Consider the following 57671-nt stretch of genomic DNA (forward strand, 5'->3'; position numbering starts at 1 on the left):
TCCCAGGCCACCACGGCGTCCTTGTTGCCCAGGGTGTAGCCGTACTCGAAGCCCATGCCCGCGTACTCGGTCAGGGCGGAGTTGAACACCTGGAAGCGGCCGCCGTTGTCGGCCTCTTGCGCGTTGTGGTCCAGCGGGTTGTACGGTTCGGCGTTATCCGGGTTGTACAGCACCGCGTGGCGCTGGGTGAAGGTGCCGCGCTGGGAGTCCTCGCCGGCGAGGCGGACAAACTTGCCCTGCTCCGCCAGGGAACCGAAGGCGAGCAGCTCGCCCCAGCCCCAGTCGATGTCGCCGTCGGTGAACGAGCCGCCGCGCTTCTTCAGCACGGACTTCAGGCGCTTGTTCGGCGCGAAGTCCTCCGGCAGGTTCGCGAACGCGTCGGCGAGGCGCTTGAACTGGTCCTCGGAGATGTTCGTGTCCAGGCCGCGGGTGAGCTCCTGCGACTCGGTGATGCCGGTCTGCTCGCTCGGCTGGCCCTTCTCAGCCTTGACATCGGAGAAGACGGAATCCAACTGGTCGTGGAAGTCCTGTGCCGCCTTCTCGGCGTCTTCCTCGGTGATGTCGCCGCGGCCGATGAGGTCCTGGGTGTAGCGGGTGCGCACCGACGGGTGGGACTGGATGCGGTCGTACATGACCGGCTGGGTCACCGTCGGGTCATCGGCCTCGTTGTGGCCGCGCAGGCGGTAGCAGATCAGGTCGATGAAGACGTCCTTGCCAAACTCGCGGCGGTACTCGGTGGCCAGCTGGGCAACCCAGGCGGCGGCCTCCGGATCGTCGCCGTTGACGTGGAACACCGGGCAGTCGAAGCCCTTGGCCAGGTCGGTGGCGTAGTAGGAGGAACGGCCGGAGTCCGGGGTGGTGGTGAAGCCGATCTGGTTGTTCACCACGATGTGGATGGTGCCGCCGACGGTGTAGCCCGGCAGGCGGGACAGGTTCAGCGTCTCCTGGACGATGCCCAGGCCGGTGAAGGAAGCGTCGCCGTGCAGCATCAGCGGCACGACCGGGTGGTCCTCGCGGCCCTTGGCAAACTTGATCTGGTCTTCCTTGGCGCGCGCCATGCCCACCAGGACCGGATCCACGGCCTCGAGGTGGGACGGGTTGGCGGCCAGGGAGACCTTGATCTCGCCGTCGCCGAACATCTGGATGTGCTCGCCCTCGAAGCCGAGGTGGTACTTCACGTCGCCGGAGCCGCCCTGCTGGGCTGCACGCACGTTGCCCTCAAACTCGTTGAAGATGGTGGCGACCGGCTTGCCCACGATGTTGAACAGCACATTCAGGCGGCCACGGTGCGGCATGCCAATGACGACCTCTTCCAGGCCCTGGCCAGACGCGGTGTCGATGATGGCGTCCATCAGCGGGATCAGGGTCTCGGCGCCCTCGAGGGAGAAGCGCTTCTGGCCGAGGTACTTGGTCTGCAGGAAGTTCTCGAACGCCTCGGCGGCGTTGAGCTTCTGCAGGATGTACTTCTGCTCCGGGCCGGTCGGCTTCGGCATGCCGGCCTCGACGCGGTCGCGCAGCCACTCGCGCTCGTCGCGGTCCATGATGTGCGAGTACTCGGTGCCCACCTTCAGGGTGTAGGCGGCGCGCAGGCGGGTCATGACCTCGCGCAGGGTCATCTGCTCCTTGCCGCCGAAGCCGCCGACGTGGAAGACGCGGTCCAAGTCCCACAGGGTCAGGCCGTGGGTTTCCATCAGCAGGTCGCGGGAGTCCGGCTTGGGCAGGCCCGGCTGGTGCCAGTGCAGCGGGTTGGTGTCGGCGATGAGGTGGCCGCGGGAGCGGTACGCCTCGATCAGCTGCATGACGCGGGTGTCCTTGTTGATGCCGGTGTTCGGCTCGTCCTGTGCCCAGCGCAGTGGCGCGAACGGGATGCGCAGGGAGCGGAAGATCTCGTCCCAGAACTTGTCGTCGATGAGCAGCTGGGAGATGTCGCGCAGGAACTCGCCGGACTCCGCGCCCTGGATGACGCGGTGGTCGTAGGTGGAGGTCAGGGTGACCAGCTTGCCCACGCCGAGCTCGGCGAGGCGGTCCTCGGAAGCGCCGGCGAACTCCGCCGGGTAGTCCATTGCGCCGACGCCGACGATGGTGCCCTGGCCCTTGGTCAGGCGCGGGATGGAGTGGCGGGTGCCGATGCCGCCCGGGTTGGTCAGCTGGATGGTCACGCCGGAGAAGTCGTCCATGGTGAGCTTGCCGTCGCGGGCGCGGGCGACGATGTCCTCGTACGCGTCGACGAACTCGTCGAAGGACTTGGTCTCGCACTCCTTGATGGCGGCGACGACCAGGGAGCGGGAGCCGTTCTTGCCCGGCAGGTCGATGGCCAGGCCGAGGTTGATGTGCTCCGGCTGCACCGCGAAGGACTTGTTGCCGTCCTCCTTGTAGTTCTTGTTCATGTCCGGGTGCAGCTTGGCGGCCAGGACGATGGCGTAGCCCAGGATGTGGGTGAAGGAGACCTTGCCGCCGCGGGTGCGCTTGAGGTGGTCGTTGATCAGCGCGCGGTTTTCAAACATGAGCTTGACCGGCATGTCGCGCACGGTGGTCGCGGTCGGCACCTCGAGCGACTCGTTCATGTTCTTGGCAATGGCCTTGAAAGCGCCCTTGAGCTGGAACTCGCCGGGCTCGGCTTCGATCTGGTTGACCTTGTCCAGCGGGGAAGCCTTCCCTGCGGCGGCGGGGCGCTTCGGCTTCGCCTCGACCTTGGCGGCTGCCTCGTCCACCTTGGTCTCGCGGCCGTCCTGGCTCGGGGCACCGGTGGAGCGTGAGACCTTCGGGTCGGTCCTCGGAGTGCTTGCGCTCTCATCGGAAGGGGTGACGCTGGGGGTGCCCTTCGCGGTCTTCGGAGCGCCCTTGTTCTCGAAGAGTTCGCGCCATTCGGCGTCCACCGAGTTGGGGTCGTCCTTGTACTGCTGGAACATCTCGTCAACCAGCCAGCTGTTCTGGCCGAACGTGTTTTCGCTGCTCACGGCAGGTTCTCGCCTTCCTTCTGGGTTGTGTTCGCGGAACGTTTCTTTGACTGTAATCGTCGGCGCTGGTAGAGCGCTAACTTGGATTGTTCCTCTCCACGGGGGCCTTGTGTTTCACCCCCGTTATCGGTTAACAGCCCACATATGGGCATATCTTCCGCCTGCGGAGATGAGGTCCTCGTGGCAGCCGTCTTCAATGATACGTCCTTCATCAATCACGAGTATTCGGTCGGCGCGCGCGGCGGTGGCGAGCCGGTGCGCGACGACGACGGAGGTGCGGCCTTCCATCGCGTGGTCGGAGGCGTCGAGGACGGCGCGTTCGGTGGCAGGGTCGAGGGTGGCGGTGGCTTCGTCCAAAAGCAGCACAGCGGGTTGGAGCATCTCGGCGCGGGCGAGCGCGATGATTTGGCGCTGCCCGGAACTTAGGCCCCGGCCGCGTTCGCCGACTCGCGCGTTGAAGCCGTCGGGGATGGTGCCGATCACGCCGAGCGCGCCGATGCGTTCCACCGCCGCCTGCACTTGCGCGTCCGTGGCGTCGGCGGCGCCGTAGGCGATGTTGTCGGCGACGGTGCCGGGGAAGAGGTAGGACTCCTGTGGCACCTGCGCCAGCGCGCGCCGCCAATCCGCGAGCGGAAACTCGGCGACGTTCGTCCCCGAGGCGCGCACGACACCGTCCACTGGGTCGTAGAAGCGGGCAAGCAGCTTGACGACGGTCGACTTGCCCGCGCCCGTCGGCCCCACCAACGCCACCGTGGAGCCGGGAGAAAGGGCAAGATCCATGCCGTCGATGACTGGCTCTGAGTCCGGCGAGTAGCCGAAGGTGACGTCGTCAAGCACAAGCTCCCCGGACGCCGCGGTGTGCGCACCTGGGCGGGTGCCGGTGTTGGGGACGGTGGTGCGCTCGGCCAGCAGCTCGCGGATGCGGTCGAAGCTGACGGTGGCTTGCTGCCAGGAGTCGAAGATTTGTCCGAGCTGCTGGATGGGGCCGTAGAGCTGGCTTAGGTACATGGTGAAGGCGACGAGCACGCCGACCGACAGCGTGCCGTCAGCGATGCGGGTCGCGCCGACGCCGATGATCACCGCGGTCATGACTTGGGAGACGAACTGCATGCCGGGGAAGTACAGGCCCACCAGGCGCACCGAGCGCATGCGGATGCGGCGGTACGTGTCGCTCATCTGTGCAAAACGCGACTCGAAGTGGTCTTGGGCGAGGTGGGTCTGCGTGACTCGGATGCCGCCGATGAGCTCGGCGAACTCGCCGTTGACCGCGGAGATCTGCGCGCGCGAGGCGGCGTAGAAGCGTTTGGAGAAGTGCCTGAAACCCCAGGTGGCCAGCGCGATGACGGGCACTGCGGCAAACGCGACGAGCGCGAGCTGGCCGTCGGTGGCCACCAGCATCACCGTCACGCCGGCAAGCGAGCCGATGGCGACAATCGCCTGCGCCAGACCGGTTTGCAGGAAGCTGGACAACGTGTCGATGTCGGTGGTCATGCGCGTCATGATCTTGCCGGACAGGCGCGACTCGAAAAAGCTTAAGCCCAGCTGCTGCAGGTGCGCATACGAGCGCAGGCGCAGGCCGTAGAGGAGGCGCTCGCCGGAGCGCGAGGACAGCACTGTCATCACGGTCATGGACGCCCACGCCACCGCCACCACGGCCAGCGCGATCAGTCCGGTGCGGATCAGGCTGGCCTGGTCGGCGCCTGCGATGCCGCGGTCCACAGCCGCGCGCACGAGGGTGGGAAACGCCAGGTCCGCCAGCACGCCGACGACCAGCAGGGCCACGGTGCCGGCGATGAGCCAGCGCACCGCGCGGAACAGCTCGCGCACGTGGAAGTCGCTGGACGGGGTGCGCAGCTGCTCCAGGCGCTCTTCACTCAGGTCCGGCTGCTCGGTGGCCTCCGGGAGTTTCTCCACCCGTGCGAGCAGCTCCGGGGTGGCGTTGACCGTGGACGCGCGCCCGGTGGTGGGCACGATCACGCGCTCCTGCTCGGGCTCGGTGACCTCGGGCCACAGCTCGGCGCGCGTCGGGGCGGCAGGCAGCTGCGCCGGCGTGTCGGCGGACATGGTGGCCAGGTACTCCGGGCTCTGCACAACCTCGTCGCGGGGGCCATGCTTGACGACGATTCCGTGGTCGACCACCGCCACAATATCCGCATGATCCACCGTGGACTGCCGGTGCGCGACGGTGAGCACCGCGACATCCTTGAGCTCCTCGCGCAGGTTGGCCAAGATCTGCGCCTCGGTGACCGCGTCGATGGCGCTGGTGGCGTCGTCGAGCACGAGCACCTCAGGCGCGGCCATGAGCGCACGCGCCAGGGCGATGCGTTGGCGCTGCCCGCCGGATAAGGTCAGGCCGCGCTCGCCGACTTCGGTGTCGTAGCCGTCGGGCAGGCGCTCGATGAACTCGTCGGCGCAGGCCAGGCGCGCGGCCTCGCGCACAGCGGTGTCAAGCTCTTCCGGCGGGAGATGAGAGCCCATGGCGATGTTCTCGCGCACGGAGGAAGAGAACAAAAACGCCTCGTCGAACACGCACAGGACTTTGTGGCGTAAGGCGGCGGGGGTGGCGGAGCCGTCGAGAAGCTCGACGCTTCCGGAATCCGGCTGGTAGAAGCCGCCGGCGAGCTGGACGGCCATGGTTTTGCCCGCGCCGGGCGGGCCAACGAGCGCGACCGTCTCACCCGGGCGCACGGTGAGCGAAAAGTCGTTGAGCACCGGGTTGCCGCCGGTGGTAAAGCGCACGTTGTCGAAGTGCAGGCCCGTGCCCACCACGGGGCCGCCAGTGTCTTCGCGGGCCGGGGCGAGCTTGAGCACGTCGTCGAGGCGGTCGAACGAGCTCATGCCCATCTGCAGCCGCACGTACTGGTTGGTCAGCATGGACAGCATCGACGTCATGGAGGTCAGATACGCCGTGAACGCCACGAACTGGCCGATGGTGATCTGCCCGCGGATAGCCAGCATGCCGCCGGCGATGATGGTGACCACCAGCGCGACCTTGGGCAGCTGGGACAGGATCGGTTGGAACCGCGCCGTGAGCTTCGCCGCACGCATCTTCACCGCGTACAGGTGGCGGCCCAGCTGGTCCAGCCGGTCGATCTCGCGCTGCTCCTGGCCGAACGCTTTGACCACGCGCACGCCGGAGACGGTCTGCTCCACGTGCTCCGCGAGTTCTGCGGTGGCGTGCTGGTTGACCCACGTGGCGGCGTAGAGCGTTTTGCGCGAGCGGTTGGCCTCCCACAGGATCAGCGGCAGCAGCGCAAGCGACATCAGGGTCAGCGGGATGTCCATCCACAGCATCACCGCGAGAGTGAGTGCGAGCTGCACCACGCGCGTGAGCAGCATGGGCAGGTTCGCCAACACCATGTGGTACTGGTTCAAATCCGAGATGGAGCGCGAGACGATCTGCCCGGTGACAATGTCGTCCTGGCCCGGCCCGTCCAGGCGGTGCAGCGTGCGCAGGATTTCGGTGCGCAACCAGTGCTGGGAGCTGGTCGCCAGCCGGCCCGCCGTGACGCGGCGGGTGAAACTTAAGGCGTAGGTGGCCGCGGCGACGGCGACCATTGCCCACGCGGTGCGCGTCACTGATCCCTCCGCGTTGCCGGTGGCGATGTCCACCGCGTGGCCGGTCAGCGCCGGCACCGCCGTTTGGAACACCGCTGCGAGCGTGGCCGCGGCAAAGGCGGCGACGGCCGCGGGCCGGTTGGCGCTAAGGGATCTGGTGAGCAGGGGGTTAATTGTTGTCGCCGTCCTTGTTGTTGTCCTTGTCGGTCACGTCTTTGACGATCTTCACGTCCGCTTTGTCCTCGTCCTTGAACTGGCGCAGGATCCAGGCGGCGAACTCCTTCGGGTTCAGGCTCAGGCCCTTGCCGTCCTCGTCGTCGCCGTCGTTGTCCTTCTCCGGCAGCGGGGTGGCAAAACCGGCCGGCACGGCGCCGAGGCCGGATTGCACGTTGCCGATCACGCCGTCCGCAAGCTTGCGGTTGGCGGTGGTGCCGGCGATCGCGCCGATACCCAGCGGCATGAGCTTGCCTAGCCACGCACGCCGCAGCGTCTTGCGCATTGAGCGCATGGCGATGCGTTCCAGCACGTTGTTGGTGTTCGCCAGCGTCGGGCCGGAGAACTTGGCCAGGGTGGACTTGCCGGGGATTTTACCGGCGTCGTCGCCAAGCATGGCGTCCACAATCGCGAGCCCCTTCGCGCCCATCAGCAGCGACAGCACGAGCGCGCGGCGGCGCTCCGGGTCGGAGATGTCTTCGCCGCGCAGGTAGGCGGATGCCACGGCGTAGAACGCGGCGAGGTCCAAAAACAGCACCGATTCGCCCGCCACCGCGGCCGCGCCGGTAAACAGGCCGATGCCCGGCACGGCGGCCGCGGCACCCACACCCGCGCCGGTGCCGGTGACGGTGTTTTTCAGGTGCTTGTCCATCAGCTTCTGAATCTCCGCCGGTGAGGCCTCCGGGTTCTGGCGGCGCAGCCAGTTCACGTACGTGCGGATGGTGGAGGTCTGCATCTGCACCGCCTTATCCACCGCACCGATAAACGCGCGCCCCAGCGGGCCGGCGTCCTTTTCCAGCTGCGCCGGGTCCTCGCGCAGTGCCTCCTCGATCTCCTGGCGCACGGCTAGGTCCTTGGACTTCTTCTTGGAGCCAAACATCGTGTGTTCTTTCGTTAATGGTCTGATTTACGTCGGTCAAGCATAGTTGGACTTCGCGCGCATCCGTCTACGCTGGAAACCATGACTGCCGCCGAGCACCCTGTCGCAGACACCACCGCGGGCAAGGTCCGCGGAGTGGTGGACGAGCGCTCCGGCATGCGCACTTGGCGCGGCGTGCCGTTCGGCGCATCCACCGCGAGCACCGGCCGCTTCCGCGCGCCCCAACCCGCCAAGAAGTGGCAGGGGCTTTACGACGCCTCCCGGTTCGCCCCGCCGGCCATGCAAGGCACGTTCGGCTGGCGCGACGTGGTCATCGGCACCGAAGACTGCCTCACACTCGACATCGTGCGCCCGGACACGGACGAAGAACTGCCGGTGGTGGTCTACTTCCACGGCGGCACCTTCGTCACCGGCGCAAGCCACGAAAAGGTGCTGCAGGGGCACTTGCTCGCAGACGCCACCAACGTGGTGTACGTCTCCGTGAATTTCCGCCTCGGCGTGCTTGGCTACCTGGACTTCCGCTCGCTCGGCCACGACTGCGTGGCCACACCCGCGCTGCTGGATCAAATCCTGGCGCTGGAGTGGGTGCGCGCCAACATCGCCAACTTCGGCGGGGATGCGAACCGGGTGACCATCATGGGCGAATCCGCCGGCGGGGCGGCCGTGGTGCACCTCATGTGCGCCCCCGCCGCCCGCGGGCTGTTCCACGGCGCGGTGGCCCAATCCCCGCCGCCGGCAAGCGTGCACTCGCGCCTCCAGGCCGCCATGTGGGTGCGCGAACTGGTCACCCGGATGGGCCTGCCGCGCACCACCACACTGGCGGATGTGCGCGCTACCAGCGCAGAAGAACTCGTGCGCGCCGGGCAGTCGATGCTGCTGAACTCCAAGGAGCTGGTGCAGCTCAACACCAGCTTCATGCCCACCGTGGACGGCGACACGCTCACCGCCCACCCCATCGACACCTTCGAAGCCGGCGAGCAGGCCGCCGTGCCGCTGATCATGGGCACGAACTCGGATGAAGCCAGCTTTGCCAAGGCCATCTACCAGACCACGAAGGCCCGCCAGCGCGCCGCGCGCCGGGCGCTGGAGGCGTTCGACCCCGACAACGCCCAGGCGGTGCTGCGCGCCTACGGCTACGCGGGTGGACGGGGCGACTACGCAGACCTCATCGCGGATGCGGTGTTCTGGGCGCCGACGGTGATCCTGGCGACGGCGCACCGTCGAAAGGCAAGCACCTGGATGTACCGCTTCGAATACGCCTCCGTGGCCATGCGCATGCTGGGGTTGGGCGCGATGCACACCTCGGACTTGGGTGCGGTGTTCGGCGAGCCGAACGCCACGAAGGCTTCGCGGTGGGACGTCTTTGGCGGATCCGAGGGGTTCGAGGAGGTCAGCCGCGTCATGCAGTACCACTGGGGCCAGTTTTTCCACACTGGCGCGCCGGGGGAGGAGTGGCCCGTGTACGGCTTCCGCTCCGACGATAAGCCGGGCCGCGCCACCGCCGTGTTCGACGCTGGCATGCGCGTGGAGTGGGACCCGAAGGCGGTGCAGCGCAGGGCTTGGGAGAGCTTTGACATGCGCGAGTGGGGCACCCACCGCCAGGACCTGATGGATTCCGCCGCATCCCTGTTGGGCGCTGCGCATCCGGCGTGGGGCGACGACTAGCGGCGCGGCGGCGAAGTCCCACGCATGCGCGAGCATTCGTAGCTAGGCTTGTCCGCGTTGCGGCAAGCCAGCCCGACGGCGCGACGTGGAAGGAACCACAGACATGAGCTTTTTCGAGGACATCGCAGCGGCGCTCGACCGCGAAGGCATCGAGTCCCGCGTGGGCGGCGACACCATGTTCGTGCCCATGACCGCAGCACTGGAGATCCAGTTCGTGGAAATTGACCCGCACTTGCCGGCCGCCAACGTCTACATCGCGGCCGCGGACGTGGACGAGGACGACGAGGATTTCGAGGCTGTGCTGGTGGCCGTGGTGTTCTCCGTGGAGGACGCCGTGGCCGCGGTTGCGGAGCACATGGCGACCGACCAGGTGATCACCGTGCTGCGCGACCTGCTCGAGGGCACCGACGAGCGCATCGGCGACCTGGAGTTTTTCCAGGACCACTTGAACCCGCAGCAGGTGCGCGCCGAGGTGGGCGACAACGCGGAGCTGCTGGTCACCATCGACACCGTCGACGGCACCCCGCACGCCAAGGTCACCTTCATCGCGCTTCCGGACGACTACGACGACGTGCTCGACGACGCCGAAGGCGAGCTCTGGGAGTCCGACGGCGACGCGGAGCTGACGGAGGAGGACCGCGCCCGCCTCTTCGACGCCATCCACGACGAAGCGCTCATCGACGCAGAGCGGCTCGAGCTGGGCAGCTTCACGGACTTCGACCGGCTTTTCGACGTGCTTTCGCTCGCCGCCGACCAGGCCGAGGACTGGGAGTCGCAGCTTTTGCCCGTGGACGACGAGTACGACGAGCCCGAGGTCTACGACCTGTTCGGCCAGGACGACGAAGACGACACGGACGACGAAGACGATGCCGACGAGGACGCTGACGAGGACGCCAGCGCTAGCCGTTAGGCCGCGCGAAGCCCCTCGAACATCGACGACGGTGACGCGATCGGCGTGAATGTCCCGTCGACGAGCCAGACGTAGTTCGCCGTGCGCGTCCCAGCCAGCTCGTGCACTGAGTGGGCGCTGTCGTCGGGGAGCAGCGCGCGCACCCACGCTTCGGTGAGCACGGTGTCAACCACGCTGCCGGTCGTGTCCGCAATGCGGACCTCAATCAGGTACGCCGGCACCTGGCCGCCTCCGTAGCCCTGTATCCGGGCCCGCGCCCGTGGGCCGACCCTGCGCCGGGTCACGGCCAATGTCAGCTGTGGCCCGTTGGCCACCCGCGGCAGTGTGAGCACCGGTGGGCGCCACGCGGCGGTGGGCCGGGATAGCGACCGCGGGTGGTGCATGACGGCCTGAGCGGACTCGATGATTTCCGGGTGACGCTCGCGGATGACCTCGGCGAGGGATTCCGGGGTGCAGACGGGGGAGTGGGACATGTCGTTTCGGCTGACGCTACGCAGCGGATTCTTCGTGGTGAACTTCATGGCGCACACACTATGAAGCACATCGACATCACCAGCCAGACAGTCGAACACATGTACGAATTACGGACCGCTGCCAGGCGTGATATGCCATTGCGGAAAATAATTTCCACATTGCCAAATCAGACCACCCCACCTGGCGATGTACCCTAGCCAGCAATGAACGCCGACAATCCAACTCAACAGCAGACGCACCGCACCCAACCGAAGATCCCGCGCACGATCTGGGTGCTTGTCGGCGCCGCGTTCATCATCGCCCTCGGTTACGGGCTCATCGCCCCGGTGCTCCCGCAGTTCGCCGTCAGCTTCGGCGTGTCCATGGCTGCGGCCGGCGCAGTGATCTCGATCTTCGCGTTCGCGCGGCTCATTGGTGCGCCGGGGGCCGGCCGGCTCGTCGATAGGCTTGGCTCCCGCCCGATCTACCTCACCGGCCTGCTTATCGTCGCCGCCTCCACGTTCTTCGTGGCCTTCGCGCAGGCCTATTGGCAGATCCTTGGCTTGCGGTTTATCGCCGGGTTCGGCTCCACCATGTTCACGCTGTCGGCGCAGGCGCTGATCGTGCGCGTGACGCACCCGTCCATCCGCGGGCGCGCCAACGCGCTGTACGCCTCGGCGTTTCTGGTCGGCAACGTCGTCGGCCCGATCATCGGCGCCGCGTTGTCCTTCCTGGGGTTCCGCGCGCCATTTGTCATTTACGGCATCGCGGTCGCGGGCGCGGCGGTCGCCGTCGGCGCGTTGACCCAGCCAAAGCCGGGCTCCGAGCCGCTGCCCGCAGCGAAGCCGAAGATGCGCGTGCGCCAGGCGTGGCAGAGCTCCACCTACAAGGCACTGCTGGCCGCCGGGTTTACCAACGGCTTCGTCAACATGGGCTCGCGCGTGGCCATCTTGCCGTTGTTCGCCGCGGCCGTGTTTGAGCGTGGGGGAGCGGCCGCCGGGTTCGCGCTGACCGCCTTCGCGTTCGGCATGGCGGTGACCCTGCAGTTCTCCGGCCGCCTCGCCGACAGTCTCGGCCGCCGCCCGCTGGTCGCCGCAGGTCTTGCCACCTCGGGTGTGTTCACAGCACTCCTTGGCGGCGCCACCAGTTTCTGGCCGCTCGTGCTGCTCTCCGCCGCCGCCGGCATCGGCGCGGGCCTGATGAGCCCCGCGACGCAAGCCACGCTCGCGGACATCATCGGCAACGAGCGCTCCGGCGGTACAGTGCTGTCCACGTATCAAATGACGCAGGATGCCGGCACCATCCTCGCGCCGGTGCTGCTCGGCGCCGTCGCGGAGGCGGCGGGCTTCCAGGCCGCGTTCGGCGTGTGCGGGGCGGTGTGCGCCACCACGTTCATCATCTGGCTTGTGGCCGGAAAGGAAACACAACCGTGAGAGTCATCCTGGATTGCGACCCCGGTATCGACGACACCTACGCAATCATCTTCCTCACCGCCGCGGCCCACGCGGGGCTCATCGAGCTCGATTGCCTAACGACGACCTCCGGCAACGCCCCCGCCGACCAATGCGCCCAAAACGGCGCCTGGATCCTGGGGCTGTGCGGCCTGCCCATCATCTCGCTGGCCGCCGGCCTGCCCGAACCGCTCGAGGTGGAGCTGACCACCACGCCGGAAACCCACGGCGAGACCGGCCTGGGCTACGCCTCCGCGCCCGAGCGCCACGTGGAGCACGACTGGGACGCGCTGTGGATCGACTCCATCGAGCGCGGCACCGACGATTTACACCTCATCGTTACCGGACCGTTGACCAACCTGGCCGCCTTCGCCCACGCCCACCCGGAGCACTTTCAAAAACTCAAGCACATCACCGTGATGGGTGGGGCAGTGCACTACCCGGGCAACACCACCCCGAGCGCGGAATGGAACTTCTGGGTGGACCCGCACGCCGCCGCCGACGTGTTCGCCATGACACCGGTGCCGATCACACTGTGCTCGCTCAGCGTGACGGAGAAGATGGTGCTTACTCCGGGGGCGTTGGAAGGTGCCGTCGATAAGCTCGGTGCCTCTCCGCTCACCGAGCACCTGGAGGCAATTACCCGGTTCTACTTCGAGTTCCACGAGGACGTCGGCGAGGGCTATCAGGCCCAGATCCACGACCTGCTCACCGTGCTCATCGCCCTTGACCTGGTGGATTACCAGGCGACTGAGACCACCGTCGACGTGGAGGCCGACTCCGAACTCATGCGCGGCACTTCGGTGGCAGATCTGCGCGGAATCTGGGAGCGCGACCCGAACGCACGATTGGTCACCGACGTCACCGACGCGGCCATCGCCGCCGCTTGGGAGCGCTTCGACTGGGCTTGCGAGGTGCACGCCAAGGTCGCTGCCGGCGACGCTGAGATTGTGGAGCTGCGCCACCTGCGCGCCGACGACTAGGTGATGCTGCTTAAGCCGGCAACAGCACAAAAAGAAAACTCCCTAGCCGCAATGGTTAGGGAGCTTATGCTGATCCGTTAGAACGGGAGGTTAGCGAGTAGCTGGGGATTTCCGGCCACAGCAGCGCCGACGCCACCGATCAAGGCGAGAAGTCCGAGCACTAACGCGACAATGGATCCAGCCGAGCTGCCGGATTGTCCATCATTAGACGCTTTCACAACGGTTGTCGGGACCGTCTTTGTAACCTCGACAGTCGCCGGGGCAGCGGTTGCAGTTACTGTCTCTGTTGCGGTTACGGGAGCCTGCTGAACAGTGGTCGTGACAGTCTCTGCTTCGGCGGTTTTGGTGACAGTAGCGGTCTTGACCGGTGCCGGAGCCGAAAGCGTCTCAGTCACGGTGGCGGTTGCTGCTTCCACAGCCTCGGTCACGGTGGCGGTGACTGGTGCAGCCTTCTTGGTGACTGTGGTCGTGGTAGTTGCTGCTTCCGCAGTCTCCGTCACGGTCGTCGGCGCGTTGATCTTCTGGGTGACGGTAGTCGTTACCGGTGCGGAAGCCTTTGCTGTCACTGTCGTGGTCTTAAGCACGGTCTTCGTAGCAACCGGGCTGGTTGATTGCTTCGTAGTAGCAGACGGCTTCGGATTGCCCGAGACCAAAGCAGGCAGCGGGTGAACTGGGAAGCTCCCCTCAACCTCTTCGGAAGAACCATCGTTGTAGTGCACCAGCAGCTTGACGGCGATTTCGAACTCTTCAGGGTAGATCATCTTCTGCTCAAGCCGCAGATAGATTTTGTCGTTGAAGTTCACGATTGGGTTTCGAATGCGCTCGTACGTGACCGGGTACGGCGATTCAAACTCAAGGATGTCCAGGTCTGCAAACTCTGGCCCCTCATTAACGATCAAGGTCACGAGATTGTCCGACGGACCGGCGGACAGCGAACCGATCGAGTAGACCCTCGGTTCGTAGAGGTCCGCGTGGCTCAACTCTTGGCCATCTGAAGCAGGCGCGGTTACGGCGGTGAAAGATACGGCGATGGCCGTAAGAAGCGCTGAGGTCTTCTTCATAGTGTCTCCAATCCTCTAACAGGAACCGTTTAAGTTAACCACAGCTCGAAATGAAGTCTCTTTAATATTCATGATTGGTGACGGGGTGAAACTCCCGCAGTAGTTGCTGGGATCAAACAGCTGGTTGTCCCACGGTCAAGATCCCTAGGTAGATAGGGTGTGAGCAGGCGTGTTATCGCCATTATCTGCTGGGTGAAAACGAGTAAGAACATGACCGCCTGCTACACTCCCGAACCGATAGCCCCGCCGAGGTGACATAGGCGAAACAGGGCTGCACTTTCCCGTTTTCCGCACACCACTCGGAGCACCCATGTCACACACCGTTTCCACGCAGGCCGCGCAGAAGGCCGAATGGACCCCCGCCCGCCGCGCGCTCGCCATCGCAGGCGCCCTGTTTATCGCCGCCACCTGGCTGTACTTCGTCCTCGTCCACCCGGCGGATTGGGACCAGGTCACCGGCTCCGGCCAGGGTATTGCGCTGCTGGCCGGCTACGGCATCGGCACCATCCTGCTGCTCGCCGCGGTGATCCCCGTGCTGCCGGCGCGCACGTTGGGGCTGATCCCAATTGCGATCATCATCAACTCCGTCGTCGGCGAGATCGTCGGCTCCATCGGCCTGCCGCTGTACCTGGACTCCGTGGGCACCGTGCTCGTCGCGGCCCTGGCCGGCCCGGTCGCGGGCATGGCCACCGGCGCGCTGAACAACGTCGTGTGGGGACTGCTCAACCCGGCGGCGCTGCCGTTCGCCGCGGGCGCGGCGCTCGTCGGTTGGCTGGCCGGCGTGTTCATCCACCGCTTCAACGCGCTGCGCAACATTGCCACCGTGATCGGTTTCGGCCTGGTGCTCGGCATCGTCGGCGGCATGGTCGCAGCACCGGTGGCCGCCTACGTCTACGGCGGCACCGCCGGTGTGGGCACCGGCGCCCTGGTCAGCCTGTTCCGCGAGATGGGCGGCTCGCTCATCGCCTCCGTGACCACCCAGGCGTTCATCTCCGACCCAGTGGACAAGGTCATTGTCATGCTGGTGGCATACTTCACGGTCAAGGCGCTGCCGAAGCGCACCGTCGCCGCGTTCGCCCCACAGAGCAAGTAGTTCGCGTGCCCCAAACCCAGTGCCGCCTGAACCCGCTGACCGCCCTGGTCATCGGTGCGTCGGGCTGGATTCTGGCGCTGGGGATCAACACTCCAATAGCCTCGCTGGCCATCGTCGCCACAGCCCTTACGGCCGGCACCTGGCGCACCCGCAACCCGTCCGTCGTGGCGGCCACTGCACTCCTCGCAGCCCCCGTCGCTGCGTCGATGGTGCTCATCCACGCGCCCTACGGCGAGCACCGCATCGCCCCACTGCTCACCTCCGACGGGCTTGCCGACGCCGCCCACCTCACCGCCCGCTTCACCGCGCTGGTCGCGTGCCTGCTCGCCGCTGTGGCGTGGACGCGCACCCCGGATCTGGCCAAGGCCTTGCAGAGCACAAAAGGCGGCAACCGCATCGGCTACATCGCCGGCACCACGCTGCAGCTCGGCCCCCAGGGTGCGCACCGGGCCCGCATAACCCGCGACGCCAACCGCCTCAAGCAGCGGCCGATCAAAGCCAAAACCGTCGTCCCGCACCTGATCATGCCCGTGTTCACGGAGCTGCTCACCCAGGCCGGCGCCCGCGGCCAGGCACTGGAAACCGCAGGCTACGACCTCACCGGCCCCCGCACCGTCCTGCGCCCGGTCCACGACAGCCCCGCCCAGCGCGCCGCGCGCATCCTCATCCCGCTGATCTGCGTGGTGGTGGTCCTATGGATCTAACCCCGCTGACCCAAGCACTCGACCAGCACCGCACCGTCGAGGTCATCGGCAACTCCGGCGCGGGCCTGACCACCCTCGCCGCCCAGGCCCACAACGAGTGGCCGGGCGCGGCCGTGGTCCAGCAGGACGCCACCGCGCACGTGTCCTACCTGCGCGACACGGTCATCGAAGAAGTCGCGCTCGGTCTCGAGCAGCGCGGCACACCCATCCCGGAGATGCAGCGCCGCTGCGAGCGCATCCTCAGCGCGGCGGGCCTCACCGAACTCACCGAGCGCCACCCCGCACAACTCTCCGGCGGCCAAACACGCCGCCTCGCCATCGCGGCCGTCGCGGTCCTCGAGCCGGACATCCTGCTTCTCGACGACCCCTTCGCCGGCCTCGACCCCACCTCCGCCACTCACATCATCCGCCTACTCGAAGCCCTGCCGTCGCGCATCGTTGTCCTCGGCAACCGCCCCCGCCTCGATGCAGTAAAGCTTTCGCTTATCGACGGCATCCTGTCCCCCTCACCCCCTCCCACCCACGAGCCCAGCCTGCTCCCACGCGTGGTGCCCACCGGCGAACCGATCGACCTCGGCGAGATCACCGCCACCCGCGGTGGAAAACCCCGCAAGTGGTGGCAGTTCCGCGCAAACGAGGATCCGGAGTTCACCGCCGGCCCTATCCACTTGACCGTGCGCCCCGGCCAGGCCGTGTGGCTGCGCGGCGACAACGGCGCCGGCAAAACCACCCTGCTGCGCGCGATGGCCGGCCTCGACGGCAACCCGGGGCTGTCTCTCGGCGTCTCACTCGCGCTGCAGCGCGCCGCAGACCAGCTCGCCGAATCCACGGTGGGGGAGTTCGTCGGCGACCCGGTCGCCGTCGCTGCACTCGGCCTCGACCCGGAGACCCACCCCCTCGACCTGCCTGCCGCGCACCTGCGCCTGGCTCAGCTCGCCCAGGTCTTCGCTCAGAACCGGCCGCTCGTGCTTCTCGACGAACCGGACGTCGGCCTCGACGCCCCCTCTCGCGACCGCGCCCACGACCTCATCGCCGAGGGACTCCGATCTGGCCAGGCCGTGATCTTCACTTGCCACGACACCACCTTCGCCACGGAGGTGGAGGAATATGCGCAAGTTATTGAATCTAAGCTCGCCTAACCCCGCGCTCTAACTCGGCAATTGAGGCCTACCGTTTTTATCCTGCTTAACCATGTGCCCAGGTGCACGGTGGAGCTCCGCCTTCTGGTCGTCCGCAGTAGGATCCTGGATGCTCGAACGTTTGTTGGTGGTGAGCGCCTTGTACAGCGGGGCGGGGACAGGTTCGTCCAGTGCCAGGTTCATGACCACCACGTCGAGCAACTCATCTTTGTTACCCGGCATGTGGCGCTCTTCAGCATTCGTGACGGCAGCCTGCCCGAGGTAGTAAAACTCCAAGCCGTCTGCGTCTTCTCGCTTCACAAAGAGATGGAGGTCCGCGGATCCATCCATAATTGGCTGGAGTTCGTTGCTCTTGAGTGTGCGGTTGTTCTTGGAGAACCACTGCATCGTGGATTGGTCGATGAATGTGTCTTCGTACCGGTGGCTCGCCAAGACATCGGCGTCCTTGTGGTACGTGACAAAGATTGGGCAAGTATTGGTGTTTGAGTCCACCGCATACCCGTAAATTGTGGATTCCCTGTTGCGCGGCCAGTTAAGGAGCCGAGCTGCGTCCTTTCGGGTGTACGTCTTTCCCCGGACGAACATGTCGCTTTGGCGGTACTGTCGCCGGTTTACAAGTAGGCCAGTCTCGATGAGGTCATCGACGTGCGAGCGGAAGCTCACCTCTGGGTTTGGGTGCTGGTCATCGTAGGAGAAATATAACTCCGAAAAACGCTCACCGAGTCGGAACTCATCGCCTTGTCGGACAGCGATGGGGTTGCCTCCGTAGCGTTTGGCGGCAGCATCCGTGAACCATTCCAAGTTCAAAACAAGCTCTACCGATCGCATGAGGTCGGAAGAGGAATCAAGTTCCGGAGCGTATTTCTGAATCGTGATCCTGAACTCGGTATCAGTCAGCGTCCCCTGGGGACCCCGGTGCACGAGCTCGGAAAGAAGGAGGAGTTCCTGCGGGCGTTTTCCGTTGAGAAGTTCCGCTGCGATGAGGGAGATGAATCCGTCTTCCTCTTGGGACGGGGCCGAATTAACTTCCTTCAGTTTGTGCAAGAGTGACCAGTAATTTCGCGTGTGTTGGTCGGTTGCGCACAGCACGGACGGATCCATGGATTCGTGATAGATAAAGTCCACAAGCTTGGGAATGCGGCCGAGCCGATACTTCAGTTCCGCGATTGCCTCACGCTTCGCCTTCACTCCCGTGATGCGCGCTTTTTGCAGAGATTCGATAACTCGTGCCGCGGAAACCCTGTCGAAGCTCACTGTGGAGGCACCGGCTTTAGGACGGGGGTCGTTGACGTCATCGAGGATCTTAGGTTTATGGCCGGTTTTGTTGCCGGTCAGCGCAACCGCAATGAGGTAGTTGTTCGCGTAGTTTCCGATGAAATCAATGACGCGCAGCGAGTGTTTTTCGGCGGCTTTTCGCAGCCCGCGACCAAGCTGTTGCGTGAAGATAATCGACGACTCAGTGCTGCGGAGCAAGACAATGACATTGACCGAGGGAATGTCGATGCCTTCATTAAAAATGTCCACCGTGAAGATGTAATCGAGTTCGCCATCTTCCAGTTGAGCGACAACGGACTCTCGTTCTTCAATCGTGTCGGCTCCCGAAAGACTCCGCGTTCTCAGCGGACGGCCGTGGACGATCCGAGAGGAGAGAGCTTCCGCAAGAAATCGAGATTCTTCGTTACTACTGCAGAACACAAGGCCCTTTGTGCCTTCTGCGAATGAGTATTTCTGTAGTGCATCGACGATGTGCTCGACGCGATCGTTCGCAACGAGGTCCTTGAGCTTCGACTTGTCTCCGATCGATCCTTGGGCCGATTCGTAATCTGCGATGCCGTAGTAGTCGAAGGGGACGAGCATCCGATTTTCAAGGGCGCCTTCCAGACGGATCTCGTATGGGACGTTATATCCGAAGAGCTCAAAGACATTAAACCCATCCGTTCGCTCTGGGGTAGCTGTCAAACCCAGCGTGAAGTTTGGGCGGAAGTGGTTCAAGATCGACTGATACGACTCGGCGCCAGAACGGTGAACTTCATCGACGATGATGAGGTCGAATTGAAGCGGAGAGATCGCCGCCAGATTCTCTTTCCGTGAAAGGGATTGAACCGTAGCAAACACCAACTGTTTGTCCAGTTCTCGTCGTGCTCCCACGAAGAACCCGATTTGTGTGTCGTCGACTTCTAACACTCTGGCGAACTCTTGAGCCGCCTTCTTCAAAATCTGTTCGCGGTGAACGATGAATAGCGTTTTTGCGGGCTTCATCTGTCGGGTAGCCAACGCTGCAAGGATGGTTTTTCCCGTACCGGTTGCAGAAATGATCAACGCGCGTTTCTCGCCGGAGTCGACCACGCTCTGCAACTGCTCGAGTGCTTCGACCTGCATCAGGTTTGGAAGGATCTTTTCGCTCTCCGGTGATACCTCAAGCGGTTGAGTTTCGGTGAAGACGATTGTGCGCTTGGCCCGCTTCTTTTCGTAATCCTTGATCCAGTCCTCGGTAAGTGGAACCGCTTTGTCGAGGTGCCTCTCCACTCCGCTTTGGAGCTGGGCCGCTATGTTGCCGTTTCTGTGTGAGGAAACTCGGATGTTCCACTCATGGTTTTCCATCAGTGCGTATCGTGTGAGATTCGAGCTGCCTACGAGCGCAGTGACGTGGTCACCGTGGTTGAAAATGTAGCCCTTGGCATGGTGGGCGTATTCCGACATCACGTAGACATCGACGTTTTCCAAAGTCAATAATTCGCGCAGAGCAGCGGGCTCATTGAAGTCTTGGTACGAAGACGTGATGATCGTCCCCTTGCCCTGAAACTCCACGAGCTGTTGTTTGAGTGCGCCGAGACCGCCGACAGTCACGAAAGCCACTGAGAAAACGTAGCTATCAGCAAACTCAAGCTCGTTTTTGAGCGCCTCGTACATGGTGTTCGAGTCGCCGTTGGTGATGAGCTCGGGATTCTCCTGCTTGTTAGCAAGGACGGCTTCGTCGATGAAACCGTATTCAAGATCGCGTTGCAGCGAGGAAAGCGATGACTCCATTACTGCTGCTGTACTCGTTCTACAGTTTCGATGTCAGCCGGTGCCCACTCCAGCTCATGAAGCTCCGACCTCGGGACCCAACGGATCTCTTGATGCTCAGAGAGCTTTGGAGTACCGGAGGAAAGCGTGCAGTAATACGTGGTGAGGCTGATAACTGCTGAGTTCGTTTCGTGCCGGCTCGTCACAATCCGGTCCAAAACTTCAACCTCAACACTGAGCTCCTCGACGAGCTCGCGCTTCAGAGCCTGCTCCGGAGTCTCCCCGGGTTCGATCTTTCCGCCGGGGAACTCCCACAGCCCACTCATCGATCGGCCCGGCCCCCGCTGTGCGGCAAACACAAGGTCGCCGTCGAGGATCACTGCTCCAACCACATCGATGTTTCTGGCCATGTAGCCATACTAAACGGCAGCCGGGCGAAGCTGCCGTCGATAAGCAAAGGCTCCTAGAACTCGGCGTGGTCGATGACCTCGCGCAAGGCTTTGGCGGAGTGGCGGAACTTCTCCAACTCGTCGGAGTCGAGGCGCAGCTCGACAACGTTCCGTACGCCGCTGCGGTTGAGGACGGTGGGGGTGCCGATGTAGAGGTCCTCGAGCCCGTACTCGCCTTCGAGTAGCGCGGAGACGGGCAGGACCACGTCCTCGTTGCGCAGGATCGCGCGCGTGATGCGGGCGAGCGCGTTGCCGATGCCGAACGCGGTGTTGCCCTTGCGTTTGATGATGTCGTAGGCGGCGTCGCGGGTGCGGATGAACATCTCGTCCATCTGGGTGTAGATGTCCGGGTTGGTCTTCGCCTCGGTCTCCAGCATGGCGCGCAGCGGCACGCCACCGACGGAGCCGGAGGAGAACACGGGCAGCTCGGTGTCGCCGTGCTCGCCGATGATGTGGGTGTGCACAGCGGACGGGGCGATGTCGAAGTGAACACCCAGGTTGTGACGCCAGCGGGCGGTGTCCAGCACGGTGCCGGAGCCGATGACCTGGTTCGACGGCAGTCCGGTCTGCTTCCAGGTGATGTAGGACAGCACATCCACGGGGTTGGTGGCAACGACGTAGATGCCGTTGAAGCCGTTGGCCATGACCTCGGAGTTTATGGACTGGAAAATCTTGGCGTTGCGGGCGATCAGGTCGATGCGGGTCTCGCCGTCGCGCTGTGCCACGCCCGCGCAGTTGACCACCAGGGCGGCGTCGCGGCAGTCCTCGTAGGTGCCCACCGTGACGTCCATGTGGTGGCCCGAGAACGGGATGGCGTGGTTGAGGTCCTCAACCTGGGCCCAGACGAGGTCCTCGTTGAGGTCGATGATGGCCAGGTGGTCCGCCAGGCCCTGGTTGACAATTGCGTATGCGAAGGCGGTGCCGACAGCGCCGGCGCCGATAAGGACGATCTTGTTGCCATGAGTCACGGTCATGCGACCAAGTTTGTCAGACCATTGGGGATGGTGCGCGGTGGGGTTGGGCGAAAACGGCCTCGGCGGCAGCGTGACGTGGATACCATTCAGGAAAGAAATCCCAAGGACTGAAGGGGAGCGACATGCTGTCTGTGACTGATCTCAGAGGCCGCGCGTTGTCAGTGCGCGAACTCCGGAAAGTGCTGCCTCGCGCAGGCGCGGACGTGAACGCGGTGGTGTCGCAGGTGACTCCCATCGTGGACGCGGTGCGGGAGCGCGGCGCCCAGGCGGCGCTGGAGTACGGTGAGCGTTTCGACGGCGTGCGCCCGGTCTCTGTCCGTGTGCCCGCGCAGATATTAGCGGAGGCCGTGGACGGACTGGACGCGGACGTGCGCGCGGCGCTCGAGACCTCAATCGCGCGCATCCGTGCTGTACATGCGGACCAGAAACCCGCTGAGCACACCACCGAGCTAGCACCGGGAGCCACTGTGACGGAGGTGTTTCGCCCCGTACAGCGCGTAGGGCTGTATGTCCCGGGCGGGAAGGCCGTGTATCCCTCGAGCGTGCTCATGAACGCGATTCCCGCGCAAGAGGCTGGCGTCGGATCGATGGTGGTGTGCTCGCCGCCGCAGGCTGACTTTGGCGGTTGGCCGCACCCGACAATCCTCGCAGCGTGTGCGCTCTTGGGGATCGAGGAGGTGTGGGCGGTCGGCGGCGCCCAGGCAGTCGCGCTGCTCGCTTTTGGCGATGAGGACCTGGAGCCGGTGGACATGGTCACAGGCCCCGGAAACGTCTTCGTCGCCGCGGCGAAACGCGTGGTCAATGGCGTGGTGGGCATCGACGCTGAAGCAGGACCAAGCGAGATCGCGATCATCGCTGACGGCTCCGCCGACCCGGTGTACTTGGCGTACGACCTCATCTCCCAAGCTGAGCACGATGAACAAGCCGCATCGATTCTGATTACCGATTCGCCAGCGCTTGCAGAGGCCGTTAACCGCGAGATCACGGACCGCTACCACGTCACTCTGAACGCGGAGCGCGTGCGCGAAGCGCTGCAGGGACCGCAATCGGGCATTCTGCTTGTCGACGACCTCCGGTCCGCCGTCACCATCACCAACGCGTACGCACCGGAACACCTGGAAATCCACACCGAAAACGCGCGCGAGGTTGTGTCTCAGGTTGCCAATGCCGGCGCGATCTTCGTCGGCCCGTATACCCCTGTGCCGCTCGGCGACTACTCCGCCGGATCGAACCACGTGTTGCCGACATCTGGCACGGCGAGTTTCGCACCAGGGCTGAGCACCCACACCTTCCTCAAACCGGTCAACGTGGTGGAGTACTCCGCGGATGCGCTAGAGGAGGTGGCCGACGCAGTGGTCACGCTTGCGGACGCTGAAAGGTTGCCAGCCCACGGCGAAGCAATCAGGGTGAGACAGGAGCAGTAAGAGGAAAACCCAGCGCCGCTGACGCAGCGCTGGGTTTTAGTTGTTTCGGGATCTATTTCGCGTCGTACTCGACCTCATCCTCCGCAATCGCCTGCGGGCGACCGGTGACGAAGTAGAGGATCGTCATCAAGATCAGGAACGCGACACCGACGATGAGTGCAGTGTGGAACTCCTCCATCCACACCATCGTGCCAAAGGTGAACAGGATGAACGCGACGGAGAACCATTGCCCGTACGGCCAAAGCGGCACCGGGAACTTCAGGTTCTGCTCCTCGGCGGGGGAGATGTTGCGTCGAGAAGCAATGTGTGCGAGGAGGATCATCAACCACACAAAGATGGTGGCGAAGGTGGCCAGCGCTGCGACGGTTTCAAAGATGTCGGGGTAACGCTGGTTCAGGAAGACACCGACGATGAGAGCGATGATCAGCATGACCACCGTCATCACGGGCACATCGCGGTAGGTCTTCGCCATCGCCCGCGGCGCCAGCTTCTCCTTGGCCAAACCCGCGAGCACGCGGCCAGTGCCGAACAGGTCGGCGTTGATGGCGGACAGCGACGCACTCAGCACCACAACATTGAGAAGCGCTGCCGCCCAGCTGACACCAAGAGTGTCGAAGATCTGGACGAAGGGGGAGTCCTCACCGTCGATGGTGCGCCACGGGTTGATCATCAAGATGATCAGAATGGACAGCACGTAGAAAATCAGGATGCGCGCCGGGACGGTGTTCACCGCCTTGGGGATGGAGCGGTCCGGGTTCTCGGCCTCGGTGCCAGCGACGCCGATGATTTCGGTGCCGCCGAATGCGAACAGCACGAGAATGAATGATGCCGCCATGCCTGAAATGCCATTTGCGAAGAAACCGCCATCATTCCAGAGGTTGCTCACGCCCATCGTTTCGGGCTGCGAACCGAGGTTAAATGCGAGGATGGCGGCGCCGCCCACGATCATGGCTATCACAGCGCCGACCTTGATCAGCGTGAGCAGGAACTCTAATTCGCCGAAGAGCCGGACGGCAGCCAGGTTCGCCGCGCTAATGATCAGGAGCGTGACCGTAATCCAAACCCACGCGGGTGTTGTCGGGAACCAGAACTTCATATAGATCGTAATGGCGGTTAAGTCCGCCAGACACACGATCATCATCTCGAAGGCGAACATCCAGCCAGTGATGTAGCCGCCCCAGCCGCCCAGGTACTTGCGGCAGTACACGGCGAAGGAGCCGCGCACCGGGTTGCGCACGCTCATCTCGCCGAGCGCGCGGAGCATGAAGTACACCACCGCGCCGCCAAGCAGGTACACCAGCAGCACGGACGGGCCGGCCGCCTGGATAGCGCCTGCGGAGCCGTAGAACAGGCCGGTACCGATGGCGGAGCCGAGCGCGATGAAGTGGATGTGGCGGGCGTTCAGGCCGGGGCGTTTCGGTTTGGGCTTCGAGGTGGTCTCTGATGGTGCTGTCATAACAGACATAACTGTGCTCTTTCGGGAAGCAATGCGCGAATCGGAGGCGCGGGGAATGGGATTCAGGTGTGCCCGAAGCTGGGCGGCGGCGTCCCGGTTGGCCGTCGATAGGCGAGTGCATTGCTTCGCGGACGGGTCCGGGGGCGCGGCGCGAACGACATAAGCCTTGAGGTGTTGCCCGTGCCAACAAGAAACCCCCTGCGCGTTGAGCAGCAGAGGCTGTTAGCGCAGGGGGCTGGAGTCGGCCGACACCGCGCTACGGATGATGATGCAGGTGGGCCGGCTGGGTATTCAGCATCGCAGAACGCTCGGCCGTGGCCGAGGTTGCAAATGCGGTGCTGTTGATCATGTGGATGACCGTAGCACGGTGGGTGGTGCCTTCGCAGCGGATTGTGGAAACTATTGGCCACAATGCGCTAAGCACTACGCGAACACGCCGAATGTCCAGGACCCGAGAACGAGCAGGACCGAGAACGCCCAGCACACCGGGAACGCGAGGCGAATGTACTTGCCCATTTCGCCACGGGCGAGACCGAGCGCAAGCCACAGCGCGGGGGAGAACGGGCTGACGAAGGTGCCGATGACGTTGCCCACGATCATCGCGGACGCGGCGCCCATGCCGGATACACCGAACGCCTCGGCGGTCTGCTGCACGATCGGAAGGACAGAGAAGTAGTAGGCGTCCGTGGAGGTCGCCAGGTCCAGCGGTACACCCAAAAGGCCGACGATGATGTGGATGTACGGGCCGACTGCCTCCGGCAAGATGGCGATGAGCGACAGCGCGATCTGCTCGAGCATGCCAGTGCCGTCGAGGATGCCCAGGAACATCGCCGCGGCGAGAATGACGCCGGCCATGGACAACGCGGTGGGCGCGTGGCGGCGCAACACGTCGGTTTGATCCTCGAGCTGGGCAAAGTTGATCACCAGCAGCAGCGCAGTGCCGACAAGAAACGCCGGTGCTGGAGATGCGAGGCCGGACACGAGGACGCCGATCAGCGCGATAGTGATCAGCGCGTTCGCCCACGCCCCCCAGGAGCCGCTGCGCTGCGTGAACTCCAACTTGGCGCGTTCCTCCTGCTGGAGGTTAGAGAAGTCCTCGGCGACGGCGTTGACGTCTACGGTGCCCGCGTCCGGGCCTGCGGCGGATGCGCGGCGGCCTTCCACCACGCCGAAAATGGCGGCGACGATGAATACGAGCACAATGGCGACGCCCTGAACCGGAAGCAGGTGGGCCCAGATCTCGTTCGGTGACGGGCCGATGACTGAGCTGGCGCGGCCGACGGGACCTCCCCACGGCAGCATGTTCATCACGGATGCGGACAGCGCAACGATAGTCAGCAGCACGTAACGAGACATTCGCATCGCCTCGTACAGCGGGAGCAACGCCGGGATGGTGAGCAGAAACGTCGTGGAGCCGGAGCCGTCCAGGTGGGCGACGATGGCGATGGCGGCCGTGCCCAGTGTGACCAATAGTGGCGTGCCGCGCGTGGCCTTGATCAGCGCCTTGATCACTGGTTCAAACAGCCCGACATCGGAGAGAATTCCGAAGTAGATGATGGCGAAGATGAACATCACCACAACGTTCATCACTCGATCCAGGCCGTCCGTATAGAAGTCGGAGATCTCGGCGACGCCGGCGCCAGTTAGTACAGCACCGACGATGGGGATGAGCGTCATTGCGACGATCGGGTGGGTCTTGCCTTTAAGCAAAAGCCCGACCGTGACCGCGATGATGGCCAGGCCGAGCAGGGTCAGCGCGAGGGGAGAAGTCATGGTGGAATCCTAAATCACAGGCATGTTTGCACTGTGGTTCAGGTCATGATGCGTAGCTCCTTGGTGCGGACGTAAACCGGTTACCTAGAACCGGTTACCAGGCGGAAAATCGGGGACTAGCCGGATGTAGGTAGCCGGTTTGGTACGGCGCGGGCAACTGGGGCGGCCCGGGTTACTGGGACGGCCCGGGTTACCCGGACGAGCTGTCCTCCGCCGAGCCCAAAGTCACCGGGACCATCACTACGCCACCGACGTCTTCGTGGAGGCAGTGGGTGAAGTCGCCGTCAGGGAAGTCCACGTGGAACCGGGGGAAGTAGTCAACGTCGCAGCGCCAGCCGTCGGGGGAGGTCCAGGCGTCGGGCGAGTGCTCGTCGCCAAGCTGCTGCTCATCCAGCGCAAAGTACTGACGTATGGCTTCGTTCACGCTGTTGCAGTCGGTGCCCTTTTGGGTGGCCACCGCCACAAGCTGGCGGTTCTCCTGCGGCTTGGATATGCCGCAGATTGTGCCTTCCTCCGCCGAGCTGAGGTCGATGTTGTCCAAGCTGTCCCCGGCGAGGTAGGGGATGGGGGTCTTCTTGCCAATGCGCTGGTAGTCCACCACGGGGCTAAACGGGTAGGGCTCCGAATTCTTGATCACCACGGCGTTGGCGCCGCGTTTGACCAGAACAGTGTCCTCGGTCGGCCTAGCCAGGATGAATCCGCTGGCGTTGACTTTCTCGCCGGGTTTGAGCTCATTCGTGTCCGAGGTCAGCTCGATCTTTCTGGATTCGTTACCCGAGAAACCGAAGACCGTGCCGTATTCGAGAGTCATGCGAGCGCGAGTACCTACGTGGATGGCGTCGCAGCCGAACGGGATCAGCGCGTCCATGTCGGTTGGGTCGAGCGGCACCGTGCATCCGTTACTCCCGGTGCCGGGGAAGGTAAACAAGTACGCGTCGTGGTCCAAGAAGTCCTCGGCGGGCACCTCCGTGAGCGCATCCAAGTCGATCTGGCCTTGGTCATTGAGCGCGCTGGGCTCGTCCGCAGTGCTATCTACAGGGCTTTCTACTGGGCTTTCTTCAGTGCTTTCGGACGAGCCGCAGGCCGCCATCGCCAACGCAGACGCGGCAAGGACGGCGAGGGTGGCGGTGCGGCGGTCGTGGGCCTTGCGTGCTGCGGAGTTGGGGTCCATCGTCGGGGCTCCTTCGAGGGGTGGGGCAGAGGTGACGTCGATAGGCGATGTGATTTGCATTACGCATCATAGATCGATGTAAAACAGATCGCAGTGCGGAAACGGTAAATCACTGCAACGGCGCACAATGGCGTACGCTGAGCCCACGATGAGCATTTCCGAAAACGCCACCGGCGGCGAGAATGGGCCGGACATGAATGAGTCGGAAAATCAGAACAACCCGCAGGATGTCGCGGCCGAGATCGTTGAGGCCGTAGTAGAGGACACCAGGGATGCGGGGGTTTCTGAGGAGACCGGCGCCGCGGACACCGTGGCCATTGAAAACGACAATGATGTGCTGAAGCTTAACGACGAGCCTTCGGCCGAACCCGCCGCCGAGCCCAAGAAGCTCGAGAACGGCTTCGAAACCCTCGGCCTGCCCGACCAGGTCATCGAGGCGGTCAAGCGCGTCGGCTTTGAGCAGCCGTCGCCGATCCAGGCGCAGACCATCCCGCTGCTTATGGACGGCCGCGACGTGGTCGGCCTCGCGCAGACGGGTACCGGCAAGACCGCGGCGTTCGCGCTGCCGGTGCTGTCCCAGATCGACCCGGAGAAGCGCTACCCGCAGGCGCTGGTGCTCGCGCCGACGCGTGAGCTGGCGCTGCAGGTCTCCGACTCCTTCCAGAGCTTCGCCGACCACATCGGCGGCGTGAGCATCCTGCCGATCTACGGCGGCCAGGCCTACGGCATCCAGCTGTCCGGGCTGCGCCGCGGCGCCCAGGTCATCGTGGGCACCCCGGGACGAGTCATCGACCACTTGGAGAAGGGGTCACTGGACATCTCCAACCTGGACTTCCTCGTTCTGGACGAGGCCGACGAGATGCTCAACATGGGCTTCCAGGAAGACGTCGAGCGCATCCTGGAAGACACCCCGGACTCCAAGCAGGTGGCGCTGTTCTCGGCGACGATGCCGAACGCGATCCGCCGCATCTCCCGCGACTACTTGAACGACCCGGAAGAGGTCACCGTCAAGTCGGAGACGCGCACCAACACCAACATCACGCAGCGCTACCTGTTCACGGCGCACCGCAACAAGCTCGACGCAATCACCCGCATCCTCGAGGTGACCGAGTTCGAGGCGATGATCGTGTTCGTGCGCACCAAGAATGAGACCGAGGAGCTGGCTGAAAAACTGCGCGCCCGCGGGTTCTCCGCCGCCGCCATCAACGGCGACATCGCCCAGCAGCAGCGCGAGCGCACCGTGGACCAGCTGCGCGACGGACGCCTGGACATCCTCGTGGCCACCGACGTCGCCGCCCGCGGCCTGGACGTCGAGCGCATCTCGCACGTGCTCAACTACGACATCCCCAACGACACGGAGTCCTACGTCCACCGCATCGGCCGCACCGGGCGTGCGGGGCGTTCCGGCGAGGCGATTCTGTTTGTCACCCCGCGCGAGCGCCGTATGCTGCGCTCCATCGAGCGCGTGACCAACGCGACCATCGAAGAGATGGACCTGCCCACCGTGGATGAGGTCAACGAGTCGCGCAAGGCCAAGTTCATGGACTCCATCACCGAGTCGCTCGAAGCCACCGACCTGCAGATCTTCAAGACCATGGTGCGCGAGTACTCCGCCGCGAACAACGTGCCTATGGACGACATCGCCGCCGCCCTGGCCACCCAGGCCCTGGCCGGCGACGAGTTCCTGATGAAGGAGCCGCCGCGCGACAAGCGCGACCGACGCGACCGCGACCGCTTCGACCGCGACGACCGCCGCGGGCGCGGACGCGACCGCTTCGACCGCGACGATCGCGGGGATCGGGGCCGCGGCCGCCGCTTCGACGACAGCGGCAACTTCGACACCTACCGCCTGGACGTGGGCAAGCGCCAGCACGTCCGCCCGGGTGCGATCGTCGGTGCGCTGGCCAACGAGGGCGGGCTGAACTCCAAGGACTTCGGCCGCATCACCATCGGCGGCGACTTCACCCTGGTGGAGTTGCCGAAGAACCTGGACCAGGCCGTGCTGGACCGCCTGGTGGACACCCGCATCTCCGGCCAGCTGATCAACATCCAGCGCGACCACGGCGCACCCCCGCGTGATCGCGGCGGGCGTGGCCGCGGCCGCGGCGGCCGGGGAGGCTACCGCGGCGGGCGCGGACGCGACGACCGTGGCGGTTACCGCGGCGGACGTGGCCGTGGCCGCGACGACAGAGGCGGCCGCTGGGATTAACCCCCAGGGGGCGTGGCTTGGCGGTGGTGCTAGGTTAATGCGCATGTCCTCCCAGCGCACGCACCGTATTTCCCGAGCACTTCTGACAGCGGCCGTCGCGCTGGGGATGCAAGCCGCACCCGCCGACGCGCAGCAGCGCGTGGAACAAGGCGCGCCCGTGCTTGTCGACGGCACCGGCACCTGCACCATCGGCTTCAACGAGCCCGCCCGCCATCGCAGCCTCGTGGCCGCGCACTGCGGAGCCGAAGGCACCCGAGTCAACGCAGGCGGGGCCACCGGCACGCTGTTTCGCTCCAAGGCCTACGACGGCCACCTGAGCAACGACTGGGCCGCCATCCAATGGGACCCGGGCGTGGACGTCGGCGGCAACCGGTTCTCCGGCGACGCGTGGGTCCACGCTGGTGACGTGCGCCTCGGCGAGACCGTCTGCTACTTCTCCCGCACCCGCAGCGCGCAGACCTGCGGGCGCTTCTCTGGCTCCGCCGATGGCACCTTCTTCGCCGCAGCGCCGCTGAGCCATCCCGGCGACTCCGGCGGGCCGATGTGGGTCCCCGGCCGCGGCTTCGTCGGCGTGGTCTCCAGCATGTGGACCTCCAACCCGCTTCCGTTTTTGCGCGGCGGGGACTACGTCATCGGCATCGCGCCCCACGACGGCCCCGCCGTCCCCGAAGCCCGCCTCGTCGGTGTGTGGGGGCAAAACGCGCTGTTCCCCGGGCTGACCGGGCCGGTGGCGGAGGTGCTGAGGAAGGCGGTGGACGGCGTCTTCCGCGTGGTTGCCGGACTGGGCCTCGGCGGCACCCCCGCGCTGCGGTACACGTAGCGGGCAGGACCACACCACCCCCAGATCACCTCAGACGCACAAACCCTGGGATCCAAAGCCTGGGATCGTGCCGATTTTGGCCATTCCCAGGCTTTGGATCCCAGGGTCTGTGCGGGGGTGCCATCCAGGATCCCGGGCGCGGGCCGGAACTAGCCCAGCTAGAAAGGCCCAGCTATTCGCCGAAAAATCGGGAATAGCTGGGCCTTGGTAGCTGGATCTAGCGGGAACCCCCGCGCTCCTTACGCCGGGGTGGGCAGGAACATCAGGATCAGGGTGAGCATCCACAGCAGGTTGAAGATGCCGGCGCCGGCGGTTGCCTTCGCCTTGGACTTTTCAAAGTTTTCGGTCACATCGGACGGGTCGGCGTCGGCGGCCGGCAGTGCGCCGAGGGTGCCCATCATCTTGCGCTGCTGCGGGATGACCATGGCCAGCAGGATGGCCCAGGCGATCACGGAGAGCACGATGGCAGTGTGGAACCAGTAGTTGGACTTGTATGCCTCCCAGTCGAAAGCGAGCACGGCGGCGCCGAGCAGCGGTACGAGCAGGGAGAGCATGCCGTAGGTCTTGGTGATGCGGTAGAGCACTGACGCGCGGCCGGTGGCCTCCTCGCCGCCGGCGCGGGATTCCGCGGCCTGGCGCGGGAACATGGAAGTCGACACAACAACGGGGCCGAGCAGCAGGATGGCTGCGGCAACGTGCAGGAAGATGAGGAATGTAGTCATGGGGCAACACCTTACGGCATGGTTGGAAAATCCTCACAGCTCACTGCGCGAGAGCAGCCCGGCGACGCCGGAGCATGCGCGCCGCACGGCCCGCAGGTCAGCTTGGGGCAGCGGCAGAGCATAGTGCTTTGCGACGTCCACCATCCGGCGCCCATACGCACAGCGCGAGCGTCTATCCGTGGGCATCCATTCGGACGGGAGTTTGTCGCCTTTGGCCTGGTTAGCCGCGGAAGACACGGCGACGAGGTTGCGCGGGTCGTTGTAGTAGCGCTCCCGCGTGGCGTCGTCCCAGCGGTGGGCGCCTAGGTCCCACGCGGCGGAGACGGGCAGGATGTGGTCGATTTCCACATCGTGCGGCAGAAGAAAATCCCCGGTGTAGGGGTCTACAACTCGGGGACCATCCCACTGCGGCCAGGGCTGGGCGCAATCGGCGTCAAATGCGGCAGCCATCACCGTGGCGCGGGTGTCGCAGCCGCGGGCGCCGGCGGCCCAGCCGGGGCCGAACTCGGCTCTGTCGTAGCCGAGGATGGTGGTGCGGTGGGGCACCGTTGGGACGTCGATAGGCAATTGCCCCGTGGGAAACGGCACCACCAGAACAGTGAGGGCGGACAGGATAAGAAGGTATCGGCGCATACCTTCTTAGACTGCGGTGGAGCCTCCGCGGTTCCGCAGCGCTGCGGAGAAGTCCTCGTCCGGGTGGGAGAGGGCGTAGTCGGTGGCGGCTGCGGCGGTGTCGAACTCTTCTGCCACACCCTCCTTCGGGCGGGTGGCCAGGGAGACGATGACCATGGCCAGGGTGGCCAGGATGACGCCCGGGACGATCTCGTAGATGATGCCGGACAGCGCGTCCACGGAGCCCCAGACAAACGAGGTCACGGCGCCGACGATCATGCCGGCGATCGCGCCCTGGGAGGTGAGGCGCTTCCAGTACAGCGACGCCACCACCACGGGTCCGAACGCGGAGCCGAAGCCGGCCCACGCGAAGCCGACGAGGCCGAGGATGGTGTCGGACGGGTTCAGCGCCAGCAGCATGCCAATCAGGGCCACGCCGATGACCATGGCGCGGGAGAGCACGAGCAGGGTGGTGTTGTTCGGGTTCTTCTTGAAGATGCGGTAGATGTCCTCGATGAGCGCCGACGAGGTGACCAGCAGCTGGGAGGACATGGTGGACATGATCGCGGCGAGCACGGCGGTGAGCACGATGCCGGCGATCAGCGGGTGGAACATGATGCGCGCCAGGTCCAGGAAGACGGTCTCGTAACCGGACTGGTCGGTCACGGACGCGGACTTCTGGCCGAAGTAGACCGTTGCCACCATCGCGGTGAAGATGCCGCCGAGGTAGCAGATGGCCACCCAGATGGTGCCGGTGCGGCGGGCTGCCTTCGCCTCAGACGGGGAGCGCAGCGCCATGAAACGGGTGATGATGTGGGGCTGGCCGAAGTAGCCCAGACCCCAGGCGATGTTGCCGATGATGGTGCCCGCGGACACGCCGGCGACGACGTTGAAGTAGTTCGGGTTGCCGTCTTCCCAGGGGCCGTAGGGGTTGGAGGTGGCCCAGGAGAAGATGTCGGACGGGTTGTCCAAGGACATCAGCGCCATGATGGGCACGGTGATCAGGGCGAGGAACATCAGGCCGCCCTGCACCACGTCGGTGTAGCTCACGGCGAGGAAGCCGCCGATGAAGGTGTAGAGCACCGTGATGGAGCCGACGATGAGCACGCCGTGAATGTATTCGCCGCCGAAGGTGGATTCGTAGTAGCGGCCGCCGGAGACCATGCCGGAGGAGACGTAGAAGGTGAAGAAGAAGATGATGATCACGGCGGAGGTGAAGCGCAGCACGCGCGAGGTGTCGTGCGTGCGGTTCTCGAAGAAGCTGGGCAGCGTGATCGAGTTCTTGGCCACTTCGGTGTAGCCGCGCAGCCTCGGCGCGATCCACTTCCAGTTGGCCCAGGTGCCGATGAACAGGCCGATGACGATCCACAGCTCACTCATACCGGCGACGAACAGGGCGCCGGGCAGGCCCATGAGCAGCCAGCCGGACATGTCCGAGGCGCCTGCGGAAATACCGGCGACGAGTGGGCCGAGGCCGCGGTCGCCGAGGACGTAGTCGTCGTATTTTGTTGTCTTGCGCCACGAGTAGAACCCGATGGCGACCATCACCCCGAAATACAGGACGATGGCAAGCACTAGCCAGAAACTATCGGACATGTGCACTCCCTTGCGTCTTTGTAGATGTCGGTCACAGTTCCGCAACACTGTAACGCATCCTTTCGCCATTCTGTCCTGATCTGCAAAATTTGCTGAGTGGGCGCTGAAGAAATGCGTTCGAACGCTCGGCGCGGGCGATGTCGGTGTCGGTGGTATAAGGGTGGGTATGCCTGAATACCTTCTCCATGGCCTGTGGCTCCCCGAGTCCGGGCTTTCGGTGTGGGTTGAGCGCGTACAGGGCCACCGGATTGTGACCATGGATGACGTGCCGCCCGGCACGTTTCCGCCGATCGTGCATTCGCTTTTGGACGGCCAAAGGTTCCACCACTTCCATACCCTCATCCTGCAAACCCCGAAGGGCCGCCACGTCCGCTTGAAAGCGCCGTTGGCTCAGTTTGCGCCCGAGGACGCGGTGCGCTTTTTGGACAGCCTGTCGCACCTGGACGAGGAGTCGCCGGCGGCCACGCCTGCCCAGCGCGAGGCGGTGGCGCCGGACATGTACTGGATCCTGCGCATGTATAGGGGCCTGACCCAGTTCGTGCGCGCGGGACGCGTGAGCATCAACGTGCCGTACCACGACGGACTGTGGTACGCGCAGTGGCAGCTGGGCACCGGTTTAGAGGAGCGCAGCTGGCTGGCGGAGATGATCGCCGCCTCGCCGGGCGTGCTCACGGTGAACAACGCGAACTTGAGCGAGGATTGTGCGCAGACGTTCACGCACTGGATCGCGTCGGCACGCTTGCAGGGCGCGGCGGCGAAGGCGCCGACCAGGCCGTACCCGTGGCACGATTTTGTGAAGTCGCTGCTCTACAGCATGCCGTTGCGCCGCGGCGGGGCGGTGCTGGCCCGGCAGATAGGGGATTGGAACGGCACGATCACGGCGGTGAACCTGCAGCTGGTGTTCATCGTGGAGTCGCCGAGCGAGGCGGAGGAGTCGGGCCCGGACACGCTGTGGCCGGTGCGTGTGCAGGTGCGCTCGAGCTCGGATTCGCCGCGGCCAGTGCGGCTGGGGGATTACGACTCGAATACGGCGGACGTGTTGCGCGGTCAGCTCGACCATGCAATCGAGTTGACCTCGCTGGTGGATCCGGCGAAGTACGGCCGGTTCCGTTCCGCGGTGGACCACGGCTTCGACCCGAACGCGGGCGACTGGGACCTGTATTTGAACGGCGACGAAATTGTGAAGTTCGTCCGCGAGAGCGCGTCGTACCTTCGGGCGAACGGCTTCGTGGTGCTTTTGCCTCGCGCGTGGGCGACTGCGGAGACGGCCTCGAAGCTGAAAGTCAGCGAGCACCAGGACCCGCACGATTCCTCCACCGTGACCATGATGGGCTTCGACACCCTGGTCAAGTACGACTGGCGGCTGTCCGTCGGCGGCGTGGAGCTTTCGGACGAAGAGATGGCGCAGCTGGTCAAATCCAAGTCCGGCCTGATCAAGCTCCGCGGCGAGTGGGTCCTGGCGGATAGCCGCGAGGTGGCCAAGACCGCGAAGTACCTGGAGAAGCTGCACGACACCTCCCTGGAAACCGCCATGAGTGAGGCGGAGGCCGCCATCAAGCGCGCCCGAATCGCCCAGGCCGCCGGCTCCGATGACGCTGAGGAGCTGCAGCGCATCGCCGATGAGGCGCAGGCGGAGTACGAGCGGCTCAAGGCCGCCGAGGGCGAGGGCGTGGTCTCCGCCGCGGAGCTGCGCCAGCTCGCGCTGGAGGCGGGCGCGGACAGCCCGATCGAGTTCACCGGCTCGCGCTGGTTTACCTCGCTGGTCGGCGGCACGGACCGCCCGGCGCCGGAGCGGGTGGACATCCCCGACACCGTCAACGCCGAGCTGCGCGAGTACCAGCGCCGCGGCGTGGACTGGCTGTACTTTATGTCCCGCAACAACTTGGGGGCGGTGCTTGCGGACGACATGGGCCTGGGCAAGACCCTGCAAATGCTCACCCTGCTCGCGGTGGAACAGGCGGAGGGCACGCGGCGCGGCCCGTCGCTGATCGTCGCCCCGACGTCGGTGGTGAACAACTGGGCGCGCGAGGCGGCCCGCTTCGTGCCGGGCATGCGCGTGCGCGTCCACCACGGCGCGGGCAGGCTCAAGGGCGACGATCTGTTTGAGGCAGCCGACAACTCCGACATCGTCATCACGTCCTACGGCACCGCCGCGCGCGACGCCAAGGATCTGGCGGCGGTGCAGTGGGATCACGTGGTGTTGGACGAGGCGCAGGCGATCAAGAACGCGGGCACGCAGTCGTCGAAAAGCGTCCGTGCGATTCCCGCACGCCACCGCATCGCCCTGACCGGCACGCCGATTGAAAACAAGCTCTTTGAGCTGCGCAGCATCCTGGATTTTGTCAACCCGGGCATGCTGGGATCGCAGAGTTTCTTCCGCAACCACTTCGCCAAAGCCATCGAGTCGCGCAGGGATCCTGAGCTAGCGGACGAGATGGGGGAGCGGCTGCAGCGCCTCACCGCGCCGTTTATCCTGCGCCGCCTGAAAACGGACACGGCGATCATTTCGGACCTGCCGGACAAGGCCGAGCACGTCATCGCCGTGGACATGACCCCGGAGCAAGCCGCGCTGTACAAGGCGCTGGTGGACAGCACGCAGGCAGAGCTTCAGGAGCGCAAGGGCATGGCACGCAAGGGGCTCGTGCTGGCCACGATCACCCGCATCAAGCAGGTGTGCAACCACCCGGCGCACTTTCTTGGCGACGGCTCCGCGGTCACCGACAAAGGCCACCACCGCTCCGGCAAGGTGGAAAAACTCATGGAGCTTCTGGAGGAAGCCGCCGCGTCCGAGCAGCGTGTGCTGATTTTCACGCAGTACAAGGCGTTCGGCGACATCTTGAAGCCCTACCTTTCGGAGCGCCTGGGCGAGGACGTGCCGTTCCTCCACGGCGGCGTGGGCAAATCCGCGCGCGACGCGATGGTGGAGCGCTTCCAGCAGCCGGACGGGCCCCGCGCGATGATCCTCAGCCTGAAGGCCGGCGGCACCGGTTTGAACTTGACCGCGGCATCCATGGTCATCCACTTGGACCGCTGGTGGAACCCGGCGGTGGAAAACCAGGCCACGGACCGCGCGTTCCGCATCGGGCAGGAGAAGAACGTCACGGTGTACAAGATCATCACCCGCGGCACGATGGAGGAGTCCATCCAGGACATTCTGGACGGCAAGACCCAGCTCGCCGGCGCCGTTGTGGGCCAGGGCGAGGGCTGGATCACCGAGCTGGGCACCGAGGAGCTCGCCCAATTGATCAGCTACAGGGGGCAAAATGACTGAGAAGAAGCGTCCGCGGGAAGACAACGTCATCTACGCCAACTTCGGCGCCCGCAAACGAGTCTCCAGCGCGGCCGAAACCGGTGGCGCTGACGTCACCGCGTTCCGTCCGCAGTCGCTGTCGCCTGCGGCAATGCTCATCTTCAACGCCGCGGTGCGCCAGACCGACGTGGGCCGGGCGAAGCGCGGCGCGGAGTACGCCGCTCGGGGACAGGTGGTGGAGCTGCACCCGGTGTCCCACGGCGTGCGCGCGGAGGTGGTGGGCAGCCAGAACGACCCGTTCCGCGTGGCCATGTACTTGCCGCAGCGCGACGCCGAGGAGATCCGCCGCGCCACCGGCGCGATCGTGCGCGCGCCGGGCTCGATCGCCGCGGCGAAGGCTGGCACGTTGGACGAGGAAGTGCTGGAGATCCTGCTGTGCAAAACGCCGCAGGAGGTCACCTTCTACTGCGACTGCCCGGATAGCGCAGACGTGTGCAAGCACGCCGTCGCCGTGGCGCAGCGCACCGCGGAACTCATAGACAAAGACCCGAGCGTCATTTTCACCATGCGCGGGCTGCGCCTGGAGGAGCTGGAGAACCGCAAGCGCAATCAGGCGGAGGACTTGGCCAAGGAGAACGCCGAGCCCGGCTCCGACTACTTCTGGTCCGGCCGTCAGTTGCCTGAGCTGCCGCGTCCGAAGGTGGCGCCGATGATCGATGATTCGGACATCGACCTGCTCCACCGCGCGATGCAAACTGTGTCGTTTACCAACATCGACCAGTTGCGCGCGGTGGCGGACATTGAGGATCTCTACGACGAGCTCACCCGTTAGATCATGTGTTCGAATGTTCGTGCTTGGGTGTCGGCCGCAATGGTAGGTGTATAAGACATGACGCACACCACCTTCATCCACACCTCCGACCTGCAGTTAGGCATGCGCCGAAAATTCTTGTCGCCCGAGGCGCAGTCGCGTTTCGACGACGCACGGCTCCGCGCCGTCACCCGCTTGGGGGAGATAGCAACGGAGCGCGGCGCCGAGTTCATCGTGGTCGCCGGCGACGTGTTCGAGCACAACTCGCTCGAGCCCACCACACTCGGCCGCGCGCTCGAGGCGCTGCGCAAACTGCCCGTGCCGGTCTACCTCCTGCCCGGCAACCACGACCCCCTCGTGGCGGACAGCATCTTTCAGCGCACAGAGGGCATCGAGGGTGTCACGGTGCTCACGGACTCTGAGCCGGTGGTCGTGCGCGAGGGCGTCGAGGTGGTGGGCGCCCCGCTGCTGACGAAGCATGCCTCGGAGGACCTGTGCGCCAAGGCAGTCCGCGACCTGGCACCGACGGAGGCGGTCCGCATTCTCGTCGGCCACGGCGCCGTGGAGGGCTTCGGGGAGGAAGATGCGCATTCGCTTATCGACGTTGCTTCGCTCGACAACGCCATCGACCAGGGCACGATCGATTACGTCGCCCTCGGGGATACTCACTCCACCGCGGCGCTGACCGCTTCGGAGCGGATCTGGTACTCCGGCGCGCCGGAAACCACGGATTACTTCGACCGCACCCCAGGCGTGGCCGGCGGCGAGGTGGATTCCGGCAATGCGCTGGTGGTCACCGTGAACAAGGACGCCGGGCGCGCCGACGTCTCGGTGGAGAAGGTCCCGGTCGGTGCCTGGACGTTCGAGGCCCGCTTCTGGGAGGTAGCCAGCAGTGAGGATGTGGCCGAGGTGATCGAGGAGCTGAAGGCTTACCCGGAAAAGGACCGCACCGTGATCAAGTACGCGTTATCCGGCACGCTCGGGCTGGAGGACACGCGCACTCTCGAGCGCGAACTCGCCGAGTTAGAGCCGGTCTTTGCGGCGCTGTACCCGCGCGAGCGGCTGATGAGCCTGCACCTCGAGCCTGACGACGAAGAGATGGAGAACCTGCCGTTGACCGGCTTCGCCGAGGGTGCCATGCGTGAGCTGATCGGCCAGGCGGCCGGGGACAACGCCACCGCCCGCGACGCCGTGAACCTGCTGTTTCGCCTGTCCAAGGAGGTGAGCTAGACCATGCGCATCCACGACCTTGTCATCGACAACTTCCGCGCCGTCGAGCACCTGGAGTTGCGCGACCTGCCGGATACCGGCGTGATTGTCATCCACGGCCCAAACGAGGCCGGCAAGTCCACCATCCTGGACGCCATCAACACCGTGCTGCAGGAGCGCCATTCAGCCGGCGGCAAGAAGATCAAGATCTTCGCCCCGGTCGGCCGCGACGCCTCGCCCGAGGTCACCATGACCGCGACGGTGGGGCAAACGACCTTTACAATTCACAAGCGCTGGTTGAAGGGCAAGCTCTCAGAGTTGGAGATCCTCTCGCCGGTGCACAAGAACTTCACTGGACGCCAGGCGGACGACGAGCTCGCGCGCATCATCGCCGAGCAGATGGACACCAGCCTGGCCAAGACCTTGTTCCTGCGCCAAGAAGAGCTGGATCCGGGCATCGCCGCAGCCGGCATCCCGTCCATCTCGCAGGCGCTCGACGCGGAAGACGGCTCGGAGCGCTCGGGCGAGGAAGACACCGAGCTCATGGCCGCCATCGAGGCGGAGTACGCCCGCTACTGGACTGCCGCGACCCCGCCGAAACCCAAAGCCTCCATCACCACGAAAACCGACGCGGTGGACACCGCCCGCGAAACCCTGCGCGCCGCCGAGGCCGAGGTGCAGCAGCTCGCCACATTTGTCGACGAGGTGGCCCGCCGCGAAGACGAAATCCGCGCGGTGGACACGGAGCTGCCGCAGGCCCACGACGAGCTCGCCGAGCGCGAGGCCGAGTTCGCCCAGGCCAGCCAGCTCGCTTTACAGGCTAAGACCGCGGCCGAGCAGTTCGATCGCGCCACCGTCGCCAGAAAGCGCGCCGAGCAGGACCTCGCCGAACGCACCGCGCTGACCGAGCGCGTCGCCGCGCTGCGCGAGGAGGAGAAGGAATTGCAGGCCGCGCTCGCTCCGGCGCAGGAGGCGCGCGACGCGGAGCGCGAGAAGGTCACGGAGCTAACCCAGCAGGTCGAGGATGCGAAAACCCGCCTCGCCGCCGCCCGCACCACCCTGCGCGGCACCGAAAACGTCCGCGATCACGTGCGTGCTTCTCGACGCCTCACGGTCGTCACCGACCAACTCTCCCTCATCGGAGAAGCTGAGCAGGCCTACGCAACCTTGCTCAAAAACGCCCCCGCTCTGCAGGTCACGGACGCGGACGTGCGCAAGCTGGAGAAGGCCGAAAGCGAACTGACGTTGCAGCGCCGCCTGCGCGAGGCGGCCTCCGCCAAATTGGAGATCACCGCCGAGGGCAAAACTATCCAGGTCGACGGCGAGAGCGTTGAAGTAGACGGCACCGAGTTGGTCGCCGTCTACGAGGGCACGCGCCTCACCCTCGACGACTTCGACGTTGTCTTCCGCGCTGCGCAAGGCGCAGAAGACCCCCGCCGTGCTGTGGAGAAGGCCGAGGACAGCCTTGCTAGCTTGCTGTCCAAGCTCGGCTGCGCAGACGTCGACGAGGCCCGAGCCGCCCGCGACGCGTGCAAGGCCCACGACGCGGAGGTGAAATCCGCCCGCCAGCGCCGCGACGACGCGCTCGCCGGCACCGGCGCCGACGAGCTCGCTGCGGAGCGTGACCGCCTGTCCACCCAGATCGAAGAGCTCACCGAGGCGATCGACACCGCCGAGCTCCCCGACACCGAGCAGGCCGCGGAGCTGGCAGTGAAGGACGCCCAAAAGGCACTGGATAAGGCAGAAAAGGACGTCGATGCCGCCGACGCCGCACTCAAGCCTTACGCGGACCGCTCCGCCGCCAGCGAGCTGACTGTTGTGCAGACCAAGCTCGAGGCCAAGCAGGCCGAGGCCAGCCACGCCGCCGAGGAGCTGGAGCGGGCAGAGACCGCCGCGCCGAAAACCGAGCTCGTGGACACCGTCGAATCCGCCCGCGAGCAGGAGAGCGAGGCCAAGGAGGCTCACAACGTGCTTTCCGCTGAACTCGCAGCCGCCGACCCGGAGATCGCCCAGCAGATGCTCGAGGGCGCGAAGACGCGCCTGCAGAACCTGGAGAAACGCAAGGCCGAGGCCAGAAACCGCATCACCGAGCTGACCGGCCGCATCGAGATCGCCGCCGGCGCCGCCGAGAAAGCTGACCGCGCGGCCGCGGAGCTCGACGCCGCGGAGACCGAACTGGCCCGCACCACGCGCCGCGCCGACGCCGTGCGACTGCTGCGCGAGACGATGCACACCCACCGTGACGCCGCCCGCGCCCACTACACCGCGCCGTTCAACGATGCGATCCGCAACCGCGCCCGCGTGCTGTTCGGCCCAACTGTGGACTTCAACTTCGGCGACGACCTCACCGTCACCGAGCGCACCGTCGACGGGGTGAACGTGCCGCTGGACCAGCTCTCCGGCGGCACGAAGGAGCAGCTGGCCATCCTCACCCGCTTCGCCATCGCAGACCTGGTCACCGCCTCCGGCGAGACAACGCCGGTGCCCGTGGTGGTCGACGACGCCCTCGGCGCCACCGACCCGGAGCGTCTCGCCCGCATGAACTCGCTGTTTTCCCAGGTAGGGAAGACCTCGCAGGTGCTGGTATTGACCTGTTTCCCGCAACGCTTCGACCGTGTCGCCGCGGCGCGCACGTACTCCATGGACGAGCTAAAGATTGCGCCCATCGGCTAGGATCTGCCCGTATGAATGCACAACCGCGGTGGCTTGACGACGAAGAACAGCAGCTGTGGCGGCTGATGCTCGCGGGGTTTACCAAGATCTCGCGCACGATTGACGATCGCCTCCAAGCAGGCGGCGACATCTCTTCGCCGGAGTTTTCCGTGCTCGTCGCGTTGTCGGAGGCGCAAGACCGCACGCTGCGCCTGCGCGAGCTGTGCGAAGAACTCGGATGGGACCGCTCACGTGCCTCCCATCAGGTCACGCGCATGAAAAAGCGCGGCCTGCTCACCAAAAAGAAGTGCCCCGGCGACGCCCGCGGCGTGCTGGTGACCCTGACGGACCAAGGCATGGCCCACCTCGAGGAGGCCGTGCCGGACCACGTGGAGACCGTGCGGCGCCTCATCTTCGACCACCTGGACGCGGACCGCGCCGACAGAATCGGCGAGTTTTTCACCGACGTACTCGCTGCCGAGGATCTGCCAACCAACCAGCTCTAACAACCGATTCGTGAGCAACTGTCCTTGCGGGTTTGCGCCCGCAGGGGTTGGATGGGGTTTACCAAGCCCATGGATGAAAGGACCCCACGATGTCTAGCCCCTACAACCCGCAGCACATCAACCCGAGCAACTCCCCGAAGCGCCTCGAGCGTTCCATGACCGACAAATACATCGCCGGTGTCTGCGGCGGCATCGCCCAGTACCTCGGCGTCGACGCCACCGCGGTGCGCGTGGTCTTTATCCTGCTCGTCCTCATGGGTGTGTTCCCGGGCTTGCTCGCTTACGGCGTGGCCTGGCTGATCATGCCGGCTGAGTTTTAGGGCCTGCTCCCGTCGAGGAACGTGAACCGGACTTCGTCGCTAGGCAATTGCTCCAGCGCCTGGCGCACGCCCGGTCCGGTGCCTGAGGCGGGGTGGTTCATGTGCGCCAACACGATTGCCTCGTCAGGGGCATGCATGATTGCCGACGCCACATGGTTCGCCGTGGCAGTCGCCCCAAAATCGCCGTTGACGGTGTAGCCCGCGATGGCTACGCCGCGGTCGCGCGCGATGTCCACGGCAACATCGTCGTAATGGGCCGTGCCCGAGCGAAACCACGTCGATTCCACCCCGTAGTCCGCCAGCAGCGCCCGGTTGCCGTCGATTTCTGCGATGGCTTCCGCCGGTGTCTTGGTACCCGCGATGCCGTAGGCGGCCTCGCCGTTGACGCTCAGCGGCAGGTGCCTCGTGCCGTGATTTTCCAGGCGGAATAGGGGATCGGCCGCGAGCTTCCGCGTCGCATCCGGGTTCGCCTCGATCCAGGTGGCGCTCAAGAACAGCGTCGCGGGTACCGCGAACTCGCGCAGCGCGTCTATCAACCCTTGGTCCACGGCCGAGCCAGTGGGCCCGCCGCAGGCGTCGAACGTCAGCGCAATCGTGCGCCTGCCCGGTGTCACAGGCACCATCTCCACAACGCCGCGCATGGAGGTCCCAAACGTTTGTGGCGCCCGGCCCGCGTAGCGCTCCGGGCCCGGATACGCCGTCACTGTTTCGCGGACAGTGGAGGTGGCTGTCGTGGTCACTGTCGTGCCCTGCGGACCGGCACATCCCACCAACGAAGAAAAGCCCGCCACTGCCGTGGCGGACATGAAGGTTCTCCTGCTTAGCACAGGTTGACAGTGTAATTGCAGGGGGAGCGGAGTGCTCGTCGACCCCGGATGGGACGAGTTAGCTTAGGGGTAAACCCCTGCTTGGGGCTTGTACGAAACCTCCTGACCAGTTGTAGCGGGTTCGTGGCTACACCCCGGTTACACCGGGTTCCGACTCCGGTTACACGACAGAAGTCAATTATATGACGTGAGCAGGAGCGCTTTTTAGAACGGGAAGTCAGGAAATTCCGCTTCCGCCTCTTCCTGCCTCTCGGCAAGCTCCGCCCTCTACCGTGAACGCTCGACAAGCTCGTCAAAGGTGAGCACCTCCGGTGACTTGCGGTTCGAGCGGAAACTTTCAAAGCTACGGAACTTCGAGCCAATTCGGTTGCCTTGGGCGCGGCACAAATCGCGCATGGGCCGATCATCAAAAACGAGCGTGGTTCAACCAAGTATGCACCGTCGCCAGTGTTGTCTCCCTCGTTGTCCCTCTCAGCAATCCATCCGGCAAGGCTCTCCTTGGCGGCGCGAACCGTCGTCGAACCCCGAGGTGTCCCCGCTGCAAACGGGAATCGAGTCGAGGCTGCGGATGAGGTAGATAAGTTTGTTCGAGCCTTCCCGGTTCAAGATGATGAGGCCATCGAGTTTTGTCCCGTTCGGATCATTGCTTGGGGCCCGAAAACCGATCTCCCGAACTACACCAGGCTCGTGCGCAACTTGAATCTCGAGCTGGCGACGCTGTTTTTGCAACTTTGCCGGAATCTCTGCTCCTTCCACTGTCTCTTGAGCAGCACACACAGCTGCACCGCTACCCGGAACTTGACTAGTTCAGTGCTTGCTGTATAGTTCAGCGCATGCTGACTATTGCTTCGCGTCTCGACGTGATGAACCGCCTGGGTCGTGCACTGGCCGACCCCACTCGATCCCGGATCATCTTGACCCTGCTCGACCATCCCGCTTACCCGGCGGAACTATCCCGAGATCTGGACCTGACACGCCCGAATGTGTCCAACCACCTGGCATGCCTGCGTGATTGCGGGATCGTCGTCTCCGAGCCCGAGGGTCGTCGGACACGATACGAGATTGCCGATCCGCACTTGGCGCAGGCGCTGACGACACTGGTCGATGCCACCCTGGCAGTAGACGAAGACGCCCCGTGCATGGATCCCGCCTGCTCGCTTCCCGGATGCGACGTAGCTGGGGAGGGCGCATGATCCTCACCACAGTCTTGCAAGCGATAGGCCTGTTCGCAGCTACCAACATCGACGATATCATCGTGCTCTCCCTCTTCTTCGCGCGAGGGGCAGGGCAGAGTGGCACCACCGCCCGTATTTTGGCCGGCCAGTACCTCGGATTTGCCGGCATCCTCGTCGCCGCGATCCTTGTGACCATCGGCGCCGGAGCATTTCTGCCCCCGGCAGCTATTCCATACTTTGGTCTCATCCCTCTGGGCATCGGCCTCTGGGCCGCATGGCAGGCCTGGCGCGGAGACGATGACGACGATGACGACGAGGCCAAGGTTGCCGGCAAGAAGGTCGGCGTTTGGACAGTCGCAGGCGTCACGTTTGCCAATGGCGGCGACAACATCGGTGTCTACACCCCTGTATTCCTCAGCGTGGAACCTCTCGCAGTAGTCGCCTACTGCGTTATCTTCCTCGCGCTCGTTGCGGTCCTGGTGGCCCTGGCAAAGTTCGTCGCAACCCGCCCCCCGATCGCGGAAGTGCTCGAACGCTGGGAGGACATCCTCTTTCCCATCGTTCTCATCGGCCTCGGCATCGTGATCCTCGTCAGTGGCGGAGCCTTCGGGCTCTGACGGAGCAGCAGTGTTCCAAACGGCCCCGACCGGGCGCACCCCTCTCGGTTCAGACCCCAACAACTATCCGCAGCCAGTCCTGCGTGATCACAGCAACAAGACCGCTATGAAGCGCTGCAAAAACCGCGCCACCAGATGAGTACGGAAACTCTTCCGTGGCTCGGTCCGCGCTCATAAACAATCCGCGCTATAACCCGAGCAGGAACGGCGTTCAGACAAAGAAAAATGACCCCTCCGAACGAACGGAGCGGGTCATTTTTGTGTTCGCGGCCGTTTTCCTTCGGCCGGCAGGAGGTTTCGTGAAAAGATTGGAACAGTTTCGTGAAACCCCTGCTTAAGTGGTGTCCCCGACAGGATTCGAACCTGCGACCTTCGGTACCGGAAACCGATGCTCTAATCCACTGAGCTACGGAGACAATGCCGTCTAGGTTAGCACCCGGTATCACAGCCAACGAAATTGGAACGAACCCTAGGGTGACTCCCAGCTTCACCCCATGGATTTGCAACACCCCTGTCGCATAATCATTGGTGCGCGCCGCGGGAACGGCGTGACACGGGAAACAATGACAGCGAAACGGCCGGCCCCGAAAGGGGCCGGCCGTTTCGTTATGCCAGCTAAAGTGGCTACTTCACAACCATCACGATGAGGTCGCGCGGGCCGTGCACGCCCTCGACGCGCACGAGCTCGATGTCGGAGGTCGCGGACGGACCAGAGATCATGGTCGCCGGGCGCTCCGGATTGATGCGGGAGATCATCTCCGGCACGCCGAAGACGACGGTCTCAGGGCGCACGATGCAGATGTGGCGGTCCGGCACCAGGGACAGGGCACGGCGGCCGCACACGTCGCCGGACTCCAACACGATGGAGCCGGTCTGCGCGGAGGTGACCTGAGAGTCGGTGATCACGGCGTCGACGTCGGAAAGCTCGCGCGGATCGGTGTCGTTGGAATCCGGGCGGGCGGTGCCAGCGAAGCCGTCGAAAAGCGAGGCGTCGAGGCCGGGGGCGTAGACGACCTCGTTGCACTTGCGGTCCGCAAGCACCTTGACGATGTCCTCGGCGAGGGTCGCCTCGGTGGTCTCCACAACGTCCGCCTTGTAGTCCACGAGGCGGTCGATGAGGATCTCGCGCAGCTCCTCGGTGCTGAGGTCGGAGGAGGTGTTGTAGTTGCGAACCACTTCCACCTGCTCCGGCGTGTTGGACAGCTGCTGCGCGTCGCGGATGCGCTTGAGGATCTCGCGCTTGGCGTCCTCGTTGCGGGTGTCGCGCGGGGCAGAATTACCGGTTACTCGAGTAGTCATTTACTTGTCCTCTTCCTCGAAACGCTCGCCGGTGACCTTCTGGCCCTCCGGGACGCCCTGCTCGCGGGCCTCGGCCAGCAGGCGCTCGGCTTCCTCGGAGCCCCACCACTGGCGGAAGGACTTCTTCGGCGGCACCGCGACATCGCGGTACTCGGTCCAGCCGGAAATCGGCGGCGGCATGAGTTCGATCTTGCCGTTGAAGCCGCCGAGCACGCGGCCCAGAGCCACCATGCGCACCAGCTTGTCCCACACACCGCTGTGGCCCCAAACCTGGGCCAGGGAAGCGAACGCCGCGCGCTCAATGTGGCTCGGCTCGTTCTTCGCCTTCTGGTAGCGCAGCTCCAGCAGAATGTCCGTGATCGGAATCTTCACCGGGCAGACCTCGTTGCAGCGGCCGCACAGGGAGGACGCGTACGGCAGGGAGCCGTTCGGGTCGTCCGAGGAGTCGATGCCGGTCAGCTGCGGGGTGATGATCGCGCCGATCGGACCCGGGTAGGTGGAGCCGTAGGAGTGGCCGCCGGCACGCTCGTAGACCGGGCAGACGTTCAGGCAGGCGGAGCAGCGGATGCACTTCAGGGCTTCGCGGCCGATCTCGCTGGACAGGGCGGCGGTGCGGCCGTTGTCCAGGAGGACGATGTGGAAGTTCTGCGGACCGTCGCCCTCGGTCACACCGGACCACAGGGAGGTGTACGGGTTCATGCGCTCGCCGGTGGAGGAGCGCGGCAACAGCTGCAGGAACACGCCGAGGTCCTCGAAGCTGGGCAGCAGCTTCTCAATGCCCATGACGGTGATCAGGGTCTCCGGCAGGGTCAGGCACATACGGCCGTTGCCCTCGGACTCCACGATGGAGACGGTGCCGGTATCCGCGCAGCCGAAGTTTGCGCCGGAGATGGCCACCTTGGCCTCCATGAACTGCTGGCGCAGGTACTTGCGGGCAGCCTCAGCCAGCTCCGCTGGGTCCTGGGTCAGGGTCTCGTCCGTGTTCGGCATCTTCGCGGCGAAGATGTCGCGGATCTCCGCGCGGTTGCGGTGGATCGCCGGGACCAGGATGTGGGAGGGGAAGTCCTCGCCGAGCTGCACGATGAGCTCTGCCAGGTCGGTCTCTTGCGCGAAGATACCGGCCTTTTCCAGCTCCTCGTTCAGGGCGATTTCCTGGGTGGCCATGGACTTGATCTTGACAACCTTGTCCTCGCCGGTGGCCTTGACCAGGTCCTGGATGATCTCGTTGGCTTCCTTGGAGTCGCGCGCCCAGTGGACGTGGCCGCCGCGGGCGGTGACGTTTTGCTCGAACTGCTCCAGCAGCTCGGGCATGCGCGCAGCGACGTCGCGCTTGATGGTGGAGCCGGCCTCGCGCAGGTCCTGCCAATCGTCCACCTCGTCCACAACAGCTTGGCGCTTCACACGGATGGTGGTGGTGGCGTACTGGTAGTTGCGGCGCTTGGTTACGTCGTTGAGTTCGTGGTGCGCAGCCTTCTGGAACTTCTCCTTGCCGCGCAGGTGGGACGGGCCGCTAGCGTACGGCGGCATGGTGGGTTGACCGAGTGCGACCTTCACAGCATCTTCTCCTTCTTGTATGCCGCGGACGTCGGGGTCAGCGGGTGCTCCTTGGTGGAGGCGAGGATTTCCGCCATGTGCACAGCGCGGATGCCCTGGTGCTGGCGGGACATTGCGCCCGCGATGTTCATCAGGCAGGAGGAGTCGCCGGCGGTGACGTACTCGGCCTGCGTGTCCTTGATGTGGCGGACCTTGTCGGAGACCATGGCGGAGGAGACCTCCGGCATCTTCACGGAGAACGTGCCGCCGAAGCCGCAGCATTCCTCAGAGTTGGGCAGATCCACCAGCTCCAGGCCCTCGACGTGGCGCAGCAGCTCGGTCGGGCGGTCGCCGACCTTGATGAAGCGCAGGGAGTGGCAGGAGGAGTGGTAGGTCACTCGGTGCGGGAAGAACGCGCCCACGTCGTAGGTGCCTGCGACGTCCACGATGAACTCGGAGAGGTCGTAGGTCTTTTTCGACGCGGTCCTGGCGCCGTCCGCCAGTGCCTTGGAACCGAAACGCTCCGCCAGCTCGACGTGCTGCTCGCGCACAGCACCTGCGCAGGAACCGGAGGGGGCGACGACGTAATCGATGGAGGGGTCCGAAAACGCGTCAACGTAAGTTTCGATGATCGGAATGGCCTGCTCTTTATAGCCGGTGTTCACGTGCATCTGGCCACAGCAGGTCTGCTGGTCTGGAAAGACAACGTCGTAGCCCAGGCGGGAAAGCACAATGGCCGAAGCCTTGTGCGCGTCGGGGAAGAGGGCGTCGCCGATACAAGTAGAAAACAGCGCTACTCGCATGTTCGGACTCCTAAAAGATGAGATCACAGGGAAATAATGAAAGCCCCCGCAGGCTGTGATGACCTCGAGGGCTCCGATATTCGGTTGTCAGTTACGGAACGACCGGCGCAAGAGCGCTCAGAACGTTCGACTGAAGGAAGACTATCACGCACACAGCAACTAGGAAGCCGAAGCTCCAGCCGACGACCTTCTTGAAGATCTCGGACTCCTGGCCTTCCATGTTCACCGCGGTCGCGGCAATGGCGAGGGACTGCGGCGAGATCATCTTGCCCACAACACCACCGGTGGTGTTGGCGGCGAGCAGCAGATCCGGGTTGAGACCCAAGTTGTTCGCCGCGGTGACCTGCAGGTTGGCAAACAGGGCGTTGGCGGAGGTGTCGGAGCCGGTCACAGCCACGCCCACCCAGCCGAGGACCGGGGAGAAGAAGGCGAATGCCGGGCCGAGGTTGGCGAAGAACTCGCCGATGGTCACGGTCTGGCCGGAGTAGTTCATCACGTATGCCAGCGCCAGCACGAGCACGATGGTCAGAGCGGACCAGCGCATCTTCCGCACGGTGTCGGTGAATTCCTTGCCCACTTGGCCCCAGGTCAGGCTGTAGCGGCCGTTCTCGTTGAACACCATGTAGGCCACGGAGACGATGAGCGCGGAGAGGACGAGAAGCGTGCCGGGGTTGTTGATCCAGGCGAAGTTGTAGTCGCTGTTGACGGCCTGGCCAGATGCGTCGAGAAGCTTGCCGTCAAGCCCCGGCCACGGGAAGGAAATCTGGAACTTGTTCAGCCACTCCGGAATAGCGCTGCCGAGGTTGGCCAGGCCGAAGATGACAACGACGACGGCGTACGGCATAAGGGCCATCCAGACGCGGTGGCCCGGAAGCTCCGCATCCTCGGTGTGCGCCGGCAGCTCGAGGCGCTGACGCATCTCGTCGAGGCCCTTCGGCTGCCAGAAACGCAGCAGCACGAACGCGGCACCGAGCGCGACGATGCAGGCCACGACGTCGGTGAGCTGGTACGCGAAGTAGTGGGAGGTCCACCACTTGGCCACGGCGAAGGTGAGGCCGATGGTGAAGGCTGCCGGTGCGGTCTCGCGCACGCCGCGCTTGCCGTCGATGATCAGGGCGATGATGAAGGGGACGAAGAACGCTAGGAGCGGCGTCTGGTTACCGATGATCGCCGCGATGTTCTCAGTCTGCTCGACCGTGCGGCCGCCGACCTCGCCGGCGGTGGTAATCGGGATGCCCACGGCACCGAATGCCACGGGGGCGGTGTTGGCCAGCAGCACCACGGTCGCGGCCTTCAGCGGCGGGATGCCCAGTGCGAGGATCATGGTGGCGGTAATCGCCACCGGCGCGCCGAAGCCGGCCAGCGCCTCAAGCAGGCCGCCGAAGCAGAACGCGATGAGCATCGCCTGGATGCGCACGTCGCCGTTGCCCATCTTGTCGAAGACGGTGCGCAGGTCCTCGAAGCGGCCGGATGCGACGGTGATCTGGTAGAACCAGATGGCCGTCAGAATCACGAAGACGATGGGGAAGAGGCCGAACAACCCGCCGCGGAAGGCGGAGGAGATGGCCATGGTGGTGGGCATGTTGAAGCCGAGGATGGCCACCAGCAGTGCAACCACGAGCGCGACGGCGCCGGAGGTGTGCGCGCGGGCTTTGAATCCGAGCAGCATGATGAAGAACGTGAGCAACGGCAGGGTAGATACCAGCGCCGAGAGGCCCACGCTGCCACCGATCGCGTCGGTGAACACTTGGAATTGATCCATGGGAGGCTCTTTCGAGTCAGTACGGGCAATGACTGCAAACAATATGCCACCCTAACCCTGTTAGTGACGAATGGAGGGGTATCGCTTTGGTGTGACCTATTGCACCGTGCGGCCGGTGGGCATGCTGCGTGTGGTGTCGGCGGGTGATTTAAACTTGTGCCCCATGACGCCAGCTGAACTCGCAATCACCGTGAAAGAGGCCGCGACGCGCGTGCTCGCCGCCCACGACCTCGACGCCTCCGTCGTCCCGGACACCGTGACCGTGGAACGCCCCCGCAACCCCGAGCACGGCGATTACGCCACAAACGTCGCGCTCCAGGTGGCTAAGAAAGCTGGCACCAACCCACGCGAGCTCGCCACTTGGCTTGTCGACGACCTGTCGGCCAACCCCGCAATCGACTCCGCCGAGATCGCCGGTCCGGGCTTTATCAACCTGCGTCTCGCCGCCGGTGCCCAGGGCCAACTCGTGGCGAAGGTGCTGGATGAGGCGGAGAAGTTCGGCCACTGCGATCTCTACGCAGACGAGAAGATCAACCTCGAGTTCGTCTCCGCCAACCCCACCGGCCCGATCCACCTCGGCGGCACTCGCTGGGCCGCGGTGGGCGACTCGCTGGGCCGCGTGCTCGAGGCCGCCGGCGCGGAAGTGACCCGCGAGTACTACTTCAACGACCACGGCGGGCAGATCGACCGCTTCTCCCGTTCGCTCGTTGCCGCGGCGAAGGGCGAGCCCACCCCGGAAGACGGCTACGGTGGCGATTACATCCACGAGATTGCCCGGGCGGTCGTCGATAAGCATCCTGGCGCCCTCGATGGCGCGGACGCCGAGGTGCAGGAGACCTTCCGTGCGGCCGGCGTGGAGATGATGTTTGCGCAGATCAAGCAGTCCCTGCACGAGTTCGGCGTGGACTTCGACGTGTACTTCCACGAGAACTCCCTGTTCGAATCGGGCGCCGTGGACAAGGCCGTGCAGACGCTGAAGGACAACGGCAACCTGTACGAAAACGATGGCGCGTGGTGGCTGCGTTCCTCCGACTTCGGCGACGACAAGGACCGTGTCGTGCTCAAGTCCGACGGCGACGCTGCCTACATCGCCGGCGACATCGCGTACGTGGCCGACAAGTTCGACCGCGGCCACACCCTGGCTATTTACATGCTGGGTGCGGACCACCACGGCTACATTGCGCGCCTCAAGGCGGCGGCGCAGGCGCTGGGCTACAACGCAGATGCCGTTGAGGTGCTCATCGGCCAGATGGTCAACCTCGTGCGCGACGGCGAGGCCGTGAAGATGTCCAAGCGCGCAGGCACCGTGATCACCCTCGAAGACCTCGTGGACGCGATCGGCGTTGACAGCGCGCGCTACTCGCTGGTGCGCTCCTCGGTGGACTCCACCCTGGACATTGACCTGGACCTGTGGACGAAGCAGTCCTCCGACAACCCGGTCTACTACGTGCAGTACGCCCACGCCCGCCTGTGCTCGATCGGGCGCAAGGCAGCTGAAGCCGGCGTGTCCCACACCGACCCGGACCTGGCGCTGCTCACCCACGACAAGGAGGGCGACCTCATCCGCACCCTCGGCGAGTACCCGGCCGTCGTGCGCGCCGCCGGGGAGCTGCGCGAGCCGCACCGCATCGCCCGCTACACCGAGGAACTGGCCAGCGCGTTCCACAAGTTCTACGACTCCTGCCAGATCCTGCCCAATACCGGCGAGGAAGCGGAGCCGATCCACACCGCGCGCCTGGCCCTGGCGATGGCCTCGCGTCAGGTCGTCGCGAACGCCCTCGGCCTGATCGGCGTGAGCGCACCGGAGCGGATGTAAATGACCGTTTTCGTCTCCACGCCGTACGAGAAGGACAACGGTGACTTCAACGACCTGCCCGCCCACGTCTGGCCCCGCTGCGCCAAGCGCGAGGAGGACGGCGTGGTCACCATTGCCGGTGTGCCGCTTCCGGAGATCGCCGCGGAGTACGGCACCCCGGTTGTGGTCATCGACGAGGACGACTTCCGTTCGCGCTGCCGCGACATGGCCGCCGCGTTTTTGGCGCCCGAAAACGTGCACTACGCCTCCAAGGCGTTTTTGACCCGCCGCGTGGCCCACTGGGTCGACGAGGAAGGCCTCGCGTTGGACGTGGCCAGCGAGAATGAGCTGCGCATCGCCCTGGCCGCGGACTTTCCGCCCGAGCGCATCACCGTGCACGGAAACAACAAGTCGGACGAGTTCCTGCGTCTGTGCGTGGAGTCAAAGGTCGGCCACGTGGTCATTGACTCGCACCAGGAACTGGCGCAGCTGGAGGCCGTGGCTAAGCAAGTGGGCGTGAAGCAGGATGTCTTCGTGCGCGTGAAACCCGGTGTGGACGCCCACACCCACGAGTTCATCGCTACCAGCCACGAGGATCAGAAGTTCGGCATCTCGCTCGCTACTGGCGACGCCTTATCGGCCGCCGCCGCAGCCATCACCTCCGACTGGTTGGAGCTGACCGGCCTGCACTGCCACGTGGGCTCCCAGGTATTCGATGCTGAGGGCTTCAAGCTCGCCGCGGAGCGCGTGCTGGGCCTGTACGCCGAGATCTGGAAGACCCAGGGTGTGGCGCTGGGCTACCTCGATCTCGGCGGCGGCTACGGCATCGCGTATATGCCGGGCGAGTCGCCTCTGGACGTCAACGCCGTGGCGCGCGACCTGCTCACCGCGGTGCAGGAGGTCGCCGACGAGCTCGGCATCGCCGCGCCCACCGTAGTGGTCGAGCCCGGCCGCGCGATCGCTGGCCCGTCCGCGGTGACCGTCTACACCGCCGGCGTGATCAAGGACGTGGACACCTCCTACACCACGTCGCGGCGCTACGTCGCCGTCGACGGCGGCATGAGCGACAACATCCGCCCCTCGCTCTACGGCGCGCTTTACGACGCCCGCGTGGTCAACCGTTTCACCGATGGCGCCCCCACCGACACACGCCTGGTCGGCTCCCACTGCGAGTCCGGCGACATCCTGGTGGAGGAGGCCTCCTGGCCCGACGACATCGCCCCGGGCGATCTCATCGCGCTGGCCGCCACTGGCGCTTACTGCTATTCAATGGCCTCGAACTACAACGCGTTCGGCCGCCCGGCAGTCGTGTCCGTGCGCGGCGGCGAGGTGACGCCGATGGTGCGGCGGGAGACTGTCGAGGATCTGATCGCGCGCGAATATTAATTGACCGTCAGTGCCATTTGCGCGATAGTAGACAAAGCGGTCCACCGCTGATCCCTGCCACGTATGACGAAGGAGCTACTCGCAACATGACTTCCGCCACCGCCGAGGGATACAACGGCAACTACCCGGGCAAGGGCATCGGCACCCCCGTGGGCATTGCCGTGCTGGGCAAGGGCACCGTCGGTACCGAGGTGCTGCGCCTGCTGTCCGAATTCTCCTCCAACTTGGAGCACCGCATCGGTAGTCCGATTGAGGTGAGGGGCGTTGCAGTGTCGGACGTCGAGAAGCACAAAGATGCCCCCGAGGTCCAGGGGCTGTACTTGACCGGGGACGCACGCGAGCTGGTCACCCGCGACGACGTGGACATCGTGGTCGAGCTCATCGGCGGCATTGACTACCCGCGCGAGCTCGTCCTCGAGGCGCTCAAGGCCGGAAAGTCCGTGGTCACCGCTAACAAGGCCCTGGTGGCCGCCCACAGCGCCGAGCTTGCCGACGCCGCCAACGCCGCCGGCGTCGACCTCTACTACGAAGCCGCCGTCGCCGCCGCCATCCCGGTGGTGGGCATGCTGCGCCGCTCCCTTGCGGGCGACCAGGTGCAGCGCATCTCCGGCATTGTCAACGGCACCACCAACTTCATCCTCGACGCCATGGCGTCCACCGGCGCCGACTACGAGGAGGCGCTGGCAGAGGCCACCCGACTCGGCTACGCGGAGGCCGACCCGACCGCGGACGTGGAGGGCCACGACGCTGCCTCCAAGGCTGCCATCCTCGCCTCCATGGGCTTCCACACCCGCGTGACCTTCGACGATGTGCACTGCGAAGGCATCACGAAGATCACCGCCGACGACATTGAGGCCGCGAAGAAATCCGGCCACACCATCAAGTTGCTCGCTATTTGCGAGCGGCTTGTCGACGACGCTGGCAACACCACCGGCGTCAACGCCCGAGTCCACCCGACGCTGGTGCCCAACGAGCACCCGCTCGCGTCCGTGGACAAGTCCTACAACGCCATCTTCGTCGAGGCAGAAGCAGCAGGTCGACTCATGTTCTACGGCAACGGCGCCGGCGGCGCCCCCACCGCATCGGCAGTACTCGGCGACCTCGTCGGCGCCGCACGCAACAAGGTCCACGGCGGCCGCGCCCCGGCCGAGAACCCGTACGCGGACTACCCGGTTGTCTCGTTCGAGGAGGTGACCACCCGCTACACGATCAACATGACCGTCAACGACCGCGTCGGCGTCCTCTCCGATCTCACCGCCCGCTTCGCCAAGGCCGGCATTTCGCTGTCCGCGGTGCGCCAGGAGGAGTCCGGTGACGAGGCCCACCTCATCGTTGTCACCCACGCCGCCCGCGAGCAGGACCTCAACGCGATCGTGGAGCAGCTTTCGGGCCACGACGACGTGCTCGCCGTCAACTCCGTCATCCGGCTCGATTCCTAAGGGGCCCTCGCAATGGCAATCGATCTGCAGCCCGGCCTGAAAGTCAAGGTCACCGTCCCCGGTTCGTCGGCCAACCTGGGCCCCGGCTTCGACACCCTCGGCATCGCGCTGAGCATCTACGACACCGTGGAAGTGGAGGTCACCGACTCCGGCCTCGAGGTGGAAATCTTCGGCGAGGGCGCCGACGACCTGCCACGCGACAGCTCCAACCTCGTCGTCCGGGCCATCCAGTCCGGTCTGACCGCCGCCGACGTCTCCGCACCCGGCCTGCGCGTGGTGTGCCACAACACCATCCCGCAGTCCCGCGGCCTTGGATCTTCCGCGTCCGCCGCCGTCGCCGGCGTGGTTGCCGCCAACGCGCTGGCCGGATCCCCGCTCGACGAGGACGCGGTCGTGCAGCTGTCCTCCGAGTTCGAAGGCCACCCGGACAACGCCGGCGCATCTGCGCTCGGCGGGGCAGTGGTGTCTTGGACCGACATCCCCGTCGACGACCAGTCCAAGCCGTCCTACCGCGCCGTGCGCATCCCGGTGGACGAGTCCATCAAGGCCGTCGCCCTCGTACCCGACTTCCACGCCTCCACCAATGCCGTGCGCAAAGTGCTGCCGAGCCACGTCACCCACACGGATGCACGTTTCAACGTCTCGCGCACCGCGGTGATGACAGCGGCGCTGCAGCACCACCCGCAACTGCTTTTCGAAGGCACCCGCGACCGCCTTCACCAGCCGTACCGCGCCGACGTCCTGCCGGTGACGGCGGAGTGGGTTAACCGCCTGCGCAACCGCGGTCACGCCGCCTACCTCTCCGGCGCCGGCCCGACCGCGCTGGTGCTCACCACGACCGAGGTGGAGCCTTCGCTTCTCGACGAAGCCCGTTCCGCCGGCCTCCGCGTCATCGAACTCGACGTCGCCGGCCCGGCTACCGCGGAGCTGGTGCACGACTAGCAACAGTAGGCAATGAAAAAGAGCCGCACGTGGAATCGTGCGGCTTTTTTCTCTGTCTGGTCTAGTGCTTGTTCACGTACTTCTTCGGCTCCGGAAGGCCGCGTTCTTCGCGGACGCGACGGGCGGTGTACTCAAGGGTGACAAGCGCCTCCACAACCAGCTCCGGCGTCACCGGGAACGGCATGTTGTGGATAGTCTCCTCCTCGGCGGTGGCGGCCTTGGCAACCGCTTCCAAAATGTCGGTGTCCTCGGGAGAGAGACCAACCTCGGTCAGGGTGGTGGGCAGGCCGACGCGGGTGGAAAACTCGATGAAGTTTTCAACCTCCTCGGTCTCTGCGCCCTCCATGATCAGCTGGGCGAGGGTGCCGATGTTCACCTTCTCGCCATGCGTCAGACCATGGGTCTGCTCGGCGGCGGAAAGGCCGTCGTGGATCGCGTGGGCGGCCGCGAGGCCGCCGGATTCGAAGCCAAGGCCGGACAGCAGGGTGTTGGCCTCAACGACGGCGTCGAGCGCCGGGGTAACCACGCCGGCTCGGACGGCGTCGAGCGCTGCGAACGAGTCCTTGCGGAGGATCTCGGCGCACAGTTCCGCCAGCGCAGCGCCTGCGCGGGTCGGGTGGCCGCCGTTCATCGTCGTGCCGTTGCCTCGTGCGGTGGCACGCGCCTCAACCCAGGTTGCCAACGCATCGCCGATGCCTGCGATGAGGAACTTCTCCGGGGCACCGGCAACGAGCTGCGTGTCAATGAGCACCAGATCCGGGTTGCGGGGGAAGAAGCGGTACTCGTCGAAGGCACCGTCTTCGGTGTAGATCACTGACAGCGTCGAAGTCGGCGCGTCGGAGGATGCTGCGGTGGGCACGGAAGCCCAGTTGATGCCAGCCGCGAAGCCGGCCGCCTTCGCTGAGTCAATTGCGGAGCCGCCGCCGATGCCGACAACGACGTCGTGGTTGTTGTCCTTGATCAGCTTCACGGTGTCGTCGACACGCTTCGCAGTGGCGAAACCTTCGAACTGCACGCGGTTGACCGGCAGGCCTTCTTCCTTAAAGCCGTCGGTCAGCTGGTCTTCGATGAGGCCCCAGACTGTGTCGTCTGCGAGCAGGAGTGGGTTGGATCCCAGCTGCTTGAGGTATTTGCCCAGTTCATGGATGGCATCTTTGCCCTGGACGTAGCGGGACGGGCTGGAGAAAATACTGGTTTTCACTGTCATGCCCCTCAACCGTACCGAAAATCAGTTTCGTGGCGTGACGGAATTCGCCCTGCTGCCCGGCCCTGGCAGGGCGATAATGTCGAACTCGTCCCGGGCGAGGTGCTTGCGCAGGTCTTTCTTGTCGAACTTGCCCACGGACGTCTTGTCGATGGTGTCGACGAAGGTCCAGTACTCGGGTGCCATCCACTTCGGCAGCACGTCTGCGAGCCCGGCTCGCAGGCGCGCGGCGGTCTCGGCGGTGGGGGCCACCTCCGCGGTCAGCTTGGTCACGGCCAGCGGCCGCTCACCCCACTTGTTGTCGGGGATGCCGATGACGGCGCACTCGATGACCTCTTCGGACTCCATGATCAGGTTTTCCACCTGGGCGGAGTAGATCCACTCGCCACCGGAGCGGATGACGTCGCGGGCGCGGTCGTAGAGGGTGAGGAAGCCGGCATTGGTCACGGTTCCCACGTCGCCGGTGCGCAGCCAGCCGTCGGCGGTGAAGTGATCGCGCACGTCGTCGACGTCTTCGCCGCGGAAGCGCGAGGCGATCTCGCCGGGCTCCTGGGTGGGCGAGTGGTAGTAGCTGGCGGCGACCATGTTGCCCCGCACCTGGATTTCGCCCTGGGTGAGGTCGGTGGGCGCCATGACCTGGCCGTCGTTAACCACGCGGTATTGCAGGGTGGGAGCGAAGCGGCCCTGGGAGATGCGGTAGGCCCAGCGGGCCTCGCCGGAAGCGCCGGACGGCGGCCTGGCGACGGTACCGACGGTGGAGGTCTCCGTCATGCCCCACACGTGCACCACGTCCACGCCGTAGCGCTCCTCCCACACCTTGATCAGGGCGGGCGGGGCCGGCGAGCCGCCGACGAAAATCTCC

At 65.0% G+C, this 57671-nt stretch carries 43 protein-coding genes and 1 tRNA gene (2 of these 44 running past the window's edge); 22 read left to right on the plus strand and 22 right to left on the minus strand.

What is annotated here, in order from left to right; translation table 11 throughout:
- The 3 genes from CAFEL_RS04360 to CAFEL_RS04370 form a co-directional block, all read right to left on the minus strand.
- Positions 1–2957 carry the 5' portion of a multifunctional oxoglutarate decarboxylase/oxoglutarate dehydrogenase thiamine pyrophosphate-binding subunit/dihydrolipoyllysine-residue succinyltransferase subunit gene (locus CAFEL_RS04360; RefSeq protein WP_194560283.1) on the minus strand. 778 nt of this gene lie to the left of the window's left edge, so the window shows 2957 of its 3735 coding nt (coding positions 1–2957); it begins with the start codon at positions 2955–2957; the stop codon falls past the left edge of the window.
- A gap of 123 nt (positions 2958–3080) precedes the next feature.
- Positions 3081–6689: an ABC transporter ATP-binding protein gene (locus tag CAFEL_RS04365; RefSeq protein WP_194560493.1), complete on the minus strand. Its 3609-nt coding sequence runs from the start codon at positions 6687–6689 to the stop codon at positions 3081–3083.
- Positions 6685–7608, minus strand: coding sequence for a hypothetical protein (locus CAFEL_RS04370; protein ID WP_194560282.1), 924 nt, complete (start codon positions 7606–7608; stop codon positions 6685–6687). The genes CAFEL_RS04365 and CAFEL_RS04370 overlap by 5 nt, the downstream gene beginning before the upstream one ends.
- An 81-nt stretch (positions 7609–7689) precedes the next feature.
- On the opposite strand from CAFEL_RS04370, the gene CAFEL_RS04375 reads away from it, so the two are divergent.
- Positions 7690–9273 (plus strand): carboxylesterase/lipase family protein, encoded by a 1584-nt coding sequence (locus CAFEL_RS04375; RefSeq protein WP_194560281.1) that lies wholly within the window; start codon positions 7690–7692, stop codon positions 9271–9273.
- Between the two features lie 103 nt (positions 9274–9376).
- Positions 9377–10183 (plus strand): hypothetical protein, encoded by an 807-nt coding sequence (locus CAFEL_RS04380; protein ID WP_194560280.1) that lies wholly within the window; start codon positions 9377–9379, stop codon positions 10181–10183.
- Here CAFEL_RS04380 and CAFEL_RS04385 read toward each other — a convergent pair.
- Entirely contained in the window at positions 10180–10704 is a 525-nt protein-coding gene (locus CAFEL_RS04385) for a hypothetical protein (protein WP_228496372.1), read from the minus strand. The two genes, CAFEL_RS04380 and CAFEL_RS04385, sit on opposite strands and share 4 nt — an antisense overlap.
- 156 nt (positions 10705–10860) lie before the next feature.
- Between CAFEL_RS04385 and CAFEL_RS04390 the strand changes: the two genes are divergently transcribed.
- Positions 10861–12069, plus strand: coding sequence for an MFS transporter (locus CAFEL_RS04390; RefSeq protein ID WP_194560279.1), 1209 nt, complete (start codon positions 10861–10863; stop codon positions 12067–12069).
- Positions 12066–13070, plus strand: a complete 1005-nt coding sequence (locus tag CAFEL_RS04395; RefSeq protein WP_194560278.1) for a nucleoside hydrolase — start codon at positions 12066–12068, stop codon at positions 13068–13070. The genes CAFEL_RS04390 and CAFEL_RS04395 overlap by 4 nt, the downstream gene beginning before the upstream one ends.
- A gap of 77 nt (positions 13071–13147) precedes the next feature.
- On the opposite strand, the gene CAFEL_RS04400 is transcribed toward CAFEL_RS04395, so the two are convergent.
- Positions 13148–14131 carry a hypothetical protein gene (locus CAFEL_RS04400; protein ID WP_194560277.1) on the minus strand — a complete coding sequence of 328 codons (984 nt, stop codon included), beginning with the start codon at positions 14129–14131 and terminating at the stop codon, positions 13148–13150.
- A gap of 310 nt (positions 14132–14441) precedes the next feature.
- Here CAFEL_RS04400 and CAFEL_RS04405 point away from each other — a divergent pair, with 310 nt between their 5' ends.
- Genes CAFEL_RS04405 through CAFEL_RS04415 form a run of 3 tightly spaced genes read left to right on the plus strand, consistent with a single transcriptional unit; the run spans position 14442 to position 17067 of the window.
- Positions 14442–15224 (plus strand): ECF transporter S component, encoded by a 783-nt coding sequence (locus tag CAFEL_RS04405; RefSeq protein ID WP_228496371.1) that lies wholly within the window; start codon positions 14442–14444, stop codon positions 15222–15224.
- 5 nt (positions 15225–15229) lie between these two features.
- Positions 15230–15928 (plus strand): energy-coupling factor transporter transmembrane component T family protein, encoded by a 699-nt coding sequence (locus tag CAFEL_RS04410; protein ID WP_290172284.1) that lies wholly within the window; start codon positions 15230–15232, stop codon positions 15926–15928.
- A complete protein-coding gene (locus CAFEL_RS04415; protein ID WP_194560276.1) occupies positions 15919–17067 on the plus strand; it encodes an ATP-binding cassette domain-containing protein in 1149 nt (382 codons plus the stop codon). Before CAFEL_RS04410 ends, CAFEL_RS04415 begins: the two co-directional genes overlap by 10 nt.
- Positions 17068–17076: 9 nt before the next feature.
- On the opposite strand, the gene CAFEL_RS04420 is transcribed toward CAFEL_RS04415, so the two are convergent.
- Genes CAFEL_RS04420 through CAFEL_RS04430 form a run of 3 tightly spaced genes read right to left on the minus strand, consistent with a single transcriptional unit; the run spans position 17077 to position 21496 of the window.
- Positions 17077–20094 (minus strand): DEAD/DEAH box helicase, encoded by a 3018-nt coding sequence (locus tag CAFEL_RS04420; RefSeq protein ID WP_194560275.1) that lies wholly within the window; start codon positions 20092–20094, stop codon positions 17077–17079.
- Entirely contained in the window at positions 20094–20483 is a 390-nt protein-coding gene (locus CAFEL_RS04425) for a (deoxy)nucleoside triphosphate pyrophosphohydrolase (protein WP_194560274.1), read from the minus strand. Before CAFEL_RS04425 ends, CAFEL_RS04420 begins: the two co-directional genes overlap by 1 nt.
- 53 nt (positions 20484–20536) lie before the next feature.
- Entirely contained in the window at positions 20537–21496 is a 960-nt protein-coding gene (locus CAFEL_RS04430) for an L-lactate dehydrogenase (protein WP_194560273.1), read from the minus strand.
- 122 nt (positions 21497–21618) lie between these two features.
- Between CAFEL_RS04430 and hisD the strand changes: the two genes are divergently transcribed.
- The gene (gene hisD / locus CAFEL_RS04435) at positions 21619–22920 is read left to right on the plus strand and encodes a histidinol dehydrogenase (protein ID WP_194560272.1); all 1302 of its coding nucleotides are present in this window, start codon (positions 21619–21621) and stop codon (positions 22918–22920) included.
- Between the two features lie 52 nt (positions 22921–22972).
- On the opposite strand, the gene CAFEL_RS04440 is transcribed toward hisD, so the two are convergent.
- The 3 genes from CAFEL_RS04440 to CAFEL_RS04450 form a co-directional block, all read right to left on the minus strand.
- On the minus strand, positions 22973–24385 hold the full coding sequence (locus CAFEL_RS04440) for an amino acid permease (protein WP_435383871.1): 1413 nt from the start codon (positions 24383–24385) through the stop codon (positions 22973–22975).
- Between the two features lie 414 nt (positions 24386–24799).
- On the minus strand, positions 24800–26149 hold the full coding sequence (locus CAFEL_RS04445; protein ID WP_194560270.1) for a CitMHS family transporter: 1350 nt from the start codon (positions 26147–26149) through the stop codon (positions 24800–24802).
- A 190-nt stretch (positions 26150–26339) separates the two neighbouring features.
- Positions 26340–27380: a hypothetical protein gene (locus tag CAFEL_RS04450; RefSeq protein ID WP_290172287.1), complete on the minus strand. Its 1041-nt coding sequence runs from the start codon at positions 27378–27380 to the stop codon at positions 26340–26342.
- Between the two features lie 88 nt (positions 27381–27468).
- On the opposite strand from CAFEL_RS04450, the gene CAFEL_RS04455 reads away from it, so the two are divergent.
- Together CAFEL_RS04455 and CAFEL_RS04460 are read left to right on the plus strand one after the other, a co-directional pair.
- Positions 27469–29529: a DEAD/DEAH box helicase gene (locus CAFEL_RS04455; protein WP_194560268.1), complete on the plus strand. Its 2061-nt coding sequence runs from the start codon at positions 27469–27471 to the stop codon at positions 29527–29529.
- 43 nt (positions 29530–29572) lie between these two features.
- Positions 29573–30349 carry a chymotrypsin family serine protease gene (locus CAFEL_RS04460; RefSeq protein WP_194560267.1) on the plus strand — a complete coding sequence of 259 codons (777 nt, stop codon included), beginning with the start codon at positions 29573–29575 and terminating at the stop codon, positions 30347–30349.
- Positions 30350–30588: 239 nt separating this feature from the next.
- Here CAFEL_RS04460 and CAFEL_RS04465 read toward each other — a convergent pair whose 3' ends face one another.
- Genes CAFEL_RS04465 through putP form a run of 3 tightly spaced genes read right to left on the minus strand, consistent with a single transcriptional unit; the run spans position 30589 to position 33279 of the window.
- A complete protein-coding gene (locus CAFEL_RS04465; protein WP_194560266.1) occupies positions 30589–31071 on the minus strand; it encodes a DUF2269 domain-containing protein in 483 nt (160 codons plus the stop codon).
- A gap of 33 nt (positions 31072–31104) precedes the next feature.
- Positions 31105–31704, minus strand: coding sequence for an HNH endonuclease family protein (locus CAFEL_RS04470; protein WP_194560265.1), 600 nt, complete (start codon positions 31702–31704; stop codon positions 31105–31107).
- A 6-nt stretch (positions 31705–31710) separates the two neighbouring features.
- On the minus strand, positions 31711–33279 hold the full coding sequence (gene putP / locus CAFEL_RS04475) for a sodium/proline symporter PutP (RefSeq protein WP_194560264.1): 1569 nt from the start codon (positions 33277–33279) through the stop codon (positions 31711–31713).
- Positions 33280–33445: 166 nt separating this feature from the next.
- Between putP and CAFEL_RS04480 the strand changes: the two genes are divergently transcribed.
- The 6 genes from CAFEL_RS04480 (at position 33446) to CAFEL_RS04505 (ending at position 42027) form a co-directional block, all read left to right on the plus strand.
- A complete protein-coding gene (locus tag CAFEL_RS04480) occupies positions 33446–36550 on the plus strand; it encodes a DEAD/DEAH box helicase (protein WP_194560263.1) in 3105 nt (1034 codons plus the stop codon).
- Positions 36543–37361 carry an SWIM zinc finger family protein gene (locus tag CAFEL_RS04485; protein ID WP_194560262.1) on the plus strand — a complete coding sequence of 273 codons (819 nt, stop codon included), beginning with the start codon at positions 36543–36545 and terminating at the stop codon, positions 37359–37361. Before CAFEL_RS04480 ends, CAFEL_RS04485 begins: the two co-directional genes overlap by 8 nt.
- 57 nt (positions 37362–37418) lie before the next feature.
- Positions 37419–38570 (plus strand): metallophosphoesterase family protein, encoded by a 1152-nt coding sequence (locus CAFEL_RS04490; RefSeq protein ID WP_194560261.1) that lies wholly within the window; start codon positions 37419–37421, stop codon positions 38568–38570.
- 3 nt (positions 38571–38573) lie between these two features.
- Complete coding sequence (locus CAFEL_RS04495; RefSeq protein WP_194560260.1) at positions 38574–41222, plus strand: AAA family ATPase; 2649 nt, start codon at positions 38574–38576, stop codon at positions 41220–41222.
- Positions 41223–41233: 11 nt separating this feature from the next.
- On the plus strand, positions 41234–41707 hold the full coding sequence (locus tag CAFEL_RS04500) for a MarR family winged helix-turn-helix transcriptional regulator (protein WP_194560259.1): 474 nt from the start codon (positions 41234–41236) through the stop codon (positions 41705–41707).
- An 89-nt stretch (positions 41708–41796) separates the two neighbouring features.
- Positions 41797–42027 carry a PspC domain-containing protein gene (locus CAFEL_RS04505; RefSeq protein WP_194560258.1) on the plus strand — a complete coding sequence of 77 codons (231 nt, stop codon included), beginning with the start codon at positions 41797–41799 and terminating at the stop codon, positions 42025–42027.
- Here the strand turns inward: CAFEL_RS04505 and CAFEL_RS04510 are convergent.
- Entirely contained in the window at positions 42024–42833 is an 810-nt protein-coding gene (locus tag CAFEL_RS04510; RefSeq protein WP_194560257.1) for a polysaccharide deacetylase family protein, read from the minus strand. The two genes, CAFEL_RS04505 and CAFEL_RS04510, sit on opposite strands and share 4 nt — an antisense overlap.
- Positions 42834–43687: 854 nt before the next feature.
- Between CAFEL_RS04510 and cmtR the strand changes: the two genes are divergently transcribed.
- Positions 43688–44047 carry a Cd(II)/Pb(II)-sensing metalloregulatory transcriptional regulator CmtR gene (cmtR, locus tag CAFEL_RS04515; protein ID WP_194560256.1) on the plus strand — a complete coding sequence of 120 codons (360 nt, stop codon included), beginning with the start codon at positions 43688–43690 and terminating at the stop codon, positions 44045–44047.
- Positions 44044–44646, plus strand: coding sequence for a cadmium resistance transporter (locus tag CAFEL_RS04520; protein ID WP_115684840.1), 603 nt, complete (start codon positions 44044–44046; stop codon positions 44644–44646). The genes cmtR and CAFEL_RS04520 overlap by 4 nt, the downstream gene beginning before the upstream one ends.
- Before the next feature lie 339 nt (positions 44647–44985).
- On the opposite strand, the gene CAFEL_RS04525 is transcribed toward CAFEL_RS04520, so the two are convergent.
- From CAFEL_RS04525 to CAFEL_RS04545, 5 genes are all read right to left on the minus strand, one after another.
- Positions 44986–45062 (minus strand) — tRNA-Arg (locus CAFEL_RS04525).
- A 208-nt stretch (positions 45063–45270) separates the two neighbouring features.
- Entirely contained in the window at positions 45271–45945 is a 675-nt protein-coding gene (locus CAFEL_RS04530; protein ID WP_194560255.1) for a LutC/YkgG family protein, read from the minus strand.
- Entirely contained in the window at positions 45946–47499 is a 1554-nt protein-coding gene (locus CAFEL_RS04535; protein WP_194560254.1) for a LutB/LldF family L-lactate oxidation iron-sulfur protein, read from the minus strand. It lies immediately after the preceding gene.
- Positions 47496–48281, minus strand: coding sequence for a (Fe-S)-binding protein (locus CAFEL_RS04540; RefSeq protein ID WP_194560253.1), 786 nt, complete (start codon positions 48279–48281; stop codon positions 47496–47498). Before CAFEL_RS04540 ends, CAFEL_RS04535 begins: the two co-directional genes overlap by 4 nt.
- 91 nt (positions 48282–48372) lie before the next feature.
- Positions 48373–50043, minus strand: a complete 1671-nt coding sequence (locus CAFEL_RS04545; protein WP_194560252.1) for an L-lactate permease — start codon at positions 50041–50043, stop codon at positions 48373–48375.
- A 163-nt stretch (positions 50044–50206) separates the two neighbouring features.
- Here CAFEL_RS04545 and argS point away from each other — a divergent pair, with 163 nt between their 5' ends.
- The 4 genes from argS to thrB all read left to right on the plus strand — a co-directional run bounded on the left by argS (position 50207) and on the right by thrB (position 55605).
- Positions 50207–51859 carry an arginine--tRNA ligase gene (gene argS, locus CAFEL_RS04550; RefSeq protein ID WP_194560251.1) on the plus strand — a complete coding sequence of 551 codons (1653 nt, stop codon included), beginning with the start codon at positions 50207–50209 and terminating at the stop codon, positions 51857–51859.
- The gene (gene lysA, locus CAFEL_RS04555) at positions 51860–53224 is read left to right on the plus strand and encodes a diaminopimelate decarboxylase (protein WP_194560250.1); all 1365 of its coding nucleotides are present in this window, start codon (positions 51860–51862) and stop codon (positions 53222–53224) included.
- Positions 53225–53310: 86 nt separating this feature from the next.
- Complete coding sequence (locus CAFEL_RS04560; RefSeq protein ID WP_194560249.1) at positions 53311–54663, plus strand: homoserine dehydrogenase; 1353 nt, start codon at positions 53311–53313, stop codon at positions 54661–54663.
- A 12-nt stretch (positions 54664–54675) separates the two neighbouring features.
- Entirely contained in the window at positions 54676–55605 is a 930-nt protein-coding gene (gene thrB, locus CAFEL_RS04565) for a homoserine kinase (RefSeq protein WP_194560248.1), read from the plus strand.
- A gap of 61 nt (positions 55606–55666) precedes the next feature.
- On the opposite strand, the gene CAFEL_RS04570 is transcribed toward thrB, so the two are convergent.
- Both CAFEL_RS04570 and CAFEL_RS04575 read right to left on the minus strand, forming a co-directional pair.
- A complete protein-coding gene (locus CAFEL_RS04570; protein ID WP_194560247.1) occupies positions 55667–56812 on the minus strand; it encodes a glycerol dehydrogenase in 1146 nt (381 codons plus the stop codon).
- Between the two features lie 21 nt (positions 56813–56833).
- A protein-coding gene (locus tag CAFEL_RS04575; protein ID WP_194560246.1) for a long-chain fatty-acid--CoA ligase crosses the window boundary here: on the minus strand, positions 56834–57671 show its 3' portion. 902 nt of this gene lie beyond the right edge of the window; the window shows 838 of its 1740 coding nt (coding positions 903–1740); the start codon falls outside the window, past its right edge — the gene reads right to left on this strand; it ends in the stop codon at positions 56834–56836.

It is taken from the genome of Corynebacterium afermentans subsp. lipophilum, assembly GCF_030408375.1.
Taxonomy (GTDB): Bacteria; Actinomycetota; Actinomycetes; order Mycobacteriales; family Mycobacteriaceae; genus Corynebacterium; species Corynebacterium lipophilum.

Coding starts and splice junctions, on each gene's coding strand:
- CAFEL_RS04455 (WP_194560268.1), top strand. CDS start 27,469: ATGAGCATTTCCGAAAACGCCACCGGCGGCGAGAATGGGCCGGACATG.
- CAFEL_RS04450 (WP_290172287.1), bottom strand. CDS start 27,380: ATGCAAATCACATCGCCTATCGACGTCACCTCTGCCCCACCCCTCGAA.
- thrB (WP_194560248.1), top strand. CDS start 54,676: ATGGCAATCGATCTGCAGCCCGGCCTGAAAGTCAAGGTCACCGTCCCC.
- CAFEL_RS04445 (WP_194560270.1), bottom strand. CDS start 26,149: ATGACTTCTCCCCTCGCGCTGACCCTGCTCGGCCTGGCCATCATCGCG.
- CAFEL_RS04510 (WP_194560257.1), bottom strand. CDS start 42,833: ATGTCCGCCACGGCAGTGGCGGGCTTTTCTTCGTTGGTGGGATGTGCC.
- CAFEL_RS04460 (WP_194560267.1), top strand. CDS start 29,573: ATGTCCTCCCAGCGCACGCACCGTATTTCCCGAGCACTTCTGACAGCG.
- CAFEL_RS04400 (WP_194560277.1), bottom strand. CDS start 14,131: ATGAAGAAGACCTCAGCGCTTCTTACGGCCATCGCCGTATCTTTCACC.
- hisD (WP_194560272.1), top strand. CDS start 21,619: ATGCTGTCTGTGACTGATCTCAGAGGCCGCGCGTTGTCAGTGCGCGAA.
- CAFEL_RS04425 (WP_194560274.1), bottom strand. CDS start 20,483: ATGGCCAGAAACATCGATGTGGTTGGAGCAGTGATCCTCGACGGCGAC.
- CAFEL_RS04485 (WP_194560262.1), top strand. CDS start 36,543: ATGACTGAGAAGAAGCGTCCGCGGGAAGACAACGTCATCTACGCCAAC.
- CAFEL_RS04470 (WP_194560265.1), bottom strand. CDS start 31,704: ATGCGCCGATACCTTCTTATCCTGTCCGCCCTCACTGTTCTGGTGGTG.
- CAFEL_RS04390 (WP_194560279.1), top strand. CDS start 10,861: ATGAACGCCGACAATCCAACTCAACAGCAGACGCACCGCACCCAACCG.
- CAFEL_RS04490 (WP_194560261.1), top strand. CDS start 37,419: ATGACGCACACCACCTTCATCCACACCTCCGACCTGCAGTTAGGCATG.
- CAFEL_RS04495 (WP_194560260.1), top strand. CDS start 38,574: ATGCGCATCCACGACCTTGTCATCGACAACTTCCGCGCCGTCGAGCAC.
- CAFEL_RS04420 (WP_194560275.1), bottom strand. CDS start 20,094: ATGGAGTCATCGCTTTCCTCGCTGCAACGCGATCTTGAATACGGTTTC.
- CAFEL_RS04530 (WP_194560255.1), bottom strand. CDS start 45,945: ATGACTACTCGAGTAACCGGTAATTCTGCCCCGCGCGACACCCGCAAC.
- argS (WP_194560251.1), top strand. CDS start 50,207: ATGACGCCAGCTGAACTCGCAATCACCGTGAAAGAGGCCGCGACGCGC.
- CAFEL_RS04375 (WP_194560281.1), top strand. CDS start 7,690: ATGACTGCCGCCGAGCACCCTGTCGCAGACACCACCGCGGGCAAGGTC.
- CAFEL_RS04405 (WP_228496371.1), top strand. CDS start 14,442: ATGTCACACACCGTTTCCACGCAGGCCGCGCAGAAGGCCGAATGGACC.
- CAFEL_RS04545 (WP_194560252.1), bottom strand. CDS start 50,043: ATGGATCAATTCCAAGTGTTCACCGACGCGATCGGTGGCAGCGTGGGC.
- CAFEL_RS04540 (WP_194560253.1), bottom strand. CDS start 48,281: ATGCGAGTAGCGCTGTTTTCTACTTGTATCGGCGACGCCCTCTTCCCC.
- CAFEL_RS04570 (WP_194560247.1), bottom strand. CDS start 56,812: ATGACAGTGAAAACCAGTATTTTCTCCAGCCCGTCCCGCTACGTCCAG.
- lysA (WP_194560250.1), top strand. CDS start 51,860: ATGACCGTTTTCGTCTCCACGCCGTACGAGAAGGACAACGGTGACTTC.
- CAFEL_RS04370 (WP_194560282.1), bottom strand. CDS start 7,608: ATGTTTGGCTCCAAGAAGAAGTCCAAGGACCTAGCCGTGCGCCAGGAG.
- CAFEL_RS04560 (WP_194560249.1), top strand. CDS start 53,311: ATGACTTCCGCCACCGCCGAGGGATACAACGGCAACTACCCGGGCAAG.
- CAFEL_RS04385 (WP_228496372.1), bottom strand. CDS start 10,704: ATGAAGTTCACCACGAAGAATCCGCTGCGTAGCGTCAGCCGAAACGAC.
- CAFEL_RS04415 (WP_194560276.1), top strand. CDS start 15,919: ATGGATCTAACCCCGCTGACCCAAGCACTCGACCAGCACCGCACCGTC.
- cmtR (WP_194560256.1), top strand. CDS start 43,688: ATGCTGACTATTGCTTCGCGTCTCGACGTGATGAACCGCCTGGGTCGT.
- CAFEL_RS04500 (WP_194560259.1), top strand. CDS start 41,234: ATGAATGCACAACCGCGGTGGCTTGACGACGAAGAACAGCAGCTGTGG.
- putP (WP_194560264.1), bottom strand. CDS start 33,279: ATGTCCGATAGTTTCTGGCTAGTGCTTGCCATCGTCCTGTATTTCGGG.
- CAFEL_RS04440 (WP_435383871.1), bottom strand. CDS start 24,385: ATGTCTGTTATGACAGCACCATCAGAGACCACCTCGAAGCCCAAACCG.
- CAFEL_RS04480 (WP_194560263.1), top strand. CDS start 33,446: ATGCCTGAATACCTTCTCCATGGCCTGTGGCTCCCCGAGTCCGGGCTT.
- CAFEL_RS04465 (WP_194560266.1), bottom strand. CDS start 31,071: ATGACTACATTCCTCATCTTCCTGCACGTTGCCGCAGCCATCCTGCTG.
- CAFEL_RS04380 (WP_194560280.1), top strand. CDS start 9,377: ATGAGCTTTTTCGAGGACATCGCAGCGGCGCTCGACCGCGAAGGCATC.
- CAFEL_RS04520 (WP_115684840.1), top strand. CDS start 44,044: ATGATCCTCACCACAGTCTTGCAAGCGATAGGCCTGTTCGCAGCTACC.
- CAFEL_RS04430 (WP_194560273.1), bottom strand. CDS start 21,496: ATGACCGTGACTCATGGCAACAAGATCGTCCTTATCGGCGCCGGCGCT.
- CAFEL_RS04505 (WP_194560258.1), top strand. CDS start 41,797: ATGTCTAGCCCCTACAACCCGCAGCACATCAACCCGAGCAACTCCCCG.